Source organism: Paracoccus sp. NIOT.M2S5SZ12 (genome assembly GCF_057748165.1).
This window is the reverse complement of the sequence record NZ_JBYLFR010000008.1, coordinates 111,449-165,836: the sequence shown is the minus strand read 5'-3', so window position 1 is coordinate 165,836 and position 54,388 is coordinate 111,449. Positions and strand designations below refer to the sequence as shown.

Below are 54,388 nucleotides of genomic sequence, written 5' to 3'. Positions count from 1 at the left end.
CCCGCCGCCCTGCCGCCGCTGATCGACGATCAGCCCCTGGGCCAGGCCGCGCAGGAGATCGCGCAGATCCGCGCGCAGATGCGCTATATCCGCCAGATGGTGGACAGCCGCGCCGATGTTCAGCCCGACGCCCATGCCATGCTGCAACGGCTGTGCCAGGATGCCTCGCCGCGCGCGATCCTCTCCGGCACGACCGCCTCGGTCATCGAACTGCGGCCCCATGCCCGCCGCGCGGCCGCCGTCGAGGATGCACCCCGGCCCCGCGCCCGCCGCGCCGCGGCCGGGCAGGGCATGGTCGCCATGCCTCAGCCCCTGGCCGAGCCGCTGCCCGATCTGATCGCCGAACCCGCTCGCGATGCCGTCGTCGCGCCGCCCGTCGAGGCCGAGGTCCCGCCCGCGCCGCCCCGGCGGCGGTCGCGGGTCATGCAACTGCTGTCGGCCTGGGGCGACTGGCTGATGTGGCGGCTGATGCCGCCGACCCTGTCGGACGCTCCGGCCTCGGTTGCGCCCGCCGTGACCGCGCCGCATCCGCAGCCGGTCGAGATCCAGGCCGCCCCGGCCCCGGTGCCGCCCGCGGTTCCCGAGGTTCCCGTGGCGCAGATCGTCACCCAGACCGTCGATCAGATCATGGACGACGCCGCCATGCGCGCGCGCCTGAAGGAGATGATCCGCGAGGAACTGGAGGGAGAGATGGGCGCCCGGTTCTCGGGGAACCTGCGCGCGGTCGTGCGCCGCGAGGTCGCCGCCTCGCTGGATGAGCGGCTGACGCATCTGTGACGCCCACCGCCCCGGACCGCCTCAGTTCAGAAGCGGTTCGGGGTCCAGGCTCTCGAAGCCGCGGCGGATCTCGAAATGCACGAAGCCGGCCTGACCGGCGGTGCCCAGGGCCTCGCCCGCATCGACCCGGTCGCCCTTGGCCACGGCCACATCGCCCAGATTCGCATAGACGCTCATCAGGCCTCCATCATGGCGCAGCACGACGATGGGCGTTCCGGCGCTGTCGCGGGTGATGGCCGCGACCTCTCCGCCGCCCGCCGCCGCGACGCTGGCCCCGCCCTGGGCCGCGATGTCGATGCCGTCGTTGCGACCCTTCTCATAGACACGGATGATCGCGCCGTCGACGGGCATGCGGAACTGCCCCCCGCTGGAAGCCGCCGTCCGCGTGGCGCCCAGATCGGTGCTGGCGACCGCCGGGGTCGGCGTGTCGGCCGTGGGCGTGTCCTCATCCGGCAGGGGCTGCGCGGCCGAGGGCGGCGGCGGCGTCGGGCTGCCGCTGCCGGGCGCGGTGACGGCCAGCGGATCGGGGCGCGCGCCCGCCTGCGGCACGATCAGCCGCTGACCGGTGCGCAGGCTCATGTCGGCCGGCAGGCCGTTCCAGCTGGCCAGATCCTGCACGCTGACGCCATAGCGCCGGGCAACCGCCCAGGCCGTCTCGCCGGCCGTCACGACATGCTCCCGGGGATTGGCGGGGGAGGCGGCCGGGGCCGCCGCGGCGCGCCCGGCGAAGGGGTCGGTCACCACCGTCGTCGGCGCGGTGGCGGTGCCCGCGGGTGCCCCGCCGCCCACGCCGCGCGGCAGGACCAGCACCGCGCCGGCCTGCAGGGGCGCGTCGGGCGGCAGGGCGTTGTGCGCGGCCAGCTCCGCGGCGGGCAGGCCGAGGCGCGCGGCGATGGCGGCAGGGGTCTCTCCGGCTTGGGCGACGGCGGCCTGGCCGTTGGCAAAGCTGATCACCCCCCGTGCGTCCGGGGCGGGGCGGGGCGAGGCGGCGGCGGCCGCGCCCGCGGTATCCATGCCGCCCATCAGCCCCCGCAGGTCCGGGTCGAAGGTTCCGTCGGCCCCGCAGGCCGTCAGCCCCAGCAGGGCCAGCACCGCGCATCCTGCGCGAAAATCATGTCTGCTCATGGTCTTGTCCTCAGCCTGCCTTCTGGTGGCCGGGGGTCATGTCTGACCCAACCCCTCGACCAGCGGAACGAACCGCACCTGCCGCAGCTCGTCATAGTCGAACCCGCCCTGGGTCCGCGTCACGCGGATCAGGGTCTGGACCGCGTCGGACTGTCCGACCGGCACGACCATGATACCGCCGATCTTCAGCTGTGCCAACAGCGGTCCGGGCGGGTCCTCGGCCGCGGCGGTCACCAGGATGCGATCGAAGGGCGCCTGATCGGGCAGCCCGCGCGAGCCGTCGGCGACCTGCGCGATGATATTGTGGAGCCCCAGGTCGCGGAAGATCGCCTCGGCCTCCTGGACCAGGCGGCGATGGCGGTCGACGGTATAGACGCGCCGGCACAGCCCCGACAGGACCGCCGCCTGATAGCCCGAGCCCGTGCCCACCTCCAGCACCGTGTCGCGCGGCCCGACCTCCAGCGCCTGCGTCATCAGCCCCACGACCGAGGGCTGGCTGATCGTCTGCCCGCAGGGAATCGGCAGGGGCGTGTCCTCATAGGCGCGATCGGCGAACTGGCCGCGCACGAACAGGCCGCGGTCGATCCCCTCCATCACGGCCAGCACGCGGGGGTCGGTCACGCCGCGCGTGCGCAGCTGGTAGACGAAGCGCATCTTGCGTTCGGCGTCATCCCCGCTCATGCGCCGCGCTCACTCGGCGGCCTGGGGCAGCGGATCGTCAAGAACCGCGGCCAGACGGTCCAGCGACGCGTGGCAGGTCAGGTCGGCCCGCATCGGCGTGACCGAGATGTACCCCTCCATCGTCGCGGCCACATCGGTCCCGTCGCGCGCCGGGGCCTGCTGCGAGCCGCCGGCGATCCACATGAAGCGCCGCCCGTTCGGCGCGCTGTAGGGCACCGCGGCAAAGCGCGACCCCTGCCGCTGCCCTTGCGGCACCACGCGCAGGCCGCGCACCTCGGCGGCGGGCACGGGCGGAAAGTTCACGTTGTAGAACAGCCGGAAATCGGCGTCCGCGCTCCAGTCGCCGTGATCCAGCAGGCGGCGGATCACCGCGGCGCCGTGACGGCGCGCGCCCTCGAACGGGTCGGCCAGATCGGCGGTGCGCGGCCCCAGATACTGCGACAGGGCGATGGCGGGCAGGCCCTGCAGCGCGGCCTCCATCGCGCCGCCGATCGTGCCGGAATACATCGCGTTCTCGCCCGCGTTGTTGCCGCGGTTCACGCCGGACAGGACCAGATCGGGAGCAACCTTCAGGATGTCGCCCAGGGCCGCCAGCACGCAATCGGCCGGGCTGCCCTCGGCGGCATAGCGGCGTTCGGCCAGGCGCGCGACCATGGTGGGGTGGGTATAGCTGATGCAATGGCCCACGCCCGACTGCTCGAAGGCGGGGGCGACGGTCCAGACCTCGCCATGGGGACCGGCCAGCTCGGTCGCGATCTGGTGCAGCACCTCAAGGCCCGGTGCGTTGATGCCGTCGTCATTGGTGATGAGAATGCGCATCCTGTCCCCTGTGCCGGTAGCCCGCGCCCCCTGCGCACGCGGATGTGACCCGATCTGCTTAGCGGCGGCGGCTTTCTGCTTCAACCCGTTCCTGTGCCGCAGGGGCGGAAGCGGTTTGACCTTGGCCGCGACCCGATGCATCGTGAGGGTGTGCGCAACGGGCCGGGATGCGATGCAGATCTATCTTCCCATCGCCGAGGTCTCGGTCAATGCCTTCACCCTGATGGGGCTTGGCGGGCTGGTTGGCGTCATGTCGGGCCTGTTCGGCGTGGGCGGGGGCTTCCTGATCACGCCGCTGCTGTTCTTTATCGGCATCCCGCCTGCCATCGCGGTGGCGACCGGGGCGAACCAGGTGGTCGCGTCGTCGGTGTCCGGCGTTCTGGCCCACATGAAGCGCAAGACCGTCGATTTCCGCATGGGGGGCGTGCTGCTGGCCGGGGGGATGGTCGGATCGGGGCTGGGGGTCCTGGTCTTCAACATGCTGCAGAGGCTGGGCCAGGTCGAGCTGGTCGTCCAGCTGTGCTATGTCGTGTTCCTGGGCCTGATCGGCGCGATGATGCTGCAGGAGAGCCTGCGCGCGCTGCTCCGCGCCCGTCAGCCCGCCGGGCGGCGGCGCCTGCATCAGCACATGTGGGTCCATCGCTGGCCGATGAAGGTCAAGTTCCGGGCCTCGGGCCTCTACATCAGCGTCATCCCGCCCCTGATGGTGGGGGTCGCGGTGGGGGTTCTGGCGGCGATCATGGGGGTCGGGGGCGGCTTCATCATGGTGCCCGCGATGATCTATCTGCTGGGCATGCCGACCAAGGTCGTGGTGGGCACGTCGCTGTTCCAGATCACCTTCGTCACCGCCTTCACCACGCTGATGCATGCGGTGAACTACAACACCGTGGACGTGATGCTGGCGGTGCTGCTGATACTGGGCGGGGTGATCGGGGCGCAGGTCGGCACGACGCTTGGTGCCAAGCTGCGGGCCGAACAGCTGCGCATCCTTCTGGCGCTCCTGGTGCTGGCGGTCTGCGGCAAGCTGGCGCTGGACCTTTTCCTGCGGCCGGACGACCTGTTCGTCATCACCTCGCGGGGGGCGTGATGCGCGCGCTGATCCTGGGGCTTGCCCTGTCGCTGACGCCGGCCGCGCTGATGGGGCAGGGGGCCGGATCGACCATGCCCGCCGCGCCCGAGGCCGGGCTGATCCCCCCCGTTCCCGCGCCCGAGAGCTGGCCGCTGTTTCCCGATCCGGGCCTGCCCACCGCCCCCGACGCCGCCGAGGTCCCGCCCGAGCAGGTCGTGGCCGGCCTGTCGAACAGCGCGGTGGCGATCACCACCAGCTTCGACGGGTCGGACATCCTGATCTATGGCGCGGTGCGGCGCGAGACGCCGATCCCGGACGGGCCGCTGGACGTGATCGTGACCATTGAGGCCCCCTCCCAGCCCCTGACCATCTGGCAGAAGGCGCGCCGATTCGGGATTTGGATGAACACCGACCGGGTCGATGTGGGCGCGGCGCCCAGCTTCTATGCGGTGGCGACGACCCGACCCCTGGCCCAGATCCTGTCGCCGGACTGGGACAACCGCTATCGGATCTCTCTGCCGCTGGTGCTGCGGGCCTTCGGCGGTGCGCAGGAGGTCGACGACGCGCGCCCCTATACCGAGGCGCTGATCCGCCTGCGTCAGCAGAACGGCCACTACCGGCTGGAGGAGGGGGCGGTGACCCTGGTCGAGGATACGCTGTTCCGCACCGACATCCGCCTGCCCGCGAACCTGGTCGAGGGCGATTACCGGGCGCGCATCTTCCTGCTGCGCGAGGGGGCGGTCATGGACGCCTATGGCGCGGCGATCCAGGTGCGCAAGGTGGGGCTGGAGCGTTGGCTGTACCGGCTGGCCTTCGATCAGCCGCTGCTCTACGGGCTGATGTCGCTGGCGGTGGCGGTGGCGGCGGGCTGGGGCGCCTCGGCCGCCTTTCGCAAGCTGCGCCGGTCCTGAGGCGCCATCTGCGTCCCGCGACGGGCCGGGGGGCCAGCCCCCCGGACCCCCCGCCGTCGCGCGTCATGCAAGCGGGCATCCCGACGGAAAAAGGCCCCCGCGCAGCTGCACGAGGACCCTCAGGAGCAATGATTGCGAGCACGCACCATCCGGACCGCGGATGGCGAGGCGTGATCAGATGTCGTTACCCATCTTGCCTTTGATGGTGCCGGACACATTCTGCGCCGTGCCCTTGGCCTGCTGGGCCTTGCCTTCGGCCTCGAGGCGCTCGTTGTCGGTCATCTTGCCGACGCCTTCCTTGATGCTGCCCGCCAGCTTGTTTCCGGCAGCCTTGGCCTTGTCGGTCATCTCGCCCATGGGGGACACTCCTTCGTTGCAGTGTTGATCTCGGACCAACATCCGTCGCGCACAAAAGGTTCCCATGCGAAAGGCCCGCCCCCGTCATAGCGGGTGCGGGCCTTTCCTTGCCTTCAGGACGGACCGCGCGACGCGGCCCGGCAGGGATGATCAGGCGGCAGCCTTGGCCTGGGCCACGATCGCACCGAAGGCGTCGGGCTCGTTCACGGCCAGGTCGGCCAGGACCTTGCGGTCAACCTCGATGCCGGCCTTCGACAGCAGGTTGATGAAGCGCGAATAGGTCATCTCGGCGTCGACCAGACGGACGGCGGCGTTGATGCGCTGGATCCACAGGGCGCGGAAGTTGCGCTTGCGGGTCTTGCGGTCGCGGGTGGCGTACTGGTTCGCCTTGTCGACGGCCTGGGTGGCGGTGCGGAAGTTCCGCGAACGGGCGCCGTAATAGCCCTTGGCCTGATCCAGGACCTTCTTGTGGCGGGCGTGGGTGACCTTGCCGGATTTGACTCGTGCCATTGTTCAGTCCTCGATCAGCGGTTGTAGGGCATGTATTTCTTGACGATCTTGGCATCCGCGTCGCACAGGACGGTGGTGCCGCGCGCGTCGCGAATGAACTTCGTCGTGCGCTTGATCATGCCGTGGCGCTTGCCGGCCTGGCCGGCCTTCACCTTGCCCGAGGCCGTGAACGAGAACCGCTTCTTGGCAGCGGATTTGGTCTTCATCTTCGGCATTTTCATCTCCTTCATCAGAGTGAACGCGCGGCTCGGCAATGCCATGTCGGCCGGCCGCGCGGGAACGGAAGCGTCGCCATACACAGGCGCGCGCCTCATGGCAAGGGGTCAGGGCGCGGTCTGCATCCCCGTCGCGTCGCGGACGGCGGCCGGGATGGTGTCGACCCCGAACGGGGCGGGGTCCAGATAGGCCCCCGCAAAGATCAGCACGATGCCGCCCAGTAGGGCCAGCGCGGCCGCGCGCGGCGGCTGCGTCTGCAGCAGCTGGACGACCGCCAGCAGCACGGACAGCACGCAGAGCGCAAGCCCCGCCAGCAGAAGAAGATCGGACATCGCCACCCCCAGGTTTTCAGCCTTTAGCGTTATTCCGGGTCGGTGGCGAAGATCAAGCGGTCATCGCAGGGCGCGATGCGCAGGATGTTGGTGGTGCCGGGCACGTTGAAGGGCACCCCGGCCATCACCACGACCTTGCGCGATTCGTCCGCAAAGCCGTATTCGCGCGCCGCGCGGGTGCCGTTCACGACCGCCTCCTTGAAGCGCGACAGGCGGGGCGTGATCACGCAATGCGTGCCCCAGGTCAGCACCATGCGCCGCGTCACGGCCTCGATCGGGCTCAGCGCCAAGATGGGGACGCGGGGGCGTTCGCGGGCGACCAGGCTGACGGTCTTGCCCGACTGCGTGAAGGCGCAGATGGCGGCCACGTCGGTCGTCTCGGCGATCTCGCGGGCGGCGGTCACGATGGCGTCGGGGACCGAGGACAGGCTGGCCTTGCGCGCCGCCTCGATGATCGAGCGGTAGTTCGGGTCCGCCTCGACCGAACGCGCGACATTGTCCATGGTGCGCACCGCATCGACCGGATAGCTGCCGGCCGCGCTCTCGGCCGAGAGCATGACCGCGTCGGCGCCCTCGTAAATGGCGTTGGCGACGTCGCTGACCTCGGCGCGGGTGGGCATCGGGCTGTCGATCATAGATTCCAGCATCTGCGTCGCGACGATCACCGGCTTGGCGGCGCTGCGGCACAGGCGCACCAGGCGCTTCTGGATCGGCGGCACGGAATGGACCGGCAGCTCGACGCCCAGATCACCCCGCGCGACCATGATCCCGTCCGAGGCCTTCAGGATCTCGTCGAAGGCCCGCACGGCGGCCGGCTTCTCGATCTTGGACAGGACGGCGGCGCGGCCCTGGGCCAGGACCTTGGCCTCCTCCACGTCCTCGGCGCGCTGCACGAAGGACAGCGCCAGCCAGTCGACGCCCAGCTGGCAGGCGAATTCCAGATCGGCCCGGTCCTTGTCCGACAGCGCGGCCAGCGGCAGCACCACGTCCGGCACGTTCACGCCCTTGCGGTCGCTGATGGTGCCGCCCACGGTGACCGTGCACTCGGCGAAGTCGGGGCCGCAGCTCTGCACCGTCAGGCGGATCTTGCCGTCATTGACCAGCAGTTCGGACCCCTCGATCAGCGCCGCGAAGATCTCGGGATGGGGCAGCTGGACGCGGTGGCTGTCGCCCGGCTCGGGGGACAGGTCAAAGCGGAACGCGTCGCCCTCCTCCAGGTCATGGGCGCCGGCCAGGAACTGGCCCACGCGCAGCTTGGGACCCTGGAGGTCGGCCAGGATGGCGATGGGGCGGCCGGTCTCGGCCTCGATCTCGCGGATCGTGTTGAAGCGGGCGCGATGGTCGTCGTGGCTGCCATGGCTCATGTTCAGGCGGAACACGTCGGCCCCGGCATCGAACAGCGACCGGATGACCTCCTTGGTCGAGGATGCCGGCCCCAGGGTTGCCACGATCTTCACGTTGCGATGTCGTCTCATCATCCCGCCCTTGTCTCAGGTTTAGCGCTACCTATGCCCCAAAGGGGACGCTTGGGCAACTGGCGTCTGTCCGCCATCCGTCGTAGACAGCCTGCACCATGACCGATGACAGCACCACGACGGCTTTCCACATCGAGGGCGCGGACCGGCCCTCGCGATGGCTCATCACCTGCGATCACGCGACCAACCGCGTGCCGGACTGGGTGGGGGGCGGCGATCTGGGCATCGCGCCCGCCGACATGGCGCGCCACATCGCCTATGACGTGGGGGCCGCGGGTCTGACGCGCGCCCTGGCGCGGCGCATGGACGCGCCCGCGATCCTGTCGGACTTCTCGCGGCTGGTGATCGACCCGAACCGGGGCGAGGACGACCCGACCCTGCTGATGCGGCTCTATGACGGCACGGTGATCCCGGCCAACCGCGACGCGGATGCGGCGGAGCGCGAACGCCGGCTGGACCGGCTGCACCGCCCCTATCACGCCGCGCTGGCCACGCTGGCCGCGCGTCACCCGGCCCGCTGCCTCTGCGCGATCCACAGCTTCACGCCGCAGCTGCGCGGGCGGCCGCCGCGCCCGTGGCAGGTGGGCATCCTCTATTCGCACCGCGACGCGCGTCTGGGGCCGGCGATGGTCGCCGCCTGCCGCGACCAGGGCTGGATCACCGGAGAGAACCAGCCCTATGACGGCCATCTGGACGGCGACAGCATCGACCGCCACGGCCTGGCCCATGGCCGCCCCAACATGCTGATCGAGGTGCGAAACGACCTGATCGCCAGCCCCGAGGGGCAGGTGCTCTGGGCCGAACGCCTGGCACCCGTGATCGAACGGGTGCTGTCGGAAAGCGGCCTCTAGGTCTGCGCGACGCCGGGGGGTGCGGGGGGCTGGCCCCCCGCCGTCGCGGGACGCAACTCAGACCGCGGTCTTGAGGCTCTCCTCCAGATAGATCTCGCGCAGGCGCGTGGCCACTGGGCCGACCGTGCCCGCCCCCACGCGCGCCCCGTCGATCGACACGACCGGCATCACGAAGGCCGAGGCCGAGGTGATGAACGCCTCGTCCGCCGCCTGCGCCTCGGCGATGGTGAAGCTGCGCTCCTCGACCTGCATCTGCGCCTCGCGGGCAAAGCGCAGCACCGCCGCGCGGGTGATGCCGTGCAGGATGTCGTGGCTCAGCTCGCGCGTGACGATGGTGTTGCCCGTGACGATATAGGCGTTGTTCGAGGTCCCCTCGGTCACGCGGCCGTCCTCGACCATCCAGGCGTCGTCCGCGCCGCGCGCCTTGGCCTCCATCTTGGCCATGGACGGGTAGAGAAGCTGCACCGTCTTGATGTCGCGCCGGCCCCACCGCAGGTCCTCGACGCTGACCACGCTCCAGCCGGTCTTGGCCGCGGGCGCGTCGGCCAGGCCGGGCTTGGCCTGGGTGAACATCACCACCGTCGGCGCGGTGTCCGCGGGCGGATAGGCGAAATCCCGATCACCGGGATTGCCGCGGGTCACCTGCAGATAGACCAGCCCGTCAGTGATGGCGTTCCGCACGACCAGCTCGCGATGCGCGGCCAGATAGTCCTCGTCCGACAGCGGATTGGCGATGGACAGCTCGGACAGCGACCGCTTCAGCCGGACCATGTGCCCGTCGAAATCGATCAGCCTGCCGCCCAGCACGCTGACCACCTCATAGACGCCGTCGGCCATCAGGAACCCCCGGTCGAAGACCGAGACCGTGGCCTGATCTTCGGGAAGATAGTCGCCATTCACATAGACCGTCCGCGTCATCGCTGCCTCCGTGCCGTCGCGTGTTCGGGGCCGGTCCTGCGCCCAAAGCCCCGCTACGTCAAGAACCGCGCCCGATGCCGCATTGCGGAAAAACATCTTGCCGCAGCCGCAGCGCAACTTTATTGCTTGTTGCAACGCAAATCTTTTCGAACTGGACCCTGCCATGAGCTTCCGCCAGCAACCCCTGCCTCCCGCGCGCCTGAACCGCTGCCAGCTGTTCGGGCCCGGCTCGCGCCCGGCGCTGTTTCCCAAGATGGCCGCCTCCGCCGCCGACGTGATCAACCTGGACCTGGAGGATTCGGTCGCGCCCTCCGACAAGGACCAGGCCCGCGCCAACATCATCGCGGCCATCGGCGACGTGGACTGGGGCGCCAAGACGCTGTCGGTGCGCATCAACGGGCTGGACACGCCCTTCTGGTATCGCGACGTGGTCGACCTGCTGGAGCAGGCGGGCGACCGGCTGGACCAGATCATGATCCCCAAGGCCGGCTGCGCGGCCGACATCTATGCCGTGGACGCGCTGGTCACCGCGATCGAGCGCGCGAAGGGCCGCACCAAGCCCATCACCTTCGAGGTCATCATCGAATCCGCCGCCGGCATCAGCCATGTCGAGGAGATCGCCGCAGCCTCGCCGCGCCTCAGGGCGATGAGCCTCGGCGCGGCCGATTTCGCCGCATCCATGGGCATGGCCACGACCGGCATCGGCGGCACTCAGGAAAACTACTACATGCTGCGCGAGGGGCAGCGGCACTGGTCCGATCCCTGGCACTGGGCGCAGGCGGCGATCGTCGCGGCCTGCCGCACGCATGGCCTGCTGCCGGTGGACGGCCCCTTCGGCGATTTCAGCGACCCGGAGGGCTTCCGCGCGCAGGCGCTGCGCAGCGCGACCCTGGGCATGGTCGGCAAATGGGCGATCCATCCCAGCCAGGTGGCGCTGGCCAACGAGGTCTTCTCGCCCTCCGAGGCCGCCGTGCAGGAGGCGCGCGACATCCTGGCCGCGATGGAGAAGGCCAAGGCCGAAGGGGCGGGGGCGACGGTCTTTCGCGGGCGGCTGGTCGACATCGCCTCGATCAAGCAGGCCGAGGTCATCGTGCGCCAGTCGGAGCTGATCGGCGCCTGAGCGCCCGCGACAACCGGTCCCGGCCGCGGCGGTTGACCCGGCGCCCCGCGGCCGCCAGCTTGGTGGGATACCACAGCGCAGGGGCCGCGCCGATGTTCGACATGCCGCAAGCCGATCCCGCCAAGGTGCCGCTGGCCACCGTGCCGCTGGGCCTGTGGGGCACCGCCATGACCGCGCGCCGCAACGTGCTGGAGCTGATCCCGGCCGTCGCCACGCGCCAGCCCATCGTGTCGGGCAAGACGGGCGTGCGCTGGCACATGGTCATGGACCCTACGGCCCTGCGCCGCATCCTGAAGGAGAAGGTCGAGGACTATCCGAAATCGGTCACGACCAAGCTGATCCTGAACCCCGCCATCGGCGACAGCCTGTTCGTGGCCGAGGGCGCGCATTGGCGCTGGCAGCGCCGCGCCGCCGCCCCTGCCTTCGCGCAGCGCCATGTCGAGGCGCTCGGCCCCGTGATGACCGCAGCCGCCGAGGCCTCCTGCCGCCGCCTGGCGGGGGCGCGCGGTCCGGTGGACCTGTTCCAGGAGACGGTGGTCGCGACCTTCGACGTCATCTCGGACGTGACCTTCTCGGGCGACGGGATGTTCGACCGGGACGCCGTGCATCAGTCGATCGACGCCTATATCGCGCAGACCGCGAAGCTGTCGCTGATGGATGTGCTGGGCCTGCCGGCCTGGCTGCCGCGGCCGGGGCGGCTGTTCGCGGGGCCGGGGCTGAAGCGGATGAAGGCGCTGGCCGACCGCTCCATCGCCGCGCGGGCCGAGGCGGCCCGGACCCAAGGCGCGCCCGACCTGCTGGACCTGCTGCTGGTCGCGCAGGACCCCGAGACCGGCCGCACGATGACCCGGGACGAGCTGCGCGACAACCTGCTGACCTTCATCGTGGCGGGGCACGAGACGACCGCCCTGACGCTGGCCTGGGCGCTCTATCTGATGGCCTTCGCCCCCGATATCCAGGAGGCCGCCGCCGAAGAGGCGCGCCGCGCCTTGGGCGGTCGCGCCGCCACCGCCGCCGATCTGGGCGCGCTGCCCCTGACCATGCGCATCGTGAACGAGACGCTGCGCCTCTATCCGCCCGCGGCCTTCCTGTCGCGCACGGCCCAAGGCCCCGACACGCTCTGCGGGCGCGAGATCCGGCCGGGCGACACGGTGATGATGCCGGTCTATGCGCTGCACCGCCACCACATGCTGTGGGAGCGGCCCGACGCCTTCGACCCGGACCGCTTCCTGACCGCGCCCGACCGATACGCCTTCCTGCCCTTCGGCGCGGGGCCGCGCATCTGCATCGGCGCCAGCTTCGCCCTGCAGGAGGCGGTGATCATCCTGGCCACCCTGCTGGCCCGCTTCCGCTTCGCCCGCGTGCCGGGGCGCGAGCCGCAGCCGCGGATGATCCTGACGCTCCGCCCAGAAGGCGGGGTCTGGCTGACGGTGACGCCGCGCGACTAAGCGGCTTGCGGTCGCTCACATGGCTGTTACAGACTGCCGCATGAACAGGCAGCGGAGACCAGCATGACCGCCATCGTCGATTTCCTGAACAACATCTTCTGGAATTACGTCCTAATCTACGGCCTTCTGGCCGTGGGCATCTACTTCACCGTCCGTCTGGGCTTCCTGCAGTTCGCCCACTTCGCCGAGATGTGGCGCTGCGTGCGCGGCTCGGGCGAGACGGACAAGGACGGGATCACCCCGTTCCAGGCGCTGTCGGTGTCGCTGGCCAGCCGCGTGGGCACCGGCAACATCGCGGGCGTCGCGGTGGCCCTCACCCTGGGCGGGCCGGGCGCGATCTTCTGGATGTGGATGGTGGCGCTGGTCGGCATGGCCACGGCCTATGCCGAATCCACGCTGGCGCAACTCTACAAGGTGCACGGGTCGGACGGCATGTATCGCGGCGGACCGGCGCAATACATCGCCCGCGGCCTGGGCCTGCCCTGGCTGGCAGCGCTGTTCGCGGTCGCGCTGATCATCGCTTTCGGCTTGGTCTTCAACGCGGTGCAGGCCAATTCCATCGCACAGGCGGTCGAGGGGGCCTTCGGCATCGGCGCGGGTGTGGTCGGCATCGGCGTGGCGATCCTGTCGGGCATCATCATCTTCGGCGGCATCCCCCAGATCGCGCGGGCGGCCCAGTTCATCGTGCCGATCATGGCGGGCCTTTACCTGCTGGCGGCGGTCGTCATCCTGGTGATGAACATCACCGAGGTGCCGGGCATCCTGGGCGGCATCGTCCGTTCGGCCTTCGGCCTGCAGGAGACCGTGGGCGGGGTCGCAGGCGGCGTCGCGGCGGCCATGCTGAACGGGGTCAAGCGCGGCCTCTTCTCGAACGAGGCCGGCATGGGCTCGGCCCCCAACATCGCCGCGGTGGCCGTGCCCAACCCGCACCACCCCTCCAGCCAGGGCTTCGTGCAGGCCCTGGGCGTCTTCATCGACACCATCCTGGTCTGCACGGCCACGGCGGTGATGATCCTGCTGGCCGATGTCATGCCCTCGGACCAGCTGACCGGCGTGAACCTGACCCAGGCCGCGCTGAGCGACCATTTCGGCGGCTTCGGCCAGATCTTCGTGGCGGTGGCGATCTTCTTCTTCGCCTTCACCTCGATCATCGGCAACTACTCCTATGCCGAGAACGCCATCGTTTATCTGGGGGCGGGCAAGCCGGGCATCATGGCACTGCGGCTGGCGGCACTGGCCATGGTGGTCTGGGGCTCGATGCAGGCGGTCACGACCGTCTTCAACTTCGCCGATGCCAGCATGGGGCTGATGGCCACGATCAACCTGATCGCCATCGTCGCGCTGTCGGGGACCGTCGCGGTCGTCACCCGCGACTATCTGCGCCAGCGCAAGGCCGGGCACGAGCCGACCTTCCGCATCGGCGATCACCCCGGAATCGCGCCTGGCGTGAACCGCGACATCTGGAAATAAGGCGGCACGGGCGCGCGGTCTTTACCCCGCGCGCCCGGCCATGCTAACGCGGGCGCAACCAGGAAAGGCCCCGCGATGGACGATCTGACCCCCCTGCGCCAGCAATGGCTGGACCGCATTTCTGCCGCCTCCGACCCTCAGGCCATCGAGGAGGTGCGCCTGGCCGCCCTCGGCAAGAAGGGTGAGCTGAGCCTGATGATGCGCGAGCTGGGCCGCATGTCCCCCGAGGAGCGCCAGACCACCGGCAAGGCGCTGAACCAGATCCGCGACGAGATCGACGCCGCCCTGCGCGCGCGCAAGCTGGCGCTTGAGGATTCCGCGCTGGACGCGCGCCTCAAGGACGAATGGCTGGACGTGACCCTGCCGGGCCGCCCGCGCCGGCAGGGGTCCATCCACCCGATCAGCCAGGTCACCGACGAGGTCACGGCGATCTTCGCCGACATGGGCTTTGCCGTCGCCGAAGGTCCGCAGGTCGAAAGCGACTGGTACAATTTCGACGCGCTGAACATTGCCCCCGAGCATCCCGCGCGGCAGGAGCACGACACCTTCTTCATGCACCGCGCACCGGGCGACGACCGTCCGCCGCACGTGCTGCGCACCCATACCTCGCCGGTGCAGATCCGCGCCATGCAGGATCACGGCGCCCCGGTCCGCGTGATCGCGCCGGGCCGCGTCTATCGCATGGACATGGACCAGACTCATACGCCGATGTTTCACCAGATCGAGGGCGTGGCCATCGACCGCGACATCTCCATGGCGCATCTGAAATGGACGCTGGAGGAGTTCTGCCGGGCCTTCTTCGAGGTGCCATCGGTCGAGCTGCGCTTCCGCGCGTCGCATTTCCCCTTCACCGAACCCTCGGCCGAGGTGGACATCCGGTGTTCGTGGGAAGGCGGCCAGCTGAAGATCGGCGAGGGCAATTCCTGGCTGGAGATCCTCGGATCGGGGATGATGCATCCGCATGTCCTCCGCTCTGGCGGGATCGACCCGGATCAGTGGCAGGGCTTCGCCTTCGGCATGGGCATCGACCGCATCGCGATGCTGAAATACGGCATCCCCGACCTGCGCGCCTTCTTTGAATCAGACCTCCGCTGGCTGCGCCATTACGGCTTCGCGGCCGGCGACGTGCCGAGCGTCAGCGGCGGGCTGTCGCGCTGAATGCTGCCTGTCGCCCCATCATGGGTGGCAGGCGCAAGCCGTCAGCCTGTGACAGGCATCGCCCCGGAGGACGCTGACAGGGCAGGGGCGACCGGCGCCGCATAGGCCCCCATCTCGAAGGCCAGCTTCTGGCGCAGGGCCTGCTGATCGGCGCGGATGATCCCCGGTATCAGGAAGAGGTCGACAACGGCCCAGATGCCGACCGCAGTCAGCAGGATAAGTCCGACGCCGATGATCGCGGTGACCCAGCCCAGGATCCACAGGATCAGCATCGTCACGGCTGTCCCGGTCTTGCCCAGATAGAACCTGTGCGCACCGAACCCCCCGAGGAAGACCAGCAGAAGATAGGCGATCACGGGCGACTTGGCGTCGTTCGTGACACGCTGTTCGATCAGGATCTATTGGTGTGTATCAAGGCGCAAGGTGAAATCTCCGGTTCGAACGGAAAATGGCGGTGATAATCACCGCCATAACATGATCCCGGGCATCAGATCACGGAAACGCCACCATCCGGTCAACGCGCGGTCAGCGCAGCCGCCGCCGGATGTCTTCGCGGTCAGCGCCTACCATGCCGGGGATCAGGAACAGGTCGATAATGCACCAAAGCACCACGAAACCCACCGCCGGCCAGCCGATCACGATCGGCGCAGTCAGCCAGCCGATGCCCCAGATCGCCAGCATGAACAGTCCGCTGATCCAGCGGCCCAGATACATGCGGTGCACGCCGAACCCCCAGAGAACGATCAGCAGCAGATAGGCGATCAGCGGCGACTTGGCCTCGTTGGTCACCCGCTGCTCGATCAGCAATTCGCGCTGCACATCCATCTGCACGGCTCTCCTGTTCCCTGATGCGCCCGCCATCCGGGCACATCAGAGAGATAGGAACGCCGGACGGCCACGCAAGACCCGGGCGGCGCGGGCTCAGTCGACGCGCTCGAACCGCTCGAAGACCAGGCCCACGGGGCGGATCGGCGCGCCCGGCTGATCGGGGCGGTTCACATCCGTCAGCGCCAGCCGATAGCGCCCCGGCGCCAGGACGACCGGGCCCAACCGCGCGTCCAGGCTGCCGTCCGTGTCGTCGGCATCGGCCACGACCGACCCGTCCTGCGCGAAGAGGGCCAGCTTGGCGTCCACGCCCACCAGCGCGCCATAGGCGCCGACGATCAGGACCGTCTCGCGCTCCAGCGCGAAGCTCAGCCATTGCGCGCTGCCGTCCTGCAGGACCACGGTCTCGCGGTCGGTGGCCAGGTCGATCTGCTGCATCGGATAGTCGCCGTCCAGCGGCGGGGCCAGTTCTCCCTTGCGCCAGGCGGCGCGCAGATAGCTGTCGCGGTCCAGCGCCTCGGCGCTGACGGTGATCGTGCCATCCCCGGCCGAGATCGGCGCGACGCCCAGGCAGTAGTCGCCCGCGGCCAGCCCGCTTGGGAAATCCAGCCGCGAGTTCAGGCCGTCGGCATCGTCATTGGCCGCGATCTGCGCGCCCGCGCCGTCGAAGAGGATCATGTTCGGGTCCAGCCCCACGCTGACCGCGCGCAGGGTCAGGGGCGCGTTCTGCTCCAGCGAGAAGCGCAGATAGCGCACCGTGCCGTCGGTCTCGGCCCGGGCGGGCAGGGCGGCGTCCAGCATGCCCTCGGCCAGCGGCTCGGCCGGGGTCTCGGGGGTGCAGGCCGCGATGGTGGTGTCGACCGGGTCCTGCAGCAGGGCGGGCATCTCGGGGCGCGTCAGCTGCACCGTGGCGGTCATGTCCGTGGCGCCCACCGGGACCAGCCGCACGCAATAGTCGCCCGGCCCAACCGACTGCTCGATGCGCGAATTCAGGCCGACCGCGTCGTCGTTCTCGGCCAGCAGATCGCCTTCCGGCGTCTCCAGCCGCAGCGAGGGATCGGCGTCCGACATGGCCTCCAGCCGCAGCGCCTGCATGGCGCCCGTCACGCGGAACATCGCATAGGGGCTGCTGCTGGCGGTCGTGCTCATCTGGCGCGACAGGGCGGCATCGGTCGCGGTGATGTCGCTGCCCTCGGGACCCTCTCCCAGCCAGATGGCGGGCTGACCCGAGCAGAGGGGTTCGGCCGGGGTCTCCTGCGCCTGTGCGGGCAGGGCGGCCAGGACCAGCAGGGGCAGGGGGGCAAGACGGGACATGAGACTCATGATGACACCTTCGGGTTGCTTGGCCCGCACAGTCGCACCGTGCCGACCATCCCGCAACCCGCCGAATGGCCCGCGACCCACGGAAATCCGCCGATCCGGCTTGACCCAGAGCGCATGGCACGGTTCAAGGCGGCAAAGTCCCCGCGCGGGCCGACCCGGAAGGCAGACGCCATGAAGTTCACCCTCTCCTGGCTCAAGGAGCACCTGGATACCACCGCCACCCTCGACCAGATCGCCGAGGCGCTGACCGACCTGGGCCTGGAGGTCGAGGAGATCGCGGACCCCGCCGCGAAGCTGGGCAGCTTCACCTTGGCGCGGATCGACCATGCCGAACAGCATCCCGACGCCGACCGCCTGCGCGTCTGCCGGGTGATGACGGACGAGGGCGAAAAGCAGATCGTCTGCGGCGCCCCCAATGCGCGGGCGGGCATCACGGTCGTGCTGGCCAAGCCCGGCGATTACGTCCCCGGCATCGACACGACCCTTGGCGTGGGCAAGATCCGCGGCGTGGAAAGCCACGGGATGATGGCCAGTGAACGCGAGCTGGAGCTGTCCGAGGAGCATGACGGCATCATCGAGCTGCCCTCGGGCGAGGTCGGTCAGCGCTTCGTCGACTGGCTGGCGCAGAACGCGCCCGAGAAGATCGACCCGATGATCCACATCAAGATCACCCCGAACCGCCCCGACGCCCTGGGTGTCCATGGCATCGCCCGCGATCTGGCCGCGCGCGGTCTGGGCGTGCTGAAGCCGGTGGCGGTGGAGCCGGTTCCGGGCGCCTTCCCCTGCCCGGTGGGGGTGACCATCGACGACGCGGTTGCCGCCAAGGCGCCGTTCTTTGCAGGCCGCGTGGTGCGGGGCGTGACGAACGGCCCGTCGCCCGCCTGGCTGCAGAAGCGCCTGCGCGCCATCGGCCTGCGCCCGATCAACGCGCTGGTGGACATCACCAACTTCTTCACCTTCGACCTGAACCGGCCGCTGCATGTCTTCGACGCGGCCGAGGTCGCGGGCGACCTGGTCCTGCGCGGCGCACGGGCGGGCGAGGAGCTGGTGGCGCTGGACGACAGGACCTATGCCCTGCCCGAAGGCGCGGTGGTGATCTGCGACGATCACGGCCCGGAAAGCATCGCGGGCATCATGGGGGGGGCGGCCTCCGGCGCGTCCGAGGAGACGCGCGAGGTCTTCATCGAGGCCGCCTGGTTCGACCCGATCAGCACCGCCGCCACCGGCCGCGCGCTGAAGATCAACAGCGATGCGCGCTATCGCTTCGAGCGCGGCATCGACCCGGACTTCACCCTGCCGGGGCTGGAGCTGGCCACGCGCATGGTGCTGGACCTCTGCGGCGGCGAGGCCTCCGAGGTGGTGACCGCCGGCGCGCTGCCCGACACGGGCCGCGCCTATCGCCTGGACCCCGCGCGTACCAGCCGCCTGGTCGGCATGGACATCGCCGAGGCCGATCAGCGCACCACGCTGGAGGCCCTGGGCTTCCGGCTTGAGGGCGAAATGGCGCATGTCCCCTCCTGGCGTCCCGACGTGCTGGGTGAGGCCGATCTGGTCGAGGAGATCGCCCGCATCGCCAGCCTGACCAGGCTGCAGGGCAAGCCCCTGCCGCGCGCGCAGGCGGGCGTGCCGCAGCCCGTGCTGACGCCCCTGCAGGTCCGCGAAAAGACCGCGCGGCGCATGGCGGCGGCCTTGGGCTATAACGAATGCGTGACCTACAGCTTCATCGACCAGGGGGCGGCGGCGCTGTTCGGCGGCGGGGATGATGCGGTGCGCGTCGAGAACCCGATCAGCAGCGAGATGAGCCATCTGCGCCCCGACCTGCTGCCGGGCCTGCTGCAGGCCGCGGCCCGCAACCAGGCGCGCGGCTTCGCCGATCTGGCGCTGTTCGAGCTGGGCCCGGTCTTTTCCGGCGGAGAGCCGGGCGAGCAGGCGGTCCGCATCAGCGGGCTGCTGACAGGCCAGACCGCGCCGCGCGACCCGTTCGGCAGCCGCCGCAAGGTTGACCTTTACGACGCCAAGGCCGATGCCGAGGCGATCCTGAACGCCATCGGCGCCCCCGCCCGCGCCCAGATCAACCGCAAGCTGGACGGATGGTGGCATCCGGGCCGCGCGGGCAACATCGCGCTTGGCCCGAACGTGCTGGCCAGCTTCGGCGAGATCCACCCCAAGGTGCTGCGCCAGATGGACGTGAAAGGCCCGGCCGTGGGCTTCACGATCCAGCTGGCCGCGGTGCCCTTCCCCAAGGTCAGGACGCCCACGCGCCCCGCGCTGGAGCTGTCCGAGCTGCAGGCCGTTGATCGCGACTTTGCCTTCGTGGTGGACGCGGGCGTCGAGGCGCTGACCTTGGTCAACGCCGCCGCCGGGGCCGACAAGGCGCTGATCGCGGGCGTGTCGGTCTTCGACCAGTTTCAGGGGCTGGAGGGCGGGCAGAAGTCGCTGGCCATCACCGTGCGCCTGCAGCCGCGCGACAGGACCCTGACCGATGGCGATATCGAGGCGGTCAGCCGTAAGATCGTCGAGAAGGTCGAAAAGGCCACGGGCGGTCGCCTGCGCGCCTGACAGGTCCTTGAACGGAGAAAGACCCCGCCCGGTCGTCCGGGCGGGGTCTTTTCATGCGGGCCGTCCGGCGCGTCTCAGAAGATCAGCGACAGGATGCCGATCACGACCAGCAGGCCGATGATGAAGATGACGCCGATGGTGCCGCCGATGAACTTGAGCATGCCATGTCTCCTTGCTGTGGCCCGAGCACAACCGGGCAGGGGCGCGCATGTTCCGCGCATCGCGCACCTCAAGGAGGAAAAACCGCGCGGGCGCCTCATGATCCGACAGCGTGGATCTCGGTCAGCCGCTGGCGGATCGTGCTGACATTGGCGACATGCTCGCCTCCCTGAAGCAGCATCAGCACCTCGCTGACCCAGGCATTCAGGCCGTTGCCGTTGGCGGGGTTCTGCCCGGCCGCGAAGTCCCACATCCTGAGCTCCGAGAAGCGGTGCGGGGCGGAGCCGCGCAGGACGCCGTTCACGAAGACGCTGATCGTGCCGGGCGTGAAGTCGATCTCGTAAAGGCGTCGCGTGCCCATCAGCGCGGGGCTGAGCGCGACGCTGACCGTCTCGAAGGAATTGGTGGCGGGATTGCGGCGGTTCACGCGCAGGCTCGCGCCGCCCGCCGCGATCCACACGTTCATCTGCGGAGAGCCGTTGCCCATCAGATACTGATCGACCGTCAGCCCGCGCAGGTCGGCCACGATGAAGATGCGCGTGCCGATCAGGTCGGGACGGGTTGCCGTGGTCGTGCCGCTCAGCCGCAGGTTCATCGCCGGCTGCAGGTCCAGACGCCCGCCCGTCACCGGGACCGCGACCGAGCCGGGCGTCAGGTTCAGCACCGCCCCGGCCCCTCCCGCGTTCACCGAGGACAGCAGATGGCCCGTCGCGTTCAGCCGCGCGGCGCTGAACACGTGCCGCATCGGGATCTGGCCCGGACCGGTGCCATAGAGCGCGTTGAGCGATGCCGCGGGCGCGGCGACCGCGCCGGATCGGATACCGATGTCGTCGAAATCGCTGAACGCGCCGGGGGTCTCGACGCCTGCGGTCAGCAGCAGGTGATGCGTCGTCCGGGTCGCGGTGAAGGTCAGGACCTGCGGACCGGGATCGAGGATGCCGGTCGCCTCGGCCACGATCCCGGTCGGTGCGGCGCCGCCGGTCTCGGCGATGCGGACGGCGGCGCCCCGTTCGGGCCGCGAGGCATGCGTGATGGTGACGGTGTATGTCCGGCCGACCGTCAGGCCGGTGATCGGCGTCTGCGCCTGCGGGAAGCGGCCCTCCGGCAGCGCGGTCAGCCGCAGGAACCCGTCGGCGGTCCGCACCATGCAGGCGTCGTGGCGCAGGACCGTCCCGTCCGCAGGGGCGGTCGCAAAGCAGCTCCACCCCGTCAGGTCGGTGTCGAACCGACCGTTGGCGACCGTGGGCTCCGGGGCGCGCGGCTCGGCCTCGCCGGGGCCGGGGCCAGAGCCGGGGCCGGGACGGGCGGGCGCGATGCCGAGACCGATGCCCAGCATCAGACCCAGCCCGTGATGCCGGTGGCGGTCGTGCCGGTCGCGCGGATGCGCGCCGCCGCCATGGTGTAGGTCCCGGCGGGCAGCGGCCCGGTCATGCAGGCGACGCCGGTCCAGTTGATCCACGCGATCGTGCCTGGCGCGTTGATCGTGACCGCGCGGACCGCGACCGGAAGGTCGGCGCTGTCGGAGGGGGTGACGACGATGCTCTGGATGGCGGGGCCGGAGGAGCCGATGCTCGAGGCGCGGAACGGGAATTCGGTGGACATGATCGTCTCCAATGCAGAGGGCCTGCGATGAGCGGGCGCTGAGCTGTCGGATAGTCCTCGGGAATGGTTAACAGATCGTCACCGCAGCGTGCGTTGCACGGCCGACATGCGGGGAGTGCCGCAAGGTCCGGTCGGATCATCGGTCCGGAGGATTGGAGCGGGTGACGGGAATCGAACCCGTGTCTCTAGCTTGGAAGGCTAGGGTCTTACCATTACACAACACCCGCGCTGCACCGGGGTATAATCCGGGCGCGCGGCGGGTTCAAGCGGTGGCGTCACCGTCTTTGGGCAAAGAATTGCCGCAGCAGATGGCGCGATTCGTCCGCGGCGATCCCGTCATAGACCTCGGGGCGGTGATGGCATTGCGCGTGGCTGAAGACCTGCGCGCCATGCGCCACGCCCCCCATCCGCGCATCCGCCGCCCCGTAGTAGAGCCGCGCGATCCGCGCCGCCGAGATCGCGCCCGCGCAGATCGGGCAGGGCTCCAGCGTGACCCACAGATCGTGGCCCGACAGGCGTTCGGAGCCCAGGGCGCGACAGGCGGCGCGGATGGCCAGGACCTCGGCATGGGCGGTCGGATCGCACAGCTCTCGGGTGCGGTTGCCCTCGGCCGCGACCACCCGGCCCTGCGGGTCGGTGATGACGGCGCCGACCGGTACCTCGCCGCGCAGGGCGGCGGCCTGCGCCTGCTCCAGCGCGAGGGCCATATGCGTGGTGAACGGGCTCATCGCCCGCTTGTCGCAAGCCCGGCGGCGCTTCGCAAGCGGGGCAAAGAAACGCTTTCCACGAAGGCTGCATGGGCGTATGCACCCTTTTTGCCCCGCAGCGATGCGAAGGAGACGCGCATGACCGATGACACCACCCCCGACCGCAAGACCCCCCAGACCGCCCCGCGCACGCAGGCGGACCGCATCGCCAAGGTGATGGCGCGGGCCGGCGTCGCCAGCCGCCGCGAGGCCGAGCGCATGATCATCGAGGGTCGCGTCGCGGTGAACGGGACGAAGATCGACAGCCCCGCGCTGGACGTGCTGCCGACCGACCGGATCACCGTCGACGGCAAGAAGCTGGACGAGCCGCAGGAGACGCGGCTGTGGCTCTACTACAAGCCTCTGGGCCTAGTGACCTCCGAGAATGACGAGCTGGGCCGGCAGACCGTGTTCGACGCCCTGCCGCGCGACATGCCGCGGGTGATGACCGTGGGGCGGCTGGACCTGAACTCTGAGGGCCTGCTGCTGCTGACCAATGACGGCGAGCTGAAGCGGCGGCTGGAGCTGCCCTCGACCGGCTGGCTGCGCCGCTATCGGGTGCGGGTGAACGGCACGCCCTCGGACATGACCTTTGATCCGCTGCGTCGCGGGGTGACCATTGAGGGCGAGGATTTCGCCCCCATGGAGATCAAGCTGGACAGCCAGCAGGGCGCGAACGCCTGGCTGTCGGTCGGCATCCGCGAGGGCAAGAACCGCGAGATCCGCCGCGCCATGGCCCATGTCGGGCTTCAGGTGAACCGCCTGATTCGCATCGGTTACGGCCCGTTCAAGCTGACCGGCATGGACAAGAACCAGGTCACCGAGGTCAAGCGCAAGGTGATGCGCGACCAGCTGGGCGGGCTGCTGACCGGCGAGGCCGAGGAGAAGCCGCGCGAGATGCGCCCGCGCGGTGCCGGGGGCGAGCGTCCCGCCCGCGACGGAGCCGCGCGCCGCCCCGGCGGCAAGCCCGGCTTCGCGGCCGGTCCCGAGCGTGAGGGTCGTCCGGCCCGCAGCTGGGGCGCGAAATCCGCCGAGGGCGGCTTCGGCGGGCCGCGTCCGGTGCGCGACGGCGATGCCAAGGGCTTCGGCGACCGCCCGCGCGCGGATGGCGACAAGCCACGCTGGAAGAAGTCCGGCCCCTCCGACGCGCCCCGCAGCGCCGACGATGGCCGTCCCGCGCGCTTCGCGGGCAAGCCGGGCGAGGCGCGCAGGCCCTTCGGCGGCCCGCGCAGCGAGGGTGACGGCCCGCCCAAGCCCTTCGGCAAGCCGCGCGCCGATGGTGACCGCAAGCCCTTCGGCAAGCCGCGTGCCGATGGTGACCGCAAGCCCTTCGGCGGCCCGCGCAGCGAGGGTGATGGTCCGCGCAAGCCCTTCGGCAAGCCGCAGGGCCGGACGGGCGGTGGAGGCGGACCGAAGGCGCGGGGCGACTGGCCCCGGGGCGGGCGTCCCGGCGGCAAGCCCCGGGGCTGAGCCGCGCGACATGAGAAAGGGGCCGACCCGCCGGGTCGGCCCCTTTCTCATGCGCGAATCGTGGCGTCACTTGGTCAGGATCAGCTTGCCCGCACGAGTGATGCGCAGCTGATAGACCTGGTCGTCCAGCACGATCAGGGCCTGGTTGCCGCCTTGGGTCAGGTCGGTGGCATCATGCTGCGGCATCCGGGCCAAGATCGAGGTGCCGGGGCGGGTAAAGTCGGCGGGGCGCGTTGCGGTCATGGTCAGCCTCATGCGGGTCATCAGTGATGCCGTGAAGCTGACAAATTCATTCAGGTTTGTCAAAGTATTTTAGTCAGGATTCTGCACGGACCTGGATTTTTGTGTTTCGGCCGGGTGACAGGCGCTTCTCGCCATCCGGCCCAGGGTCCGTCACTGCTTATTCAGACAGTCCAGCAGCGTGTCCGCCATCTGCGTCAGAAAGGCGTCGTACTGACCTGCGCCAAGGGCGAGGGCGCCGCCTTCGGGGCTCAGCTCTCCGCCCAGGGTCAGCGTGCTGCCTTCGGTGACCGTGGCGATCAAGGCCGGGTCATGGGCGTATTCCGGAAAGGCACAGGTGGCACCGGACTGCGCGATCTGGGCGCGGATCTCGGCGATGCGGGCGGCCGACGGGGTTGAGGCATCGCCCAAGGCGACCGGGATCGCGGGCTGCAGGCCGAAATGGTCGGTGAAGTAGCCGTAGGCGTCGTGGAAGACCACGAAACGCGCATCGGCCACCGGAGCCAGCCGGTCGGTCAGCGTGGCGTCTAACGCGGTCAGGCGCTCGGCCGCGGCGCGCGCATTGGCCTGATAGGTCTGCGCGTTCTCGGGGTCCTGCTCCGAGAGAGTCCGGGCGATCGCGTCCAGCCAGGTGACCGCATTCTGCGGGTTCAGCCAGGCGTGCGGATCGATTCCGTCATGGGCATGGTCATGATCCCCATGATCGTGGTCGTGGTCGTGGTCGTGATCGTGATCGCCGTCATCGTGATCGCCGTGGTCGTGGTCGTGGTCGTCATGCGCTGCCGCCGCGCCATAGGGACGGGTCTGCGTGCCCTCCACCGTCAGCAGGCGCAGCTCGGCACCACCGCTGAGCGAGGCTTGGGCGCGGTCCAGCCAGGGGGTCAGTTCGGGGCCAACCCAGACCACCAGTTCGGCCGATTGCAGGGCCCGCGCGTCCGAGGGCCGCATCTGATAGTGATGGGCGCTGGCGCCCTGCGGCAGCAGGACCCGCACCTCGCCCAGATCGCCCATCACCTCTTGGACCAGCGCGCCGGTCGGGGCCAGATCGGCGACGACCTGCGGCGCGGCCCAGAGGGGGGTGGCGGTGATGGCCAGCAGGACGGAGAGGGACAGGCTGCGCATCGGAGGCTCCTTGCGGAAAAGGGGGTTTGTTGCGATGCCGGGGTTCTGTGTGTTACAGGATAACAAGTCAACCAGAATGTTATAAGATAACGCCCTTGCGCGCGAAGGAGCCTCCGTGTCCGACCCCGACCATGCCATCGCCGCGACATTCGCGCCGCACGACCATCAGGAATGTGCGCATCGCGCGCTGGATCAGGCGTCGGCGCGGCTGGCCGATCAGGGCGCACGCCTGACGCCGGTCCGTCGCCGCACGCTGGAGATCCTGCTGGAGAGCCATCGCGCCATGGGCGCCTACGAGGTGCTGGACCGGCTGGCCGCCGAAGGCTTCGGACGTCAGCCGCCGGTCGCCTATCGCGCGCTGGAGTTCCTGGTCGCGCATGGGCTGGCGCATCGGCTGCAGCGGCTGAACGCCTTCGCGGCCTGCCTGCATCCGGGCCAGGACCACCACCCGGCCTTCCTGATCTGCCGCAGCTGCGACAAGGTTGCCGAGGCCGCCGCCGCCCCCATCCGCGATGTCCTCGGCGCGGTCGCGGCCCAGGGCGGCTTCCGGGTCGAGCGCGCCACCATCGAGGCGCTCGGCCTCTGCGCGACCTGCGCCGCCGAGGAGGGGGCCGCATGATCGCCCCCCTGATCCAGTCGCGCGCTCTGACCGTCCATCGGCCCGGCACCTCCGAACCCGTCCTGGCCCATGTCGATTTTCGCATCCTGCCCGGAGAGATCGTGACCGTCGTCGGTCCGAACGGCTCGGGCAAGTCGTCGCTGATCCGGGCGCTGCTGGGGCAGATGCCGCTGGCGTCCGGAGAGGTCATGCGGCGGGACGCGCTGCGCATCGGCTATGTCCCGCAGCGGGTGCAGCTGGACACCGCGATCCCGATGACGGTGCGGCGCTTCCTGTCGCTGCCGGTGCGCGTGGACGACGCGCAGGCCGATGCCGCGTTGGCGCGGACCGGAGTGCCGGGCCTGGGGCGGCGTCAGCTGACCCAACTGTCGGGCGGACAGTTCCAGCGCGTCCTGCTGGCGCGCGCGCTGCTGTCGGACCCGCATCTGCTGGTGCTGGACGAACCGACGCAGGGTCTGGACCAGCCCGGCATCGTGGCCTTCTATCAGCTGATCGAGGAGGTGCGCCGACAGACCGGCGCGGCCGTGCTGATGGTCAGCCACGACCTGCTGGTGGTGATGCGCTCGTCGGATCGGGTGGTCTGCCTGAACGGGCATGTCTGCTGCGAGGGCACCCCCCAGCATGTCAGCACCGCCCCCGAATACCGCGCCCTGTTCGGGGCCGAGGCGCAGGGCACGCTGGCGCTGTACCGCCACCGCCACGACCACGACCACGATCACGACGGCACCGGCGGCTATCTGCACGGCCCCGGCTGCGGCCACGACCACGACACGGGGGACCGCGCGGCCCATGCTTGACGACTTCTTCATCCGGGCCATCCTGGCGGGGCTTGGCCTTGCGGTGGTGGCCGGGCCGCTTGGCAGTTTCGTCGTCTGGCGGCGCATGGCCTATTTCGGCGATTCTACCGCCCACGCGGCGATCCTGGGCGTGGCGCTGGCGCTGGCCTTCGATCTGTCGATCTATGCCGGCACCCTGGCGGTGGCGGTGGCGATGGCCTGCCTGGTGTCGGCGCTGGTGGCGCGGGGACAGGCGATGGACACGATGCTGGGCGTGCTGTCGCATTCCGCGCTGGCGGTGGGCCTGGTTGCGATCAGCTTCGTGCCGTCGGCGCGGTCGGACCTGTCGGGCTATCTCTTCGGCGACATTCTGGCAGTGGGGCGTGGCGATCTGGCGCTGATCTGGGCGGGGGCGGCGCTGGTCATGGTGGTGCTTCTCTGGCGCTGGCAGCGGCTGGTTACCAGCAGCCTGAACGAGGAGTTGGCCATGGCCGCGGGCATCGATCCGCGGATCGAGCGGCTGATCCTGTCGCTGTGCCTGGCGGTGACCGTGGCCCTCGCGATTCGAGTGGTCGGATCGCTGCTGATCTCGGCCATGCTGATCGTGCCGGCGGCGGCGGCCCGCACATGGGCGCGCACCCCCGAGCGGATGGCCGCCGGCGCCGCACTGATCGCCGGTACCTCGGTCGTTCTGGGGCTGGGCTCCAGCCTTCGGCTGGACACGCCGGCCGGTGCCTCGATCGTGAGCGCGGCGGCAATTTTTTTCGTCCTGTCCCAAGCACTTCGGCGCGGCTAGTGCGGATTTGTCACAGGTTTTCCGGGGGTTTGCGCCGCCGGGAACAAAGGCGCGAAATCGGTGTTGGCCAATATGCAACAGTGCATGCAGGCCCACGGCGGATTCAATTCAATCCAGCTTTTCAACTCTCCGGGTTTGTGTAACTGTCGCCCCGATGTTGCCAGCAATGGCAGCCGTCAAACGAAACGGAGCATGATCATGACCAAATTCGCTACCTTCGCCGCCGCCCTCGGCCTGACCGCAACCTCGGCTCTGGCCGGTGGCTATGTCGCCCCCGTCGTGGAAGTCGAGCCCGTCGTCGTCGAAGAGCAAGCCGCCTCGTCGAACGCTGGCCTGGTGGTTCCCGCCCTGCTGCTGCTGGGCGTCATCGCCGCCGTCGCTTCGGACGACGACGACAGCTGATATCGGAACGGATCGTTCCGACGATCCGGTCCACAAGGGGCTGGCCATTGGCCAGCCCCTTTTTTGTTGTCCGCAGCGTAGCTGCAAGGGGACACGTGATCCCGGCCCGACATCGGTTGCGTGGCGAAGGCCGGTCCCGCGAAGGGGCTGGGGTGCGGAGGGACTCCTGCACCAAGTGCCGTGTGCTGACCCGTGCTTGCGGAGGGCCGTTCTGACGTCCGACGACCCACTGGCAGGGCGCATATGAGCCTGAAGCATGCGTTTCTCTCGCTTATGAAAGCGATCTCACGTCTGCAGGCGTGAATTGCACCAGCAGCGGCTTGATCCCGGCCAAGTGTGAGGCGCTTGATGTTGAGGGCCACCCTGGTGGCACGTCTGCACGGCGCGCACCGGGAAATGGGCGGTCCCTATCCATAATCTTGATTCTCCCGAACGCATTCCTGACCGTGCTGCGGCGGAGGGTCGTCAGCGCTGCGCATCCCGTTGAGGGATGCTCGTTCCCCCTATGGAAGTCCCGTGCCTCGTCGTGGTTGAAGCCCGCTCCTAAGGCGATTGCCCGAGATCCGGGGGAGCGGCATGGTCACCATGATACAGGCCTTGTCGGAGGCCCCGATCGCGATACTGCTGCAACAGCCGTTGCCCGCCGGGGCGTGCACCCTGTCGCGCCAGGACGCGTCCATGGCGGTCGGCGACATCGGACCGGGCTGACCCCAGTTGCCCCACCCTTTCGCGACATTACGAATAATAAAGACGCGGGTGTCGCTATCCGCCGCGCAGGGCGCATCGCCGCCGACTGGCCCGTCGTTGCTCGCGCCGGTGGCCGGGACGCGGGTCTCCGCGTTCGTCAGGGAAACCTGACGGTCCGATGCGTAGGCCCGAGCCGTGGGCATCGGCCTGAGTTTCTCGACTTCCTTGCTTGAGGCGCCCGTATCGCTGCACCGAATGCTCAACCGTCTCGGCATGCGCTTCGCCTGCTCCCGGCGACCACTTCGCACGAATTCGGTCATGCAGGGTCCGGCATCGGGCTTGAAATGCTTAAGACGACCAGCGGGCTTGCCTGTGGCCGGATTGCACTCCGGATTGTCGACCGCTACGAACCTGCATCCGTGGATCGCCGTGCGATCGCCCGTCAGCGTGCCGAGCCCAAGTTACAGCGCCGTGCATCCTGCGCAGGTCTTGCGAATGACCTCCGCGGTATTGCGTCTGAAGGCCACAGTCGTCTCGTAGTCTGGCACCGAAAGGGCGGGCCGCCGCATCACTGCGCTGTTCCGCGCAACCTCCCGGTCCAGCCTTCAGCAGGACGGGACGCGATCCAGATCGCCGTCGACGATCAGCCTGATCATAATTGCCGGATCACAGCGAGGCACCGCTGTCAGCGTCGGGGAGCATATCCGAAGCCAGGCCCCCCGGCAGATCGCGGTCACCGATGATGCGGACCGGACCGTCCCGATCCACCCACAGGTCAGGAAACGAACAGTCCGACCCCGGTCCACCCGCCGTCCGACCCTGCCGCTGGCCTGTAGAGGTCAGGCACAGCGTCGACCGGCAGGGTCCGTTCGCATTCAGGGGCGCAGGGTCTGGATGGTCAGATAGCCCAAGCCCGGCCCGATCCACTGGCGCGACACCGGGATCTGCCCGCCCTGCACCAGATAGTTGTTCTGGAACGTGGTGCCGTGCCCCTCGCAGCTCTCGACGATCACGCCGGGATTGGGGCCGGGCGCCGTGGTGCAGGCGAATTGCAGCGGCCGCTCCAGCCCGTCGCCCGACAGGTAGCGCATGATGCGCGTTCCGCTGCCCGACTGGCCGGCACGGATCAGCGCCTCGGTGCCGGGTTCGGCCACCGACAGGTCGCGGCCCAGGCCCTTGGTGCCGATCAGCAGGCCGTCGCGCAGGATGACGGCCTCCTCGGCGGGGGTCATGTAGGTGCGCAGGCGTCCGTTCTGCCCGGTCATGGCCATGACCTGGTTGCGACCCAGCCCCTCGAACCCGGCTTGGATCAGCGGGCCGGGATTGACGCGCAGCGCCTCGGCGGCGGCCTCCTGGGGGCTGCGCGCGGGCGCGGCGGGTTCGGCCGCCCGGCGCGCGCCCACGGTCTCGGTGGCGGTGCGCAGCAGCTCGGACAGGGGTCCGCGGCCGCTCTCGTCGGGTCCGGTGTTGCCGCAGGCCGCCAGCGCCGCCAGCGCGGCGCCCGCCAGGATTGCGCGCATCTGCTTGCCGCCGTTCATCGCCAGAACCTCCCCCAGCCTTCATAGAGATCGACCGTGTGGCTCTCGCGCACCCGGTCATAGAGCCGCCCGTTGACCGTCACGCGCGAACCGCCGTCGCGCGACAGCGACCGGATGTTGGTCGAGACGCGGTCGCGGCTGGCCTGGCCCGTGGCCCAGCCAAGCGGGATGGACAGGGTCACGCCCTTGTCGAAGCTGCCCTCGCCGAACTCCTCGGCCGACAGGTCGGTCTTGGTCGCATAGGCGCCGACGCGCCAGCCATTGGCGAACTCGCGCGCCAGGGTGACCGTCGCGCCCACGTCGCCGGCCAGGTACTGGCCCACGTCCAGCTGGGCGGTGAAGCCCTGCGTGAACTCGTAATAGGCCGAGACGTGGCCGGTGGTGACCTCATAGTCGCGGAAGTCGAACAGCTGGTCGAAGTCGCGCTTGCGCACGCGGTTGATCTCGGCGCCGAAGGCCAGCTGCGACGTCGCGGGCTTCCACAGCGCCTCGGCCGAGACACCGCCATAGGCGCGCTCCAGCAGGCCGACCGTCACGCGGGTATAGACCGCGTCCGACGGCTTGGCATACCAGGCCAGCGTCAGCTCGGGGATCACCGGGCTGGAATTGCCGGTATACATGCGCGTGTCCGACCGGACCCGCGGCACGCCCTGGGGGGTGGTCTCCAGGCTGGGATCGGCCTCGTATTCCTCGGGGGTGAAATAATTGCCCCTGCCGCACCGGCCGAACTCTTCGCAGTAGTCGCGTCCGTCGAAAGCGCCTCCGCCGGGAATGCCCGGCCCGCGCTGCCCGATGTCGCCGAAGGCGCGCTGGCGCAGCGCGCCGGTGGCGATCAGGCCGGGCATAATCTCGTAGCTGGCGCGGGCCTCGGCGCCGACCTCATGGGTGATGCCGTCCTCGGCGCTGAAGATGCCGATGTCCAGATAGGGCTTCACCGACCAGCGGAAGCGCGGATAGACGTCCGGGCTGGGCACCAGCCCCGCCGCCGGCGCCGCATCCGACTGGGTCGAGGCGGCGGCGATCTGCCCGGCCTCGGTGTTCTCCAGCCGCTCGATGTCGCTGCGCCGCACCGTGACCGAGGAGGTCGGCATCCCGTCGGTGACCGAGGTGATGACGAAGGTCTCGACCGAGGGGGGCAGGGCACGGGTCATCAGGCGGGCGGTGCGGCCCACGGCCTCGGCCTGCGCGATGTAGCGCTGGTTGCGCAGCCGCACCTCGGCGCGGGCGGGCGACAGGGCCATGCTCTCCAGGATCATCCCCTCGTCGGCCATGCCGTCGCCCAGGGCCTTCTGGATCGCGGGCTGGGCGGTGGGGTCCTGCGACCAGCTGCCCGACCAGCCCTCGGGATCCTGCGCGGGGGCCGGGCGCGGGCGCACCGGCGCGGGCGCGCTCTCCAGGCCCGACGGATAGGTCGCGTCGCGCGGGTTCAGCGCGATGGTCAGCTGCGCGCCGAAGGTGTTGCCGCCGATGGTATAGATCCCGGCCTCGTAGTTGCGGCCGAAGCGGTAGCTGGCGCCCAGGTTCAGCTTGCTGGACGGCTCCTCTCCCTGCTGGAAGACGTTCCCGTTGCTGTAGCGCGCCTGATAGATGTCGTTGGAATACTCCGCCGTCAGGTTCAGCTTGTCGTTCACCTGCCAGCTGACCGAGGCGAAGGGCTTGGCCCCGCCGGTGAACCAGTCGTCCACGTTGGGCGTGCCGCCCTGATCGGTGACGTCGATCACCCGCGGCTTGCCCGCCAGCGTGCCCCAGCCCAGGCCGACCGAAGCGCGCACCGTCGGCGTCACGTTGCGCGTGGCGACGATGTATTCGCCCGAATAGACGCCGGTGCCCAGAAAGTCCTGCAGGCCGATGGCCACCGCCGGGCGCCAGCCGTCCTCGTCCACGATCTGATAGCGCAGGTCCAGCGAGCGGTCCGAGATGAACCCCTCGGCCCGGAAGTCGTCGATGCCGTCGACCCGGCCATAGCGCAGCACCGTGGTCAGCCCCGGCAGCGCCTGGAAGAAGATGTTGCCGCGCCGCGCGTAGTCCGACAGCGACAGGGTCGCGCCCAGGCTGCCGTCGGGCAGCGTCTCGGCGGTCGGCGTGTCGATGCCGCCGGGCAGGCCGTAGGTCGACATGTTGCGCCCCAGCATCGGGTCGGCGGTAGCGACGCCGACGCCCGACCCCACGATCAGGGCCAGGGGCAGGGTGGTGGCCATCAGCTGGCGGGTCAGACGCGAGCGGCGCATCGGCGGCTTCCTTTCGGCGGCGGGGGCAGGGCTGGCAGGCGAGTGGCAGGCTTTGGCGCGCGGATCGACACACGAATGCGTGATCCGCGCGGAGGTTATCCGGCGGCCGGTTCGGTCGCAGGAGGCGCTTCGGCAGTCGGCGCGGGTGCGGCGGGTGCCTGCGCGGGGCTGGCGCAGCCCTGCAGGCTTTGGCCGCTGACGGTCAGGCGTGCGGTCAGCGGGAGCCGCTCGTCCGCCATCGTGTCCTGACACGGCGTGGCGCGCAGGTTCAGCACAAAGGGCCGCCCGCCCAGCACGCCAATGTATTCGACGCCCTGCGCAAAGACCAGGCGGTTGACGCTGATACGCGTGCCGTCCTGATCGTCGGGGGTGCGGTAGGTGGCCATGCTCTCGTTGATCTGGACGTTCCAGAAGGGCTCGTTGCCGCGCGCGACGAAGGCGGTGCTGCGATAGGTCAGCGGCTCGGCGGTCGAGACAGGGCGCGCGGGCTCGGCGCCGGTCTCGATCGGCTGCTCCAGCGGCGAGACGGCGGGCGGGCGCGGGCCGGCGGGCTGTTCGGGGGCGGCCTCCTCAAGGCCCACGCCGCGGCGCAGGTCGGTCATCGCCTGGCTGTCGCAGGCGGCCAGCGGCAGGGTCGTCAGCGCCACCAAGGCAAGATGCGGGAACGGGATGCGCGGGAACATGGGGCTTTGGCCTTCTGGTTCGGTCTTGATCACTGTCGATCAAGCGTTAGCAATCGCCGGGCTTGGGGGCAAGCGTCACGCCCGGCGCAGGCAGACCGCCGCCACCCGCTCAAATCCGTGCGAAAACGTCGTGGTTCAGTTGATAAATGATGGAAAACCCCCGCCCTGGGCGGGGTGGGGGTGGTTCATTGTTGAAGGCTGCCCGGAAAGCGGCGATGATTTTTCCATGAAATTCATTTCGGCATCCTTGCGATGATCCCTGTGCAGTCGGACCCGGCGGCGGCCGACACTGCGATGGACGGCACCCGGTTCGGGCGCTTTTCCTGGGATGGCGGACGCATGGCCCGGGCCATCGGCGCGTTCGACTGGTCGGCCACGCCGCTGGGCCCGATCTCGGGCTGGCCGGTGTCGCTGCTCAGCGCGGTGCGCACCATGCTGGGGCAGCGCCATGCGTCCTCCATGTTCTGGGGCCCGGAGCTGATCATGCTCTACAACGACGCCTATGCCCCCGCCCTGGGCGCCAAAGAGGCGAATGCCCTGGGGCAGCCTTTCCGCACCATCTGGTCGGATGTCTGGGACGCGGTGAGGCCCATGGTGGACCAGACCCTGTCCGGGCAGGGCACCTATTGCGAAGAGATGCGCCTGGTCATGACCCGCAACGGGTTCGACGAGGAGACCTTCTGGACCTTCAGCTATGCGCCCCTCTACGACGACCGGGGGCAGGTCGCGGGTCTGCTGAACATCACCGTCGACGTGACCGCCCTGGTCACGGCCCGCCGGAACGAGCAGGTGATGCAGCAGGAGCTGCTGCACCGGATCAAGAACATCCTGTCGGTGACCTCGACCGTGGTGTCCTCCAGCCTGCGCAACGCCGCGACCATCCAGGAGGCGCGCGACACCGTCGGCGCGCGGATCATGGCGCTGGCCAAGGCGCAGGGGCTGTTCACCGGCCTGGGCGACAGCGCCGACATCACCGAGGTGACGGCCCGATCGATCGGGGCGCATCTGGTCGGCAACGACCGCATCCGCCTGTCGGGACCGTCGCTGCCGCTGAGCAGCCAGCAGGCGGTGGGCCTGTCGCTGGCCCTCTATGAGCTGGCGACCAACGCGGCCAAGTACGGCGCCCTGGCCAGCCCGCAGGGCGTGGTCGATCTGTCCTGGTCCGTCCGCGAGGGGGCCTTCACCCTGGACTGGCAGGAGAGCGGCGGCGCCGAGGTCGTCCCGCCCAAGCGCGAGGGCTTCGGCTCGCGGCTGGTGAACATGATCGTGCCGGCCTATTTCGACGGGCAGGGCAGCGCCGACTATCTGCCTCACGGCCTGCATTACCGCCTGCGCGGACAGCTGACGCCCTAGCAGTTCGGGACGTTCACGGCGAGCCCGCCCAGAGACGTCTCCTTGTACTTGTCGGACATGTCGCGGCCGGTCTGGCGCATCGTCTCGATCGCGGCGTCCAGCGGCACGATGTGGCTGCCGTCGCCGCGCAGCGCGAGGCTCGCGGCCGCCACGGCCTTGATTGCGCCCAGGCCGTTCCGCTCGATGCAAGGGACCTGCACCAGCCCCCGCACAGGGTCGCAGGTCATGCCCAGGTGATGCTCCAGCGCGATCTCGGCCGCGTTCTCGACCTGCTGGGGGGTGCCGCCCAGGACGGCGGCCAGACCCGCCGCGGCCATCGCCGCGGCCGATCCGACCTCGGCCTGACAGCCGCATTCCGCGCCCGAGATCGAGGCGTTGTGCTTGATCAGCCCGCCCACCGCCGCCGCCGTCAGCAGGAAATCGGGCAGGAGCCGCTCCGACGCGCCCGGCACATGGTCCAGCCAGTAGCGGATCACCGCGGGCACCGTCCCCGCGGCGCCGTTGGTGGGCGCGGTCACGACCTGCCCGCCATCGGCATTCTCCTCGTTCACGGCCATCGCATAGGCCGACATCCAGTCGTTCACCACATGCGGCGCGGTCATGTTCAGCCTGCGTTCGGCCTGCAGCGCGTCATGGATCGCTTTGGCGCGCCTGCGCACGTTCAGTCCGCCGGGCAGGACCCCTTCGGCCGACAGGCCCCGGTCCATGCAGTCGCGCATCGCGCCCCAGATCCGCTCCAGCCCGACCTGCAGCTCGGCGCGCGACCGGAAGCACAGCTCGTTCTCCTCCTTCATGCGGGCGATGGACTTGCCCGACCGCTGCGCCATCTCCAGCATCTCGGCGGCGCTGGCGAAGGGGTGGGGGACGCTGGCCGAGGCATCCGTGCGCACCGCGCCCGCCTTGTCGGCCAGTTCCTCCTCGGTCATCACGAAGCCGCCGCCGATGGAGTAATAGACCTGCCGGAAGATCACGTCCCCCTGCGCATCCACCGCCGACAGCACCATCCCGTTCGCATGCCCTGGCAGCGCGTGGTCATAGTTGAAGCGCAGGTCCCGCTCCGGATCGAAGGCCAGCGGCCCCAGCCCCTGCGGGTGCAGCATCCGCGTCTCGCGGTTCCGCGCCAGCGCGGCCTCGGCCGCGTCGCGGTCCATGCTGGCGGGGGTGAAGCCCGCCAGCCCCAGGATCGTGGCGCGGTCGGTCGCGTGCCCCTTGCCGGTGAAGGCCAGGCTGCCATGCAGGCTGGCGCGCAGGCCATGGGCGCCGAAGGGCTGGATGCGCAGCGCGTCCAGAAAGCGCTGTCCCGCGACCATCGGCCCCATCGTGTGCGACGAGGATGGCCCGACGCCCAGCTTGAACAGATCGAAGACCGACAGGAACATGGCCACCCCCTTGCATTTCCGCGCCCATCCAAGCACGACCGCGGCCCGGCCGCCACCACCGTCCGCGGCCATTCGCGCCGCGGTTGCGACATCGGCCGGCTTGCGGCCGCGACGCGCGGTCTGCTTAAATCGATTGCAACATGCCCGGTATTGCGGCAACCGGGACGCGCCCGCGAAATGGGCAGGGCGGCCATCCCCTGCCGTTCTTGCGGGCGATGGCCCCAGGGTGAAGGAACAGACCATGCGATTGCCCGATCCGATCCTGCTTGGCGACACGCCCCTTGGACCGCCGGTCTTTCTGGCGCCGATGGCGGGCATCACCGACGTGCCCTTCCGCCGCGCGGTGGCGCGGTTCGGCGCGGGCCTGATGGTCTCCGAGATGGTCGCCTCGACCGAGATGGTGACGCCCCGCCCCTCGACCCGCGCGGCGGTGCGCGCCAAGGCGCTGACCGAGGGACGGCTGCCCGTCAGCGTTCAGATCGCGGGCCGCGAGGCCGCGCCCATGGCCGAGACGGCGCGCATCGTCCAGGGCATGGGCGCCCGCATCATCGACATCAACATGGGCTGTCCGGCCAAGAAGGTGACGGGCGGGCTGTCGGGTGCCGCGCTGATGCGCGATCTGGACCATGCGATGACGCTGGTCGATGCGGTGGTGGGTGCGGTCACGGTGCCGGTGACGCTGAAGATGCGGCTGGGCTGGGACGACGACTGCCTGAACGCGGCCGACCTGTCGGCGCGGGCGCGCGATGCGGGCGTGGCCATGCTGACCGTGCATGGCCGCACGCGGGCGCAGTTCTACCAGGGCCGGGCCGACTGGTCGGCGATCCGCGCGGTGGCCGAGCTGCCGGGGCGCCCGCCTCTGGTCGCGAATGGCGACGTGGTCGATGCGTCCAGCGCGCGGGCCGCGCTGGACGCGTCGGGGGCGGATGCGGTCATGGTCGGTCGCGGCGCGCAGGGGCAACCTTGGATCCTGGCGCAGATCGCGCATGAGCTGTGGGGCACGCCCGCGCCCGAGGTTCCGCGCGGCGCGGCCTTGGCCGAGCTGGTGGCCGAGCATTACGAGGACATCCTGGACTTCTATGGCGCCGAGCTGGGCCTGCGCGTCGCGCGCAAGCATCTGGGCTGGTATGCCGATGCGAACGGTGCGGTCCTGCGCGACCAGATGATGCGCGCCGAGACCCCCGCCGCCACGCTGGCGCTGATCTCGCGGGCCTTCGGCGATGCCGAAGGGGTGGCCGCATGACGCCACGCCCGCCCGATTTCCGCGAGGCCGCGCCCGGACCGGGATGGGAGGCGCTGCCTCTGCCCGCGCTGATCCTGGACGATGCCGGGCGGGTCGCGGCGATGAACGACGCGGCCGAGATCTGGCTGAACCTGTCGCGCAACTCGACCCTGGGGCGGGCGCTGGACGGCGAGGAGATGTCGATGCGGCTGCGGCTGCAGCCGGGTCTGGGGCCGCTTCTGGCGCGCGTGCGTGCTAGCGACGAGGCGCTCTATCAGACCAGCGTCCAGTTCGAGATCGGCGACCGCACCGGCAACCATCAGGCGCGGCGTGCCGCCGTCCATGCCGGTCCCGCGGGCGGTTCGGGCGGGTCGGTGTCGCTGCTGATCGTGCCGCAGGACGATGACGGCCTGCATCAGGCGCGCCATGTGCGCAGCGCCGCGCGATCGGCCATCGGCATGGCCGAGATGCTGGCCCATGAGATCAAGAACCCCTTGGCCGGCATCCGCGGCGCGGCGCAGCTGATGGCCATGAACGCCACCCCCGAGGACCGCGAGATGGCCGAGATGATCGTCGCCGAATCGCGCCGCATCGTGGCGCTCCTGGATCAGGTCGAGCGGTTCGGCGACACGTCCGAGCCGAAGCTGGCGCCCCTGAACCTGCACGACGTGCTGGAGCAGGTGCGCCGCTCGGCCAAGGCCGGTTTCGCGCGCGACCTGCATGTGGTGACCGATTACGACCCCTCGCTGCCGATGGCGATGGCCGATGCCGACCAGCTGGTGCAGGTCTGCCTGAACTTGGTCAAGAACGCCGCCGAGGCGCTGGCGGGCGGCGCGGGCGGCACGATCCGGCTGCGCACCCATTACGACCACGGCCTGCGCCGCCCCCCCGACGAGGCCGACCCGACCGGCCGCCCGCTGCCCCTGCAGATCGAGATCGAGGACAACGGCCCGGGCTTTCCGCCCGCCATCGCCGATCAGGTCTTCGAGCCCTTCGTCTCGGGGCGCGAGAATGGCACCGGGCTGGGCCTGGCGCTGGTCAGCAAGATCATCACCGACCACGGCGCGCTGATCCGGGTGGACAGCCGCCCCGGCCGCACCGTCTTCCGCATCTCCCTGCCCAAGGCATAAGGACCTGACATCATGGACGGCACCGTTCTGATCGCTGACGACGACCGCACCATCCGCACAGTGCTGACGCAGGCGCTGACCCGCGCGGGCTGCCGGGTCCACGCCACGGGCAGCCTGGCGCAGCTGCTGAAATGGGTCGAGGAGGGGCGCGGCGATCTGGTCATCACCGACGTGATGATGCCCGACGGCAACGGCATCGACCGCATTCCGGCCATCCGCGATGCGCGGCCCGACCTGCCGGTCATCGTGATCTCGGCCCAGAACACCATCGTGACCGCGATCCGCGCGACCGAGGCCGAGGCCTTCGAATACCTGCCCAAGCCGTTCGATCTGCCCGACCTGATGGCCAAGGCAGGCCAAGCCCTGGCGCGCCGCCCGCGCAAGTCGGACCCGATCCCCGAGCCGCTGGCCCCCCCGCGCGAGGCCGCCGATCCGGCCATGCCGCTGATCGGGCATGCGCCGTCGATGCAGGCGCTGTTCCGCATGGTCGCGCGGGTCCTGAACGCCGATCTGGCCGTCATCATCGCCGGAGAGGCGGGGGTCGGCAAGACGACCATCGCGCGCAGCTTCCACGAGCTGTCGGACCGCCGCGACCGCGGGCTGGCGATCCTGACCTCGTCGGACGCGACCGAGGAAGCCATCGCCCGCGCCGCCCAGAAGGCCCGCGGCGGCACCATCGTGATCGAGAATCCGACGGGCTTCGACGCAGGCGCGCAGGCCCGGCTGATCGGGCTGATCGAATCGATGGAGGCGGGGCCGGACCGCGCCCAGGCCCCGCGGATCGTCGCCACCACCGGGTCGGACCCGCAGGCCGACATGGCGGCGGGCCGGCTGCGCTCGGACCTCTACTACCGGCTGGCGGGGGTGACGGTCAGCGTGCCGCCCCTGCGCGCGCGGGTGGACGACATCCTGCCCCTGGCCGCGCATCTGCTGGCCCGCGCCGCGGCCCAGGGCCTGCCCGAGCGCAGCCTGTCGGACGATGCCGCCGCGATGCTGCGCGCCCATCCCTTCCCGGGCAATGTCCGCGAGCTGGAGAACATGATGCGCCGCCTGGCCCTGACCGCCAGCGGCCCCGCGATCAGCGCCGCCGAGATGCGCGAGGCGCTGAGCCAGCAATCCGCGCCGCGCGTGCAGGCCGCCACGCCCATAGCCCCGGTCGCACGCGCCCCCGAGACCGCAAGCGTGGTCGGCATGCCACAGGTCGGCGCGCGCCTGTCGGATTCGGTCGAGGCGCATCTGCAGCGTTATTTCGACCTGCATGGCGACGCTCTGCCGCCGCCGGGCCTCTATGACCGTATCCTGCGCGAGGTCGAGCGCCCGCTGCTGCAGGTGGCGCTGGATGCGACCGGCGGAAACCAGCTGCGCTGCGCCGATCTGCTGGGCATCAACCGCAATACGCTGCGCAAGAAACTGACCGAGTTGAATATCGAGGTGACACGGCGCCGCAAACTGATGTAAAACCGCCACAGGGGGCAGCGCGCAGGACACGCGCGCCCACGTCGAAAGCCGCGAAAGACGGCAGGTGGGGTTGATGGCAGGCCTGGCAACGGGGCTCAGCTGGGACAGGCTGGCCCGGATACGACTGCCCCGGCAATGGCGCGGGGTGCTGACCTGGGGGGTCGTCCTGTCCGGCATCGTACTGGCCGCGGCGACCTTGGCGGTGATGGGTCCCTTTGGCCGGGGCCAGCCGGGGCACATGCTGCGACTGGTGCTCTTGGCCGATCTGGTCTTCTTGGTCGTGATGATCGCCTTCATCGTCGCGCGCATGGCGCGGCTGATTTCGGCCCGGCGCAGCACGGCGCCCGCGTCTCGCCTGCATGCGCGGCTGGTCGCGATCTTTGCGGGGCTGGCGCTGGTGCCCACGGTGCTGGTGGCGCTGTTCGCGGGCTTCCTGGTCAATATCGGGCTGGAGGGCTGGTTCTCGGACCGGGTGCAGCAGGTCGTCACCACCTCCCAGGCCGCGGCCGAGGCCTATCACGCCGAGCACCGCAGCGACCTGACCGAGGATGCGCGCGCGCTGGCCGGCGTGCTGACCCAGGCCGGGCGCGCCAACCCGCTGATCGAGGATGGCGAGATGCGCCAGCTTCTGGCGCAGGGGCAGGGGCTGATCCAGCGCGGCCTGCGCGAGGCCTACATCATCAACGGCGCCGGAGAGATCCGCGCGCGGGGCGAGCGCAGCTATCTGTTCTGGTACGAGGCCCCGACCAGCGATCAGCTGGACCGTGCGCAGGCCGACGGCCTGACCCTGATCGAGGATTGGGGCAACGACGAGTTCCGCGCGCTGGTGGCGCTGCCGCCCCTCGCCGACCGCTATCTCTACGTGACGCGGGACGTGGACGGCGACCTCTTGGGGCTGGTGGACGACACGCGCGCCACGGCGGGCGACTACAAGCAGCTGGAGGAGATGCGCTCTCAGGTGCTGCTGGAATTCTCGCTGGTCTATCTGGGCTTCGCGCTGCTTCTGGTTGCGGCCGCGATCTGGCTGGGGCTGTGGTTCGCCTCCCGCCTGTCGCGGCCCATCGGCCTTCTGGCGCAGGCGACCGACCGGGTGGGCCATGGCGATCTGGACGTGCAGGTCCCCGAGGTCCGCACCGGCGACGAGATCCAGACCCTGGGCCAGGCCTTCAACCGCATGACGCGCCAGCTGAAGACGCAGCGCGCCGAGCTGGTCGAGAGCTACCGGCTGTCGGACGATCAGCGGCGGCTGTTCGACAATGTGCTGACCTCGGTCACCTCGGGGGTGATCGGGCTGGACGCGGCCGGAGAGATCGATTTTGTCAACCGCTCGGCCAGCCGCCTTCTGGGCCTGGACCCCAAGCGCGACATCGACGCGCTGCTGCCCGAGGTGGTGCCGGAATTCGCGCCGCTGTTCGAACGGCGCTCGGCCTCGGTGGCCGAGACCATCCAGGACGAGGTCCGCCTGATGCGCGAGGGCCGGGTCGAGAGCCTGCTGGTGCGCATGGCGGTCCGGCGCGGCGTGGACGGCGCGCTGGAGGGTTATGTGGTGGCCTTCGACGACGTGACCGAGCTGGTCAGCGCGCAGCGCATGGCGGCCTGGGGCGACGTGGCGCGCCGGGTGGCCCATGAGATCAAGAACCCGCTGACGCCCATCCAGCTGTCAGCCGAACGCCTGCGCCGCAAGTTCGGCCCGCTGGCCCCCGAAGGCGACCGCGCCGCGCTGGATCAGTACACCGAGGTGATCATCCGCCAGACCAACGACCTACGTCGCATCGTGGACGAGTTCAGCCGCTTTGCCCGCATGCCCGAACCCGACCGCGCCGAGACCGACATGGCGGCGCTGCTGCGCGAGGTCCTGCTGCTGCAGCAGGACGCGCTGCATGCGCGGGTTACGCGCGACATCCCCGAGGGGCCGGTGATCGTGGATTGCGACCCCGGCATGATGCGCCAGGCCCTGACGAACCTGCTGAAGAACGCGGGCGAGGCCGTGGAAGAGGTCGCGGGCGATGCGCCCGAGGGCTGGAGCGCGGCGATCGGCGTGGTCATGGAGGCCGAGCCCGAGGCGGTCTGCATCCGCATCACCGACAACGGTCCCGGCCTGCCGGCGGACCGGTCGCGCCTGTTCGAACCCTACGTGACGCTGAAGGCGCAGGGCACCGGCCTGGGCCTGCCCATCGTCAAGAAGATCGTCGAGGAGCATGGCGGCAGCCTCTCCCTGACCGATGCGCCCCAGGGCCGGGGCGCCATGGCCGAGATCCGGCTGCCCCGCGAACGCCATCCCGTCCGCGCGCCCAAGACAAGAAGCAGACAAGAAAAAGACGAGGCGACACCATGAGCGACATCCTGATCGTCGATGATGAACGCGACATCCGCGAGCTGATCGCGGACATCCTGAAGGACGAGGGGTTCGAGACCCGCACCGCCGCCAATTCCGACGAGGCGGTGGCCGCGCTGAACGACCGCGAGCCGTCGCTGATGATCCTGGACATCTGGCTGAAGGACAGCCGCATGGACGGCATCGACATCCTCAAGCAGGTCAAGCGCAACAACCCCGACGTGCCGGTCATCATCATCTCCGGCCACGGCAACATCGAGATCGCCGTCGCGGCGATCAAGCAGGGGGCCTACGACTTCATCGAGAAGCCCTTCAACATCGATCAGCTGATGGTGGTCATCAACCGCGCGATGGAGACCAGCCGCCTGCGCCGCGAGAACAGCACGCTGCGCCGCGGGGGCGACCGGGCCTCCGAGATGCTGGGCCAGTCGGCAGCCTTCAAGCGGCTGCGCGACGCGCTGGACAAGGTCGCGCGGTCGAACGGCCGGGTGATGCTGGCGGGCGAGCCCGGCACCGGCAAGGAGATGGCCGCGCGCTACATCCACGCGCACAGCCCCCGCGCGGGCGCGCCCTTCGTCACCGTCCCCTGCGCCACGATCGAGCCCGAGCGCATGGAGGAGGTGCTGTTCGGCCGCGAGACCCCCGAGCGCGGCATCGAGCCGGGCTTGCTGGAGCAGGCCCATGGCGGCATCATCTATTTCGACGAGGTGGGCGACATGCCCATGGGCACCCAGCCCAAGATCCTGCGCGTGCTGACCGAACAGCAGTTCGTGCGCGCGGGCGGCGCGGACAAGGTGCGCGTCGATCTGCGTGTGCTGTCCTCGACCAACCGCGACCTGGTGGCCGAGATCGCGGCCGGGCGCTTCCGGCAGGAGCTGTTCGACCGGCTGAACGTGGTGCCCATCGCGGTGCCGTCGCTGGCCGACCGGCGCGACGACATCGCGGTGCTGGCGCGCCACTTCATCGCGCAGTTCCACCGCAGCCAGGGCCTGACCCCGCGCGACCTGCCCGAGGACACGGTCGCGGCGCTGCAATCCATGCGCTGGCCCGGCAACATCCGCCAGCTGCGCAACGTGATCGAGCGGGTGCTGATCCTGGCCGAGACGCACGGCCCGATCCAGCCGGCCGAGCTGGAGCCGCAGGGCGCCACCCCCGACAACAGCGACACGCTGAGCCTGGGGCCCGCGGTCACCGCCATGGCGCTGCGCGAGGCGCGCGAGCTGTTCGAGCGCGAATACCTGGTCGCCCAGATCAACCGCTTCGGCGGAAACATCAGCCGCACAGCGCAGTTCGTGGGCATGGAGCGCAGCGCGCTGCACCGCAAGCTGAAATCCTTGGGCGTCGTCGGCGGCATGCGCGGCGAGGACGAGATGGTGATGGGCAAGTAGCCCCCGCTTGCGCGGGCCGCGCGCCCGGCTTAGGCAAGGGGGCGCGGACAGGAAGGGCGGGCCATGAAGATCATCATCTGCGGCGCGGGGCAGGTCGGCTGGCAGATCGCGCGCCATCTGTCGGGCGAGCGCAACGACGTCACCGTCATCGACAACAACCCCGACCTGGTGCGCCGCGCGACCGAGGCGCTGGACGTGCAGGGCGTCACCGGCTTTGCCAGCCATCCCGACGTGCTGGACCAGGCGGGCGCGCGCGACGCCGACCTGATCATCGCCGCGACCCATTCCGACGAGGTGAACATGGTCACCTGCCAGGTCGCCCATTCGATCTTCCAGGTGCCGCGCAAGATCGCGCGCCTGCGGTCGGGCGCCTATCTGGACGCGATCTATTCCGACCTCTACAGCACCCAGCATCTGCCCATCGACGTGGTCATCAGCCCCGAGCGCGAGGTGGCGCTGGCCGCGCTGCAGCGCCTGTCGGCGCCTTCGACCTTCGACGTCGAGACCTTCATGGACGGCAAGATCCAGCTGCTGGGCATCGACCTGGAACCGGACTGCCCGGCGCTGAACACGCCCCTGCGCCAGCTGACCGAGCTGTTCTCCAGCCTGCGCGCCATCGTGGCGGGTGTGCGCCGCAAGGGGCGGCTCTTCGCGCCCGAACCGGGCGACCAGCTGTTTGCCCATGACCAGATCTATGTCTTCAGCCATATCGAGGATGTCGGCCGCACGCTGGACATCTTCGGCAAGCCCGCCCGCAAGCAGGAGCGCGTGACCATCATCGGCGCGGGCAATGTGGGTCTGTCGGTGGCGCAGGCGCTGGAGGCGCGGCCCGACCGCATCCGCGCCAAGCTGATCGAACGCGACCGCGGCCGGGCCGAATTCGCCGCCGACCGGCTGGAACGCACCATCGTGCTGAACGGCGACGGCCTGTCGGCCGAGATCCTGGACGAGGCCGCCGTGCCCCAGGCCGACGCGGTCCTGGCCGTCACCGACGACGACAAGACGAACATCCTGGCATCCGTGCGCGCCAAGCAGGCGGGGGCCAAGATGGCCATCGCGCTGATCAACGATCCCACGCTGGTGCCGCTGATGGGGGCGCTGGACATCGACGCCTATATCAATCCGCGATCGACGACCGTCTCGACCATCCTGCGTCACATCCGCCACGGACGGGTGCGCGACATCTATTCCATCGGCGATGCCGAGGCCGAGGTGATGGAGGCGCAGGTCCTGTCCACCAGCCCCATGGCCGGCCGCGCCATCCGCGACATCGACTTTCCCGAAGGCGCGCTGCTGGGCGCGGTGCGCAAGGGCGACCGGGTGGTCAAGCCGCTGGCCGACACCCGCATCGACGAGGGCGACATAGTGCTGATCTTTGCCCTGACGAATGACGTCCCCGAGGTCGAGCGCCTGCTGCAGGTCTCGATCGACTTCTTCTGATGGGCGCGGCGGTGGCGGGTTTTCTGGCGCGCATGCCGGTGCTGGTGCTGCTTGGCGGGCTGGCGGCGCTGATGATGCTGGGGCCGGCGGCCTATGCCTCGGTCACGGGATATCATGCAATCGCGCGCAATTTTCTCTATGCGGCGCTGCTGACGGGGATCTTCTGCGGGCTGATCGGGCTGGCTGCGCAGGCGAATCCCCGATCTCAGCGCGCGCGCGAGATGCTGCTGCTGATGCTGGGCGTCTATGGCCTGCTGCCGATGCTGCTTGCGGTACCCTTTGCCGAAAGCCAGCCCGATACCGGCTATTTCAACGCCTGGTGGGAGATGGTGTCCTCGCTGACGACCACCGGCGCCTCGCTCTATTCGGCGGACCTGCTGCCCATGCCGCTGCATCTGTGGCGCTCGATGGTGGGCTGGATGGGCGGCTTCTTCGTGCTGGTCGCGGCGGTCGCAATCCTGGCGCCCCTGCGCGTGGGCGGGTTCGAGATCATGTCGAACCCCTACGGCCGCGAGGAATACCGCCAGCACCTGCCCCCCTCCGACAGTCCCCACCGCCCGGTCCTGCACCTGTCCGATCCGCGCTTCGAGGCGCAGCTGGCGGACCCGGCCAGCCGCCTCGGCCGCGCCGCCCTGCAGATCGGGCCTCTTTACGCGGGTGCCACGCTGATCCTGTGGGTGGGGCTGCTGAAGCTGGGCGATCCGTCCTTCGTCGCGCTGACGCGGGCGATGGGCACGCTGTCCACCTCGGGCATCTCTCCGGTGCTGGGATCGGCGGGTGTCGCGTCTGGCATCGCCGGAGAGATGCTGGTGTTCCTGTTCCTGATCCCGGCCCTGTCGCGGCGCTTCTGGCCCGGCGGGTCCGAGCTGCGCGCCACCGACCGGCTAATCGCGGATCCCGAGCTGCGCATGGCGGCGGGGTTGGTCGCGCTGGTCGCGGTGCTGCTGTTCCTGCGCCATTTCCTGGGCGCGATCGAGACCGACCGGGCCGCCCCCGCCGACACGACGAGCATGGCCGATATCGGCCGGGCGCTGTCGGCGCTGTGGGGCGGGCTGTTCAGCGCGCTGAGCTATCTAACCACGACGGGCTGGACCTCGGTGGCTTGGGCCGATGCGCGGGCCTGGTCGGGGCTGGACGCGCCGGGGCTGATCCTGGCGGGGCTGGCGCTGATGGGGGGCGGGGTCGCCACCACGGCGGGCGGGGTCAAGCTGCTGCGCGTCTATGCGCTGGCCCGCCACGGACAGCGCGAGCTGGAGCGGATCATCCACCCCCATTCCGTCTCGGGCGGCGGGCGCATCGCGCGCAGGCTGCGCCGCGAGGGGGCCTATCTGGCCTTCATCTTCTTCATGCTGTTCGCGGTGTCCATCGCGCTGGTCGTGACGCTGGTCTCGATCCACGCCATCGCTTTCGAGACCGCGACCATCCTGTCGATCGCCGCGCTGACCAATGCCGGACCGCTGGCCAGCGCCATCCCCCTGACCCCGACCTTCGAGGGGACGGCGGGCATCGCCTCGGCCCCGTGGGAGGGCTGGTCGGGCCTGCCGGACTTCACCAAGGCCGTCCTCGCCTGCGCCATGGTGCTGGGCCGCATCGAGACGCTGGCGGTGCTGGCGCTGTTCAGCCCGGACTTCTGGCGCCGCTAGGTGTGGCGCAAATGCTGTGCCTGTCGGGTCGCGCATTGCGCCGCGCTTGCATGGGATTCGGCATCGGCTTAGATGTTGAACGGACAGGGACAGTGAAAAACGGACGATAACAAATGGCTGGCGACAAGCAGAACCTGCAGGATGCGTTCCTGAACCACGTCCGCAAGGCCAAGGTGCCGGTCACCATCTTCCTGATCAACGGCGTCAAGCTGCAGGGCGTCATCACCTGGTTCGACAATTTCTGCGTGCTCCTGCGCCGCGACGGGCAGTCGCAGCTAGTGTACAAGCACGCGATCAGCACCATCATGCCGGGCCAGCCCATCACCCTCTACGAAGGCGACGATTGATTTGGCCGAACTGACGGAGACCGCAGCCAAGCCGACCCGTGCCTATGTGATCCATCCCGATCTGGGCCGCGCCCGCACGCAGCGGCGCGAGCCCGAGCATGCGCTGGCCGAGGCCGTGTCGCTGGCCCTGGCCCTGCCGGGGATCGAGATGGTCGGCTCCGAGGTCGCCAACCTGCGCGAGCCCAATGCCGGCAAGCTGTTCGGCAAGGGCAAGCTGGCCGAGATCAAGGAGCGTCTTGACCCGCTGGAGGTCGAGCTGGTGCTGATCGACGGGCCGGTGACGCCCGTCCAGCAGCGCAACCTGGAGAAGGACTGGGGCGTCAAGCTGCTGGACCGGACCGGGCTGATCCTGGAGATCTTTGCCGACCGCGCCCGCACCCGCGAGGGCGTGCTGCAGGTCGAGCTGGCGGCGCTGTCCTACCAGCGCACGCGGCTGGTCCGCGCCTGGACCCACCTGGAGCGTCAGCGCGGCGGCCTGGGTTTCGTGGGCGGTCCCGGAGAGACGCAGATCGAGGCCGACCGCCGCGCCATCGACGAGCAGATGACCCGCCTGCGCCGCCAGCTGGAGCGGGTGGTCAAGACGCGCAGCCTGCATCGCGCGGCCCGCGCCAAGGTGCCCTATCCGATCGTGGCGCTGGTGGGCTATACCAACGCCGGGAAATCCACGCTGTTCAACCGCCTGACCGGGGCCGAGGTCTTCGTCAAGGACATGCTGTTCGCGACGCTGGACCCGACCATGCGCGCCATCCGCCTGCCGGATGCGCAGGGGGGCAATTCGGGGCGCAAGATCATCCTGTCGGACACGGTGGGCTTCATCAGCGACCTGCCGACCGAGCTGGTCGCGGCCTTCCGCGCCACGCTGGAGGAGGTGCTGGAGGCCGATCTGATCCTGCATGTCCGCGACATCAGCCATCCCGAGACCGAGGAGCAGGCCCATGACGTGGCCGAGATCCTGGACAGCCTGGGCGTGGACGAGGACGTGGCCGCGATCGAGGTCTGGAACAAGATCGACGCCTTGGGCGCGGACACCCGCGCCGCGCTGCGCCGCACCGATGCGCGCACCGAGGGCGTGCAGGCGGTCAGCGCGCTGACCGGCGAGGGGCTGGACGATTTGATCGCGGCCATCGACCGCCAGCTGGGCGAGGTTCTGGACGAGCCGCGCCTGGAGGAGCGGATGGTCCTGGACTTCGCCGACGGCCGCGCGCGCGCCTGGCTGCACGAGGCCGGCGTGGTCGAGCGCGAGGAGGCGGGCGAGGACGGGCTGCACTTGGCGCTGCGCTGGACGGCGCGGCAGAAAGCGGGATTCGCGGCCTTCACCGGCACGACTGAAGCTCCGGCCGAGAATGACGAGCCTGACGAGCCCCGCAGCGGTGGGTGGCATCCGGCCGACTGAGCCCGTTGCGTCGCGCGACGGCAGCGGGGGGCCAGTCCCCGTCGGCCGCCGGTTCTTGAACCGGTGGCGACCCACCGGCCGACCCCCTGGCCGGGAAGGGGCTGCGCCCCTCCCGGACCCTCCCCGAAATCAGGCGGACATCTCATGCGCCCAGGGCGGGTTGGCGCCGTGGCGGGATACCGTCACCGCAGCGGCCTGCGCGCCGAGCGTCAGCGCCGCGTGGATCTGATCGGCGGTGATCGCCGCGATGGCGTCCTTGGACAGCAGGCCCTGGCGGTCCAGCGAGGCCAGTACGCCCGCGTTGAACGTGTCGCCCGCGCCGATCGTGTCCGCCACGGTCGCGCGCACGGCGGGGGCATGGACCGTCTCTCCGGCCCAGATGGCCTTGGCGCCGGCCTCGCCGCCGGTCTGCAGGACCAGTCGCGGGCCGGTCTCCAGCACCTTATGGGCGGCGTCCTCAGGGGACAGGTCTGGGTGCAGCCATTCCAGATCGTCCGCCGAAAGCTTGACGATGTCGGCCATGGGCAGCAGCCGCGCCAGACGCGCGCGATAGGCGCCCGCATCGGTGATGAAGAAAGGCCGGATGTTCGGGTCGATCATCACCGGCAGCCGGTCGTGGTGCTGCGCGATCAGCGCCTCGATCGTGCCGCCGCAGGGGTCGGGCACCAGGCTGATCCCGCCCGCGAACAGCGCGGTCACCGCATCGGGCAGCGGCCCGATATCCTCGGGCAGCAGCATCCGCCCGGCCGAGCCCTCGTCGTAGAAGGAATAGCGCGCCTCGCCGTTCGTCAGCGTCACCAGGGCCAGCGTGGTCAGCCGGTCGGTGCGCGGGCAGAGGTCGGTGTTCACCCCGGCATCCGCCAGCGGGCGCAGGATCTGGTCGCCGAACGGATCGCGGCTGATCGGCCACAGATAGCCCGTGTCCTGACCGAGCCGGCCAAGCGCGATGGCGGTGTTGTAGACCGCGCCGCCCGCCAGGGGCCGGAACGTGCCGTCCTGCGGCACCATGTCGATCAGCGATTCGCCTGCGCAGAGGATCATGTCCGGCTCCCTTCCGTTCGGTCCCTAGCGGCTGAGATACAGGATGGCTGCTAACGCTACCAGCGCCACGGCGGCGGCGGCGGCGATTTTCCACGCCGACCAGGGGCGTTCCCCCATCACCGCGCCGGTCTGGCCGTTCACCAAGAAGCGGTAGCTTTTCCCGTTGTAGCGATAGGCGGCGGCCCAGATCGGCAGCAGCACATGCTTGAAGGTCTCGTTCGCGAAGCGGCTTTCGACATGCTCGACGCGCTGTTCGGCGCCGCCGATGCTGCGGCGGGCGTCCTGATGGATGACCTGGGCCATCTGCCGCCGCGCGGCGGCATGGCCATCCGACAGGGCGACGGTATAGCCCTCGGCCTGAAAGCCCGACAGGAAGGCCGGGTCGTAATCGGCCAGCGCGGACAGGTCCCACGGCTTCATCGCCTCGGAGAAAGCGGGCGGCAGCGCCGTGGAGGCAGGGATCACCACGTCGTTGAACTGCCGCGCCACCTGACCCGCGACCGGCGTCCAGCGGATGCGGCGCTCCTGCCGGGTGAAGCTTTCGCTGCGCCCGTTCACGGTGCGCCTGTCCTGGACCGTGACGTAATAGGCATCGCCCCGCTGGCCGTGATAGCGGCTTTGGCTGTCGGCATCGAAGGTCCAGAAGGGCGAATAGACCCCCGCCAGCCGCCGGTCCTTGCGCGCATAGGCCGTCAGGCCCGATGGCGCGAACCACAACCGGCCCAGCCAGGCGGTCATCGCCGCCCGCGCCTGCGCCTCGGTCAGCGCGAAGGGCACCACGCCCTGCGGCCGGATGCGCCGGGTGGGGCCGGTATCGGTGACGACGGGCGTCGCGCAGAATGGGCAGGCGCCCGCGTGGTGGTCGGCATCCAGGTCGACCTGCGCGCCGCAATTGGGGCAGGAGAGGGTGCGGACGGTCTGCACGATCTCGGGCGCGCCGCGATAGAGGTCGAGGCCCTGTTCCAGCGGAATCTCGCGCAGCGCGGCCCCGGGCGGGCGTTTGCCGTCACCCCATTGCAACGCCGGGTCGTCGCCGCTGTCGTCGGGCTGCCGCCCGGGGGCGCGGGCGGGGCCGGGACCGATGGTCTGGCGATGGCCGCACCAGTCGCAGACCAGCTCCCGCTGGCCGGGCTGGAAGGTCAGGCTGGCCCCGCACTGGCCGCAGGGAAAGCGGTGTTCGGCCGGGATCATGCGCGGCCCGGATCAGCGGGGCAGGGGCGGGGGCGTGGCACCCAGGACCTGGGCCAGCGCCGGGACCTGTCCGGCCTGCTGCCAGCTCTGCTGCCCTTCGGTCCAGACCAGCGTGGCGGGGGTCAGCCGCCCGTCGGCGACCAGCCGCGCCAGATCGGATTGCGGGAAGGGTCCCGCGGCCGCGCCGTCGATGGCCACGTGCCAGCGCGTCGCGCCCGTGTCGGGCAGGGGCGGGGGCGTTGCGGCGGCGGCCTGCGGGACCGCGCCCCAGGGCCCGCGCATCGTGGCCCCCATGGCGGCACCCATCGCGGCGCCCATGCCGGCGCCCGCGCCGCCGTCGTTGCGGGCGGCGGCCAGCATGGCCTCGGAGGCGGCGTACTGCCCGAAGCGGTCCAGATCGCCGATGATCCCCATGCTGGTGCGCTTGTCCAGCATCGCCTCGACCTCGGCGGGCAGGCTGATGTTCTCGATGTAGAATTCCGGCAGGACCAGGCCATAGGCCTCGATCACCGGGGCGATGGCCTTGGCGACCAGCGCGCCCAGCTGATCGGTGTTGGCGGCCATGTCCAGGACCGGGATGTCGGAGGCGGCGATGGCGCGCGAGAACTCCTGCACGATCACGTTGCGGATCTGGAAGGTGATCTCGTCGCGGGTGAAGTCGCCGTCGGTGCCCACGATCTCGGACACGAAGCGCGCGGGGTCGCCGACCCGCATCGCGTAGGTCCCGAAGGCGCGCAGCCGCACCGGGCCGAACTCCGGATCACGCGCGATGATCGGGTTGCGCGTGCCCCATTTCAGGTCGTTGAAGCGCGTGGTGTCGATGAAGTAGATCTCGGACTTGAACGGGCTGCGGAAGCCGTGGTCCCAGTGCTGCAGCCGCGTCAGCACCGGCAGGTTGTTCGTCTCCAAGAGGTAGAGGCCGGGCTGGAACACGTCGGCCAGCTGTCCCTCATGGACGAAGACCGCGGCCTGACCCTCGCGGACGGTCAGCTTGGCGCCGTACTTGATCGCGCGCCCGACCGTCTCGAAGCGCCAGACCATCGTGTCGCGGTCGTCCGAGGTCCATTCGATGATCTCGATGAACTCTCCGCCCAGGATGTCGAAGATGGACATGGCTTTCCCCAGCTGATCCCGCCCCAGTCTAGGGGCGGGCGGGGGGACGGTTCAAGCGCTCTCGCCCAGCAGTTCGGCGGCGATGCGGCGGACGATGGGGGCGGCCTCGGCATCGCTCATGCCGGGGCGCAGGCGGGGGTCGTAGAGGATCTGCAGCAGCAGCTCGTCATGCCGGGTCAGCAGGGCGAACTCCTCGTCGTCGTTGAAGATCGACGGGCGCGCGGCGGGACTGTCATTGGCCAGGCCCATGCCCTGGGCCAGCTCCTCATGGATGCAGGAGCTGCGCAGCAGCGGCGGCAGCTCGGCCCGGATCACCGCCACGGCGCGGGAATAGTCCGGCGCCGCGCCGTTCGAATAGGCAAAGACCGCGCAGCTGATCGAGGCGGGCAGATCGGTGACCAGCGCCACGTCACGCGCAGGGATCCCCGGCACCAGCGCGCTCAGCCGCGGGCCGATGGCGCGTCGTTCATCCTCATTCAGGACCAAGATGGTAAAGTTGCCGCCCTCGGCGGTCAGCGATACGGGGTGGCGGGTGGTCGCGGACAGGCGTCCTGCGAAATCCGCGATCTCGGAGCGCCAGGCCGGGCGCGAGGCCATGTCGGTCGAGGCGCCGAACTCCAGCTGCATCCGCACCCGCTCCTGCCAGCGGCGCAGCGGCGCGCTGCGGCTCTCGGGTTCCAGCCCACCGGCGGTGTGGCTGTATTCGTCGCGCAGCGCGATGGCCATGAAGTTGCGCGTCAGCGTGTCGGCGTCGATCGGCGCATCCATGGGCACCCGGTCGCGGCGCAGGCGGCCCTGTGCGACCAGGCGGCGTTCGTTCGCGGCATAGAGGTCGCGCTGCGACTGGCTGGCCGGGCTGGGGGCCGCGACGGTTTGGGCTGCGGCGGCATTGGCGGCGCGGTTGCGTTCGGCACGCGCGCGGCGCAGCTCGGCCTGGCGGTCGGCGGCGGCATCGGCTGCCACGGGGCGGGCCAAGGGGCGGTCGCCCGCGACGGTCGGCGGCGCGGCGGTCTGGGCGCAGGCGGCCAGCATCAGTGCGGCCGCGGCCGCGAGAAGGGGCGCGCCCCTCATCGGCCGCGTCCCTGCGGGCCGGGGATCGCGTCCTGACGCGACGTGGCCGAGGCCAGCGCATCGCGCAGCTCGGCCTCCATTCGGGTCAGCTCGGTCTCGGCGGCGGCGCGGCGCGTGCGGCCTTCGTCGGCAATGCGCAGGCTGTCCTCGATGGTCGCGATCAGCTGGGCGTTGGCGGTCTGCACCGCCTGGATGTCGAAGACGCCGCGCTCGGTCTGGGTGCGGATCTGGGCGTTGGCGGCGCGCAGGTTGTCGGCGTTACGGGTCAGCAGCTCGTTGGTCAGATCGCCCGCCTCCTTGACCGCGCGGGCGGCCTCGGCGCTGCGCTGGATGGTGACGGCCTGGGCGAGCTGCGTCTCCCACAGCGGCACGGTGTTCACCAGGGTCGAGTTGATCTTGGTGACCAGCGACTTGTCGTTCTCCTGGACCAGCCGGATCGAGGGCAGCGACTGCATGGTCACCTGCCGCGTCAGCTTCAGGTCGTGGACGCGCCGCTCCAGATCGTCGCGCAGCGTGCGCAGGTCGCGCAGCTCCTGCGCCTCGATCAGCTGATCGGGCTCGGGGCGGGCGGCCAGTTCGGCTTCCTTGGCGGGGATGGTCTCGCGGTCCAGCTCGGCCAGCTTCTCGGTGCCCGCCGCGATGTAGAGCGCCAGCTCGTCATAGAAGGCCAGCGTGCGGTCGTAGAGCATGTCCAGCGACCGGATGTCCTTCAGCAGCTTCTGCTCATGGCCCTCCAGTTCGGCCGTGATGCGGTCGATCTGGGTCTGCACCTGTTCGTAATTGGCGACGAACTTGGCGAAGGGGGCGGATCGGCCCAGCAGCTTCTCCCACCAGCTGCGGCTGCGGCGCATGTCCAGCTCGGTGGTGGAGAATCCGCGGATCGTGGTCACGACCTCGCGCAGGCTGTCGCCGGCGGGGCCGACCTCCTTCGTCTTGACGTCGGACAGCATCGCCTGGCTGATCTGCTGCAGGTCGGCCTGGGCGCGGGTGCCGAAGCGCAGGATGGACTGGCTGTCCTTCAGGTCGATCTCGGCCATGCGGGCGCGGATCGCGGCCTGCGTCCTGGGGTCGGCATCGGAGAGGTCGCGGGGTTCGGGTGCGGGATCGGGCAGCGTCTGCCCCGTCAGCGCGTCGATCTGGGCCTGGGCGGCCTCGGCGCGGCGTTTCGTCTCGTCACTCATCAATCGTCCCCTTGGTCAGGCCCGCGAAGGCATTGGGCCCGACCGCAGAATATGGCGAATTTCCGCCCGTTCAACGGGAAGCGGTGCGGAAAGTTTCACCCGGTGTCGGGGCGGCCACAGGGGGTGGTGCGGATGGGCCACAAGCGCGGCCCATCCGGAACGGTCATGCCACGCGGCTGTCCGAGCGGGCGGGGGCATAGAAGGCATCGCCCCGGTCGGCCATCTCGCGCAGCATCCGCGGCGCGGTGAAGCGGGCGCCGAAGCGCGCCGTCAGGTCGTCGCAGATGGCGACCGCCCGGTCCGCGCCCAGGATGTCCAGCCAGCCGAACGGCCCGCCCGACCAGGGCGCATAGCCCCAGCCCAGAATCGCGCCCACGTCGCCCTCGCGGATATCCTCCAACACGCCCTCCTCCAGCGCGCGCACGGCCTCCAGGGTCTGCGCGAACATCAGGCGGTGCTGGACGTCCTCCAGCGTGGGCTGGTCGTCGGCACGCGGGAAGCGCGCGTCCAGACCCTCCCACAGGCCCTGCCGCTTGCCCGCCTCGTCATACGCGTAGAAGCCCGATTTCGACTTGCGGCCCATGCGGCCCTGATCGGCCATCCAGAACAGCACCGCGTCGACCGCGTCGTCGGGATAGGCGTCGCCCATCGCGGCCTTGGTGGCCTTGGCGATCTTGACGCCCAGGTCGAT

53 protein-coding genes and 1 tRNA gene (2 of these 54 cut by a window edge) are annotated in these 54,388 nt (G+C 70.0%); 24 read left to right on the top strand and 30 right to left on the bottom strand.

Annotated elements, in window-relative coordinates; all coding sequences use genetic code 11:
* Nucleotides 1-777: the 3' portion of a hypothetical protein gene (locus tag AC2SGK_RS09625; RefSeq protein ID WP_488323344.1), read on the top strand. 240 nt of this gene lie to the left of the window's left edge; only the last 777 of its 1,017 coding nucleotides appear in the window; its start codon lies off the left edge, out of view; the stop codon is at nt 775-777.
* A 21-nt stretch (nt 778-798) separates the two neighbouring features.
* Here the strand turns inward: AC2SGK_RS09625 and AC2SGK_RS09620 are convergent, their stop codons facing one another.
* From AC2SGK_RS09620 to surE, 3 genes are read right to left on the bottom strand one after another with little or no spacing between them, the layout of a single operon-like run.
* Nucleotides 799-1,902, bottom strand: coding sequence for a LysM peptidoglycan-binding domain-containing protein (locus tag AC2SGK_RS09620; protein ID WP_488323343.1), 1,104 nt, complete (start codon nt 1,900-1,902; stop codon nt 799-801).
* Between the two features lie 36 nt (nt 1,903-1,938).
* Nucleotides 1,939-2,583: a protein-L-isoaspartate(D-aspartate) O-methyltransferase gene (locus tag AC2SGK_RS09615; RefSeq protein ID WP_488323342.1), complete on the bottom strand. Its 645-nt coding sequence runs from the start codon at nt 2,581-2,583 to the stop codon at nt 1,939-1,941.
* Nucleotides 2,584-2,592: 9 nt separating this feature from the next.
* A complete protein-coding gene (gene surE, locus AC2SGK_RS09610) occupies nt 2,593-3,402 on the bottom strand; it encodes a 5'/3'-nucleotidase SurE (protein WP_488323341.1) in 810 nt (269 codons plus the stop codon).
* A 172-nt stretch (nt 3,403-3,574) separates the two neighbouring features.
* On the opposite strand from surE, the gene AC2SGK_RS09605 reads away from it, so the two are divergent.
* Nucleotides 3,575-4,489, top strand: a complete 915-nt coding sequence (locus AC2SGK_RS09605) for a sulfite exporter TauE/SafE family protein (RefSeq protein ID WP_488323340.1) — start codon at nt 3,575-3,577, stop codon at nt 4,487-4,489.
* Nucleotides 4,489-5,382, top strand: coding sequence for a TIGR02186 family protein (locus AC2SGK_RS09600; protein ID WP_488323339.1), 894 nt, complete (start codon nt 4,489-4,491; stop codon nt 5,380-5,382). Before AC2SGK_RS09605 ends, AC2SGK_RS09600 begins: the two co-directional genes overlap by 1 nt.
* 174 nt (nt 5,383-5,556) lie before the next feature.
* On the opposite strand, the gene AC2SGK_RS09595 is transcribed toward AC2SGK_RS09600, so the two are convergent.
* The 5 genes from AC2SGK_RS09595 to pyk all read right to left on the bottom strand — a co-directional run bounded on the left by AC2SGK_RS09595 (nt 5,557) and on the right by pyk (nt 8,272).
* Entirely contained in the window at nt 5,557-5,739 is a 183-nt protein-coding gene (locus tag AC2SGK_RS09595; protein WP_411838648.1) for a CsbD family protein, read from the bottom strand.
* 150 nt (nt 5,740-5,889) lie between these two features.
* Nucleotides 5,890-6,249, bottom strand: a complete 360-nt coding sequence (gene rplT / locus AC2SGK_RS09590) for a 50S ribosomal protein L20 (protein ID WP_411838649.1) — start codon at nt 6,247-6,249, stop codon at nt 5,890-5,892.
* 14 nt (nt 6,250-6,263) lie between these two features.
* Complete coding sequence (rpmI, locus tag AC2SGK_RS09585) at nt 6,264-6,464, bottom strand: 50S ribosomal protein L35 (protein ID WP_136857472.1); 201 nt, start codon at nt 6,462-6,464, stop codon at nt 6,264-6,266.
* A gap of 108 nt (nt 6,465-6,572) precedes the next feature.
* On the bottom strand, nt 6,573-6,797 hold the full coding sequence (locus AC2SGK_RS09580; RefSeq protein ID WP_488323338.1) for a hypothetical protein: 225 nt from the start codon (nt 6,795-6,797) through the stop codon (nt 6,573-6,575).
* Nucleotides 6,798-6,826: 29 nt separating this feature from the next.
* Nucleotides 6,827-8,272 (bottom strand): pyruvate kinase, encoded by a 1,446-nt coding sequence (gene pyk, locus AC2SGK_RS09575; protein ID WP_488323337.1) that lies wholly within the window; start codon nt 8,270-8,272, stop codon nt 6,827-6,829.
* Nucleotides 8,273-8,370: 98 nt separating this feature from the next.
* On the opposite strand from pyk, the gene AC2SGK_RS09570 reads away from it, so the two are divergent.
* A complete protein-coding gene (locus AC2SGK_RS09570; protein ID WP_488323336.1) occupies nt 8,371-9,123 on the top strand; it encodes an N-formylglutamate amidohydrolase in 753 nt (250 codons plus the stop codon).
* A 57-nt stretch (nt 9,124-9,180) separates the two neighbouring features.
* On the opposite strand, the gene AC2SGK_RS09565 is transcribed toward AC2SGK_RS09570, so the two are convergent.
* Entirely contained in the window at nt 9,181-10,041 is an 861-nt protein-coding gene (locus AC2SGK_RS09565; protein ID WP_488323335.1) for a D-amino-acid transaminase, read from the bottom strand.
* A 163-nt stretch (nt 10,042-10,204) separates the two neighbouring features.
* On the opposite strand from AC2SGK_RS09565, the gene AC2SGK_RS09560 reads away from it, so the two are divergent.
* From AC2SGK_RS09560 to pheS, 4 genes are all read left to right on the top strand, one after another.
* Nucleotides 10,205-11,161: an L-malyl-CoA/beta-methylmalyl-CoA lyase gene (locus tag AC2SGK_RS09560; RefSeq protein ID WP_488323334.1), complete on the top strand. Its 957-nt coding sequence runs from the start codon at nt 10,205-10,207 to the stop codon at nt 11,159-11,161.
* A gap of 101 nt (nt 11,162-11,262) precedes the next feature.
* Nucleotides 11,263-12,609 carry a cytochrome P450 gene (locus AC2SGK_RS09555; protein ID WP_488323333.1) on the top strand — a complete coding sequence of 449 codons (1,347 nt, stop codon included), beginning with the start codon at nt 11,263-11,265 and terminating at the stop codon, nt 12,607-12,609.
* Nucleotides 12,610-12,672: 63 nt separating this feature from the next.
* Entirely contained in the window at nt 12,673-14,079 is a 1,407-nt protein-coding gene (locus AC2SGK_RS09550) for an alanine/glycine:cation symporter family protein (protein WP_488323332.1), read from the top strand.
* A gap of 75 nt (nt 14,080-14,154) precedes the next feature.
* Nucleotides 14,155-15,237, top strand: coding sequence for a phenylalanine--tRNA ligase subunit alpha (gene pheS / locus AC2SGK_RS09545; protein ID WP_488323331.1), 1,083 nt, complete (start codon nt 14,155-14,157; stop codon nt 15,235-15,237).
* A gap of 41 nt (nt 15,238-15,278) precedes the next feature.
* On the opposite strand, the gene AC2SGK_RS09540 is transcribed toward pheS, so the two are convergent.
* The 3 genes from AC2SGK_RS09540 to AC2SGK_RS09530 form a co-directional block, all read right to left on the bottom strand.
* Nucleotides 15,279-15,593 (bottom strand): TM2 domain-containing protein, encoded by a 315-nt coding sequence (locus AC2SGK_RS09540; RefSeq protein WP_488323330.1) that lies wholly within the window; start codon nt 15,591-15,593, stop codon nt 15,279-15,281.
* Between the two features lie 169 nt (nt 15,594-15,762).
* On the bottom strand, nt 15,763-16,062 hold the full coding sequence (locus AC2SGK_RS09535) for a TM2 domain-containing protein (RefSeq protein ID WP_488323359.1): 300 nt from the start codon (nt 16,060-16,062) through the stop codon (nt 15,763-15,765).
* 96 nt (nt 16,063-16,158) lie between these two features.
* Nucleotides 16,159-17,376 (bottom strand): DVUA0089 family protein, encoded by a 1,218-nt coding sequence (locus AC2SGK_RS09530; RefSeq protein WP_488323329.1) that lies wholly within the window; start codon nt 17,374-17,376, stop codon nt 16,159-16,161.
* 180 nt (nt 17,377-17,556) lie between these two features.
* Between AC2SGK_RS09530 and pheT the strand changes: the two genes are divergently transcribed.
* A complete protein-coding gene (pheT, locus tag AC2SGK_RS09525) occupies nt 17,557-19,944 on the top strand; it encodes a phenylalanine--tRNA ligase subunit beta (RefSeq protein WP_488323328.1) in 2,388 nt (795 codons plus the stop codon).
* A 74-nt stretch (nt 19,945-20,018) separates the two neighbouring features.
* Here pheT and AC2SGK_RS09520 read toward each other — a convergent pair whose 3' ends face one another.
* From AC2SGK_RS09520 to AC2SGK_RS09500, 5 genes are all read right to left on the bottom strand, one after another.
* Nucleotides 20,019-20,165 carry a small membrane protein YohP gene (locus AC2SGK_RS09520; protein ID WP_488323327.1) on the bottom strand — a complete coding sequence of 49 codons (147 nt, stop codon included), beginning with the start codon at nt 20,163-20,165 and terminating at the stop codon, nt 20,019-20,021.
* Nucleotides 20,166-20,200: 35 nt separating this feature from the next.
* Nucleotides 20,201-21,439 carry a hypothetical protein gene (locus AC2SGK_RS09515; protein WP_488323326.1) on the bottom strand — a complete coding sequence of 413 codons (1,239 nt, stop codon included), beginning with the start codon at nt 21,437-21,439 and terminating at the stop codon, nt 20,201-20,203.
* Nucleotides 21,439-21,705 carry a spike base protein, RCAP_Rcc01079 family gene (locus AC2SGK_RS09510; RefSeq protein ID WP_411838663.1) on the bottom strand — a complete coding sequence of 89 codons (267 nt, stop codon included), beginning with the start codon at nt 21,703-21,705 and terminating at the stop codon, nt 21,439-21,441. Before AC2SGK_RS09510 ends, AC2SGK_RS09515 begins: the two co-directional genes overlap by 1 nt.
* A gap of 153 nt (nt 21,706-21,858) precedes the next feature.
* Nucleotides 21,859-21,932, bottom strand: a tRNA-Gly gene (locus AC2SGK_RS09505).
* A 48-nt stretch (nt 21,933-21,980) separates the two neighbouring features.
* A complete protein-coding gene (locus tag AC2SGK_RS09500) occupies nt 21,981-22,433 on the bottom strand; it encodes a nucleoside deaminase (protein WP_488323325.1) in 453 nt (150 codons plus the stop codon).
* 117 nt (nt 22,434-22,550) lie between these two features.
* Between AC2SGK_RS09500 and AC2SGK_RS09495 the strand changes: the two genes are divergently transcribed.
* On the top strand, nt 22,551-23,921 hold the full coding sequence (locus tag AC2SGK_RS09495; RefSeq protein WP_488323324.1) for a pseudouridine synthase: 1,371 nt from the start codon (nt 22,551-22,553) through the stop codon (nt 23,919-23,921).
* 66 nt (nt 23,922-23,987) lie between these two features.
* Here AC2SGK_RS09495 and hemP read toward each other — a convergent pair whose 3' ends face one another.
* A complete protein-coding gene (gene hemP, locus AC2SGK_RS09490) occupies nt 23,988-24,164 on the bottom strand; it encodes a hemin uptake protein HemP (protein ID WP_411838704.1) in 177 nt (58 codons plus the stop codon).
* Between the two features lie 150 nt (nt 24,165-24,314).
* Complete coding sequence (locus AC2SGK_RS09485; protein WP_488323323.1) at nt 24,315-25,283, bottom strand: zinc ABC transporter substrate-binding protein; 969 nt, start codon at nt 25,281-25,283, stop codon at nt 24,315-24,317.
* A 115-nt stretch (nt 25,284-25,398) separates the two neighbouring features.
* On the opposite strand from AC2SGK_RS09485, the gene AC2SGK_RS09480 reads away from it, so the two are divergent.
* The 4 genes from AC2SGK_RS09480 to AC2SGK_RS09465 all read left to right on the top strand — a co-directional run bounded on the left by AC2SGK_RS09480 (nt 25,399) and on the right by AC2SGK_RS09465 (nt 27,876).
* Nucleotides 25,399-25,902, top strand: coding sequence for a Fur family transcriptional regulator (locus AC2SGK_RS09480; protein WP_488323322.1), 504 nt, complete (start codon nt 25,399-25,401; stop codon nt 25,900-25,902).
* Nucleotides 25,899-26,699: a metal ABC transporter ATP-binding protein gene (locus AC2SGK_RS09475; protein WP_488323321.1), complete on the top strand. Its 801-nt coding sequence runs from the start codon at nt 25,899-25,901 to the stop codon at nt 26,697-26,699. Before AC2SGK_RS09480 ends, AC2SGK_RS09475 begins: the two co-directional genes overlap by 4 nt.
* A complete protein-coding gene (locus AC2SGK_RS09470; RefSeq protein ID WP_488323320.1) occupies nt 26,692-27,474 on the top strand; it encodes a metal ABC transporter permease in 783 nt (260 codons plus the stop codon). The genes AC2SGK_RS09475 and AC2SGK_RS09470 overlap by 8 nt, the downstream gene beginning before the upstream one ends.
* Before the next feature lie 198 nt (nt 27,475-27,672).
* Complete coding sequence (locus AC2SGK_RS09465) at nt 27,673-27,876, top strand: hypothetical protein (RefSeq protein WP_028725626.1); 204 nt, start codon at nt 27,673-27,675, stop codon at nt 27,874-27,876.
* 503 nt (nt 27,877-28,379) lie between these two features.
* Here the strand turns inward: AC2SGK_RS09465 and AC2SGK_RS09460 are convergent.
* The 4 genes from AC2SGK_RS09460 to AC2SGK_RS09445 form a co-directional block, all read right to left on the bottom strand.
* On the bottom strand, nt 28,380-28,883 hold the full coding sequence (locus AC2SGK_RS09460; protein WP_488323319.1) for a hypothetical protein: 504 nt from the start codon (nt 28,881-28,883) through the stop codon (nt 28,380-28,382).
* Nucleotides 28,884-29,438: 555 nt separating this feature from the next.
* Complete coding sequence (locus tag AC2SGK_RS09455) at nt 29,439-30,083, bottom strand: YjbF family lipoprotein (RefSeq protein ID WP_488323318.1); 645 nt, start codon at nt 30,081-30,083, stop codon at nt 29,439-29,441.
* A gap of 14 nt (nt 30,084-30,097) precedes the next feature.
* On the bottom strand, nt 30,098-32,329 hold the full coding sequence (locus AC2SGK_RS09450) for a YjbH domain-containing protein (protein ID WP_488323317.1): 2,232 nt from the start codon (nt 32,327-32,329) through the stop codon (nt 30,098-30,100).
* Nucleotides 32,330-32,424: 95 nt separating this feature from the next.
* Nucleotides 32,425-33,012, bottom strand: a complete 588-nt coding sequence (locus AC2SGK_RS09445; protein WP_488323316.1) for a COG3650 family protein — start codon at nt 33,010-33,012, stop codon at nt 32,425-32,427.
* Between the two features lie 252 nt (nt 33,013-33,264).
* Here AC2SGK_RS09445 and AC2SGK_RS09440 point away from each other — a divergent pair, with 252 nt between their 5' ends.
* Nucleotides 33,265-34,365 carry a sensor histidine kinase gene (locus tag AC2SGK_RS09440; protein WP_488323315.1) on the top strand — a complete coding sequence of 367 codons (1,101 nt, stop codon included), beginning with the start codon at nt 33,265-33,267 and terminating at the stop codon, nt 34,363-34,365.
* On the opposite strand, the gene AC2SGK_RS09435 is transcribed toward AC2SGK_RS09440, so the two are convergent.
* Nucleotides 34,362-35,744, bottom strand: coding sequence for an L-serine ammonia-lyase (locus AC2SGK_RS09435; protein WP_488323358.1), 1,383 nt, complete (start codon nt 35,742-35,744; stop codon nt 34,362-34,364). The genes AC2SGK_RS09440 and AC2SGK_RS09435 overlap by 4 nt on opposite strands.
* Nucleotides 35,745-35,985: 241 nt before the next feature.
* Here AC2SGK_RS09435 and dusB point away from each other — a divergent pair, with 241 nt between their 5' ends.
* The 9 genes from dusB to hflX all read left to right on the top strand — a co-directional run bounded on the left by dusB (nt 35,986) and on the right by hflX (nt 48,100).
* Entirely contained in the window at nt 35,986-36,987 is a 1,002-nt protein-coding gene (gene dusB, locus AC2SGK_RS09430) for a tRNA dihydrouridine synthase DusB (RefSeq protein WP_488323314.1), read from the top strand.
* Nucleotides 36,984-38,096: a two-component system sensor histidine kinase NtrB gene (locus AC2SGK_RS09425; protein WP_488323313.1), complete on the top strand. Its 1,113-nt coding sequence runs from the start codon at nt 36,984-36,986 to the stop codon at nt 38,094-38,096. Before dusB ends, AC2SGK_RS09425 begins: the two co-directional genes overlap by 4 nt.
* Before the next feature lie 12 nt (nt 38,097-38,108).
* Nucleotides 38,109-39,554, top strand: coding sequence for a response regulator (locus tag AC2SGK_RS09420; RefSeq protein WP_488323312.1), 1,446 nt, complete (start codon nt 38,109-38,111; stop codon nt 39,552-39,554).
* Nucleotides 39,555-39,627: 73 nt separating this feature from the next.
* Nucleotides 39,628-41,889 (top strand): sensor histidine kinase NtrY-like, encoded by a 2,262-nt coding sequence (locus AC2SGK_RS09415; RefSeq protein ID WP_488323311.1) that lies wholly within the window; start codon nt 39,628-39,630, stop codon nt 41,887-41,889.
* Nucleotides 41,886-43,277, top strand: a complete 1,392-nt coding sequence (gene ntrX, locus AC2SGK_RS09410; protein WP_488323310.1) for a nitrogen assimilation response regulator NtrX — start codon at nt 41,886-41,888, stop codon at nt 43,275-43,277. The genes AC2SGK_RS09415 and ntrX overlap by 4 nt, the downstream gene beginning before the upstream one ends.
* 63 nt (nt 43,278-43,340) lie before the next feature.
* Complete coding sequence (gene trkA / locus AC2SGK_RS09405) at nt 43,341-44,717, top strand: Trk system potassium transporter TrkA (protein ID WP_488323309.1); 1,377 nt, start codon at nt 43,341-43,343, stop codon at nt 44,715-44,717.
* Nucleotides 44,717-46,360 carry a TrkH family potassium uptake protein gene (locus AC2SGK_RS09400; protein WP_488323308.1) on the top strand — a complete coding sequence of 548 codons (1,644 nt, stop codon included), beginning with the start codon at nt 44,717-44,719 and terminating at the stop codon, nt 46,358-46,360. Before trkA ends, AC2SGK_RS09400 begins: the two co-directional genes overlap by 1 nt.
* A 113-nt stretch (nt 46,361-46,473) precedes the next feature.
* Entirely contained in the window at nt 46,474-46,707 is a 234-nt protein-coding gene (gene hfq, locus AC2SGK_RS09395) for an RNA chaperone Hfq (RefSeq protein ID WP_119885907.1), read from the top strand.
* 1 nt (nt 46,708) lies between these two features.
* A complete protein-coding gene (gene hflX / locus AC2SGK_RS09390) occupies nt 46,709-48,100 on the top strand; it encodes a GTPase HflX (protein ID WP_488323307.1) in 1,392 nt (463 codons plus the stop codon).
* A 129-nt stretch (nt 48,101-48,229) separates the two neighbouring features.
* Here hflX and AC2SGK_RS09385 read toward each other — a convergent pair whose 3' ends face one another.
* The 6 genes from AC2SGK_RS09385 to AC2SGK_RS09360 form a co-directional block, all read right to left on the bottom strand.
* The gene (locus AC2SGK_RS09385) at nt 48,230-49,141 is read right to left on the bottom strand and encodes a carbohydrate kinase family protein (protein ID WP_488323306.1); all 912 of its coding nucleotides are present in this window, start codon (nt 49,139-49,141) and stop codon (nt 48,230-48,232) included.
* 24 nt (nt 49,142-49,165) lie between these two features.
* Nucleotides 49,166-50,332 carry a TFIIB-type zinc ribbon-containing protein gene (locus AC2SGK_RS09380; protein WP_488323305.1) on the bottom strand — a complete coding sequence of 389 codons (1,167 nt, stop codon included), beginning with the start codon at nt 50,330-50,332 and terminating at the stop codon, nt 49,166-49,168.
* Between the two features lie 12 nt (nt 50,333-50,344).
* Nucleotides 50,345-51,445, bottom strand: coding sequence for an SPFH domain-containing protein (locus AC2SGK_RS09375; RefSeq protein WP_488323304.1), 1,101 nt, complete (start codon nt 51,443-51,445; stop codon nt 50,345-50,347).
* 51 nt (nt 51,446-51,496) lie between these two features.
* The gene (locus AC2SGK_RS09370) at nt 51,497-52,516 is read right to left on the bottom strand and encodes a DUF2927 domain-containing protein (RefSeq protein WP_488323303.1); all 1,020 of its coding nucleotides are present in this window, start codon (nt 52,514-52,516) and stop codon (nt 51,497-51,499) included.
* Nucleotides 52,513-53,697, bottom strand: a complete 1,185-nt coding sequence (locus AC2SGK_RS09365) for a toxic anion resistance protein (protein ID WP_488323302.1) — start codon at nt 53,695-53,697, stop codon at nt 52,513-52,515. The genes AC2SGK_RS09370 and AC2SGK_RS09365 overlap by 4 nt, the downstream gene beginning before the upstream one ends.
* 163 nt (nt 53,698-53,860) lie before the next feature.
* A protein-coding gene (locus AC2SGK_RS09360) for a 3-hydroxyacyl-CoA dehydrogenase NAD-binding domain-containing protein (protein WP_488323301.1) crosses the window boundary here: on the bottom strand, nt 53,861-54,388 show its end. It continues 1,659 nt past the right edge of the window; only the last 528 of its 2,187 coding nucleotides appear in the window; its start codon lies off the right edge, out of view — the gene reads right to left on this strand; it ends in the stop codon at nt 53,861-53,863.

What these genes read in the sequence shown, in the direction of transcription:
- AC2SGK_RS09620 (WP_488323343.1), bottom strand. Translation starts at nt 1,902, where the DNA reads ATGAGCAGACATGATTTTCGCGCAGGATGCGCGGTGCTGGCCCTGCTG.
- AC2SGK_RS09615 (WP_488323342.1), bottom strand. Translation starts at nt 2,583, where the DNA reads ATGAGCGGGGATGACGCCGAACGCAAGATGCGCTTCGTCTACCAGCTG.
- surE (WP_488323341.1), bottom strand. Translation starts at nt 3,402, where the DNA reads ATGCGCATTCTCATCACCAATGACGACGGCATCAACGCACCGGGCCTT.
- AC2SGK_RS09605 (WP_488323340.1), top strand. Translation starts at nt 3,575, where the DNA reads ATGCAGATCTATCTTCCCATCGCCGAGGTCTCGGTCAATGCCTTCACC.
- AC2SGK_RS09600 (WP_488323339.1), top strand. Translation starts at nt 4,489, where the DNA reads ATGCGCGCGCTGATCCTGGGGCTTGCCCTGTCGCTGACGCCGGCCGCG.
- AC2SGK_RS09595 (WP_411838648.1), bottom strand. Translation starts at nt 5,739, where the DNA reads ATGGGCGAGATGACCGACAAGGCCAAGGCTGCCGGAAACAAGCTGGCG.
- rplT (WP_411838649.1), bottom strand. Translation starts at nt 6,249, where the DNA reads ATGGCACGAGTCAAATCCGGCAAGGTCACCCACGCCCGCCACAAGAAG.
- rpmI (WP_136857472.1), bottom strand. Translation starts at nt 6,464, where the DNA reads ATGCCGAAGATGAAGACCAAATCCGCTGCCAAGAAGCGGTTCTCGTTC.
- AC2SGK_RS09580 (WP_488323338.1), bottom strand. Translation starts at nt 6,797, where the DNA reads ATGTCCGATCTTCTTCTGCTGGCGGGGCTTGCGCTCTGCGTGCTGTCC.
- pyk (WP_488323337.1), bottom strand. Translation starts at nt 8,272, where the DNA reads ATGAGACGACATCGCAACGTGAAGATCGTGGCAACCCTGGGGCCGGCA.
- AC2SGK_RS09570 (WP_488323336.1), top strand. Translation starts at nt 8,371, where the DNA reads ATGACCGATGACAGCACCACGACGGCTTTCCACATCGAGGGCGCGGAC.
- AC2SGK_RS09565 (WP_488323335.1), bottom strand. Translation starts at nt 10,041, where the DNA reads ATGACGCGGACGGTCTATGTGAATGGCGACTATCTTCCCGAAGATCAG.
- AC2SGK_RS09560 (WP_488323334.1), top strand. Translation starts at nt 10,205, where the DNA reads ATGAGCTTCCGCCAGCAACCCCTGCCTCCCGCGCGCCTGAACCGCTGC.
- AC2SGK_RS09555 (WP_488323333.1), top strand. Translation starts at nt 11,263, where the DNA reads ATGCCGCAAGCCGATCCCGCCAAGGTGCCGCTGGCCACCGTGCCGCTG.
- AC2SGK_RS09550 (WP_488323332.1), top strand. Translation starts at nt 12,673, where the DNA reads ATGACCGCCATCGTCGATTTCCTGAACAACATCTTCTGGAATTACGTC.
- pheS (WP_488323331.1), top strand. Translation starts at nt 14,155, where the DNA reads ATGGACGATCTGACCCCCCTGCGCCAGCAATGGCTGGACCGCATTTCT.
- AC2SGK_RS09535 (WP_488323359.1), bottom strand. Translation starts at nt 16,062, where the DNA reads ATGGATGTGCAGCGCGAATTGCTGATCGAGCAGCGGGTGACCAACGAG.
- AC2SGK_RS09530 (WP_488323329.1), bottom strand. Translation starts at nt 17,376, where the DNA reads ATGTCCCGTCTTGCCCCCCTGCCCCTGCTGGTCCTGGCCGCCCTGCCC.
- pheT (WP_488323328.1), top strand. Translation starts at nt 17,557, where the DNA reads ATGAAGTTCACCCTCTCCTGGCTCAAGGAGCACCTGGATACCACCGCC.
- AC2SGK_RS09520 (WP_488323327.1), bottom strand. Translation starts at nt 20,165, where the DNA reads ATGCGCGGAACATGCGCGCCCCTGCCCGGTTGTGCTCGGGCCACAGCA.
- AC2SGK_RS09515 (WP_488323326.1), bottom strand. Translation starts at nt 21,439, where the DNA reads ATGCTGGGCATCGGTCTCGGCATCGCGCCCGCCCGTCCCGGCCCCGGC.
- AC2SGK_RS09510 (WP_411838663.1), bottom strand. Translation starts at nt 21,705, where the DNA reads ATGTCCACCGAATTCCCGTTCCGCGCCTCGAGCATCGGCTCCTCCGGC.
- AC2SGK_RS09500 (WP_488323325.1), bottom strand. Translation starts at nt 22,433, where the DNA reads ATGAGCCCGTTCACCACGCATATGGCCCTCGCGCTGGAGCAGGCGCAG.
- AC2SGK_RS09495 (WP_488323324.1), top strand. Translation starts at nt 22,551, where the DNA reads ATGACCGATGACACCACCCCCGACCGCAAGACCCCCCAGACCGCCCCG.
- hemP (WP_411838704.1), bottom strand. Translation starts at nt 24,164, where the DNA reads ATGACCGCAACGCGCCCCGCCGACTTTACCCGCCCCGGCACCTCGATC.
- AC2SGK_RS09485 (WP_488323323.1), bottom strand. Translation starts at nt 25,283, where the DNA reads ATGCGCAGCCTGTCCCTCTCCGTCCTGCTGGCCATCACCGCCACCCCC.
- AC2SGK_RS09475 (WP_488323321.1), top strand. Translation starts at nt 25,899, where the DNA reads ATGATCGCCCCCCTGATCCAGTCGCGCGCTCTGACCGTCCATCGGCCC.
- AC2SGK_RS09470 (WP_488323320.1), top strand. Translation starts at nt 26,692, where the DNA reads ATGCTTGACGACTTCTTCATCCGGGCCATCCTGGCGGGGCTTGGCCTT.
- AC2SGK_RS09465 (WP_028725626.1), top strand. Translation starts at nt 27,673, where the DNA reads ATGACCAAATTCGCTACCTTCGCCGCCGCCCTCGGCCTGACCGCAACC.
- AC2SGK_RS09460 (WP_488323319.1), bottom strand. Translation starts at nt 28,883, where the DNA reads ATGACCGAATTCGTGCGAAGTGGTCGCCGGGAGCAGGCGAAGCGCATG.
- AC2SGK_RS09455 (WP_488323318.1), bottom strand. Translation starts at nt 30,083, where the DNA reads ATGCGCGCAATCCTGGCGGGCGCCGCGCTGGCGGCGCTGGCGGCCTGC.
- AC2SGK_RS09450 (WP_488323317.1), bottom strand. Translation starts at nt 32,329, where the DNA reads ATGCGCCGCTCGCGTCTGACCCGCCAGCTGATGGCCACCACCCTGCCC.
- AC2SGK_RS09445 (WP_488323316.1), bottom strand. Translation starts at nt 33,012, where the DNA reads ATGTTCCCGCGCATCCCGTTCCCGCATCTTGCCTTGGTGGCGCTGACG.
- AC2SGK_RS09440 (WP_488323315.1), top strand. Translation starts at nt 33,265, where the DNA reads ATGATCCCTGTGCAGTCGGACCCGGCGGCGGCCGACACTGCGATGGAC.
- AC2SGK_RS09435 (WP_488323358.1), bottom strand. Translation starts at nt 35,744, where the DNA reads ATGTTCCTGTCGGTCTTCGATCTGTTCAAGCTGGGCGTCGGGCCATCC.
- dusB (WP_488323314.1), top strand. Translation starts at nt 35,986, where the DNA reads ATGCGATTGCCCGATCCGATCCTGCTTGGCGACACGCCCCTTGGACCG.
- AC2SGK_RS09425 (WP_488323313.1), top strand. Translation starts at nt 36,984, where the DNA reads ATGACGCCACGCCCGCCCGATTTCCGCGAGGCCGCGCCCGGACCGGGA.
- AC2SGK_RS09420 (WP_488323312.1), top strand. Translation starts at nt 38,109, where the DNA reads ATGGACGGCACCGTTCTGATCGCTGACGACGACCGCACCATCCGCACA.
- AC2SGK_RS09415 (WP_488323311.1), top strand. Translation starts at nt 39,628, where the DNA reads ATGGCAGGCCTGGCAACGGGGCTCAGCTGGGACAGGCTGGCCCGGATA.
- ntrX (WP_488323310.1), top strand. Translation starts at nt 41,886, where the DNA reads ATGAGCGACATCCTGATCGTCGATGATGAACGCGACATCCGCGAGCTG.
- trkA (WP_488323309.1), top strand. Translation starts at nt 43,341, where the DNA reads ATGAAGATCATCATCTGCGGCGCGGGGCAGGTCGGCTGGCAGATCGCG.
- AC2SGK_RS09400 (WP_488323308.1), top strand. Translation starts at nt 44,717, where the DNA reads ATGGGCGCGGCGGTGGCGGGTTTTCTGGCGCGCATGCCGGTGCTGGTG.
- hfq (WP_119885907.1), top strand. Translation starts at nt 46,474, where the DNA reads ATGGCTGGCGACAAGCAGAACCTGCAGGATGCGTTCCTGAACCACGTC.
- AC2SGK_RS09385 (WP_488323306.1), bottom strand. Translation starts at nt 49,141, where the DNA reads ATGATCCTCTGCGCAGGCGAATCGCTGATCGACATGGTGCCGCAGGAC.
- AC2SGK_RS09380 (WP_488323305.1), bottom strand. Translation starts at nt 50,332, where the DNA reads ATGATCCCGGCCGAACACCGCTTTCCCTGCGGCCAGTGCGGGGCCAGC.
- AC2SGK_RS09375 (WP_488323304.1), bottom strand. Translation starts at nt 51,445, where the DNA reads ATGTCCATCTTCGACATCCTGGGCGGAGAGTTCATCGAGATCATCGAA.
- AC2SGK_RS09370 (WP_488323303.1), bottom strand. Translation starts at nt 52,516, where the DNA reads ATGAGGGGCGCGCCCCTTCTCGCGGCCGCGGCCGCACTGATGCTGGCC.
- AC2SGK_RS09365 (WP_488323302.1), bottom strand. Translation starts at nt 53,697, where the DNA reads ATGAGTGACGAGACGAAACGCCGCGCCGAGGCCGCCCAGGCCCAGATC.